This is a genomic window from Parabacteroides sp. AF48-14, assembly GCF_003477465.1.
GTDB classification, from domain to species: domain Bacteria; phylum Bacteroidota; class Bacteroidia; order Bacteroidales; family Tannerellaceae; genus Parabacteroides; species Parabacteroides acidifaciens.
In genome coordinates, this window is sequence record NZ_QUDI01000009.1 from 57,672 (window position 1) to 115,342 (window position 57,671).

42 protein-coding genes, 1 tRNA gene and 2 pseudogenes (2 of these 45 cut by a window edge) are annotated in these 57,671 nt (G+C 43.9%); 37 read left to right on the forward strand and 8 right to left on the reverse strand.

All coding sequences use genetic code 11. The features are described from left to right. From DW083_RS06105 to DW083_RS06130, 5 genes are all read left to right on the forward strand, one after another. Positions 1-833: the 3' portion of a hypothetical protein gene (locus DW083_RS06105; protein ID WP_122331791.1), read on the forward strand. 103 nt of this gene lie to the left of the window's left edge; only the last 833 of its 936 coding nucleotides appear in the window; the start codon falls outside the window, past its left edge; its stop codon occupies positions 831-833. After that, the gene (locus tag DW083_RS06110; protein WP_122331792.1) at positions 830-1,255 is read left to right on the forward strand and encodes a lysozyme; all 426 of its coding nucleotides are present in this window, start codon (positions 830-832) and stop codon (positions 1,253-1,255) included. Before DW083_RS06105 ends, DW083_RS06110 begins: the two co-directional genes overlap by 4 nt. A 15-nt stretch (positions 1,256-1,270) precedes the next feature. Next, entirely contained in the window at positions 1,271-1,672 is a 402-nt protein-coding gene (locus DW083_RS06115; protein WP_122331793.1) for a hypothetical protein, read from the forward strand. A 264-nt stretch (positions 1,673-1,936) separates the two neighbouring features. Further along, complete coding sequence (locus DW083_RS06125; protein ID WP_122331795.1) at positions 1,937-2,443, forward strand: hypothetical protein; 507 nt, start codon at positions 1,937-1,939, stop codon at positions 2,441-2,443. Between the two features lie 6 nt (positions 2,444-2,449). Next, positions 2,450-2,938, forward strand: coding sequence for a hypothetical protein (locus tag DW083_RS06130; RefSeq protein ID WP_122331796.1), 489 nt, complete (start codon positions 2,450-2,452; stop codon positions 2,936-2,938). Positions 2,939-3,127: 189 nt separating this feature from the next. On the opposite strand, the gene DW083_RS06135 is transcribed toward DW083_RS06130, so the two are convergent. After that, positions 3,128-3,580: a hypothetical protein gene (locus tag DW083_RS06135; protein WP_147382098.1), complete on the reverse strand. Its 453-nt coding sequence runs from the start codon at positions 3,578-3,580 to the stop codon at positions 3,128-3,130. A 40-nt stretch (positions 3,581-3,620) separates the two neighbouring features. On the opposite strand from DW083_RS06135, the gene DW083_RS06140 reads away from it, so the two are divergent. From DW083_RS06140 to DW083_RS06225, 18 genes and pseudogenes are all read left to right on the forward strand, one after another. Next, on the forward strand, positions 3,621-7,211 hold the full coding sequence (locus tag DW083_RS06140; RefSeq protein WP_122331798.1) for a hypothetical protein: 3,591 nt from the start codon (positions 3,621-3,623) through the stop codon (positions 7,209-7,211). Continuing rightward, positions 7,208-8,122: a hypothetical protein gene (locus tag DW083_RS06145; protein ID WP_122331799.1), complete on the forward strand. Its 915-nt coding sequence runs from the start codon at positions 7,208-7,210 to the stop codon at positions 8,120-8,122. Before DW083_RS06140 ends, DW083_RS06145 begins: the two co-directional genes overlap by 4 nt. A 1-nt stretch (position 8,123) precedes the next feature. Next, entirely contained in the window at positions 8,124-14,102 is a 5,979-nt protein-coding gene (locus DW083_RS06150) for a leucine-rich repeat protein (RefSeq protein WP_122331800.1), read from the forward strand. Continuing rightward, positions 14,099-14,464, forward strand: coding sequence for a hypothetical protein (locus DW083_RS06155; protein WP_122331801.1), 366 nt, complete (start codon positions 14,099-14,101; stop codon positions 14,462-14,464). The genes DW083_RS06150 and DW083_RS06155 overlap by 4 nt, the downstream gene beginning before the upstream one ends. A 32-nt stretch (positions 14,465-14,496) precedes the next feature. Further along, positions 14,497-14,970, forward strand: coding sequence for a hypothetical protein (locus DW083_RS06160; RefSeq protein ID WP_122331802.1), 474 nt, complete (start codon positions 14,497-14,499; stop codon positions 14,968-14,970). 123 nt (positions 14,971-15,093) lie between these two features. Further along, entirely contained in the window at positions 15,094-15,804 is a 711-nt protein-coding gene (locus DW083_RS06165; RefSeq protein ID WP_122331803.1) for a hypothetical protein, read from the forward strand. 38 nt (positions 15,805-15,842) lie between these two features. Then, positions 15,843-18,284: a hypothetical protein gene (locus DW083_RS06170; RefSeq protein WP_122331804.1), complete on the forward strand. Its 2,442-nt coding sequence runs from the start codon at positions 15,843-15,845 to the stop codon at positions 18,282-18,284. Positions 18,285-18,290: 6 nt separating this feature from the next. Then, positions 18,291-18,749: a hypothetical protein gene (locus tag DW083_RS06175; RefSeq protein WP_147382099.1), complete on the forward strand. Its 459-nt coding sequence runs from the start codon at positions 18,291-18,293 to the stop codon at positions 18,747-18,749. Between the two features lie 193 nt (positions 18,750-18,942). Beyond that, positions 18,943-19,716: a DNA adenine methylase gene (locus tag DW083_RS06180; protein WP_122331806.1), complete on the forward strand. Its 774-nt coding sequence runs from the start codon at positions 18,943-18,945 to the stop codon at positions 19,714-19,716. 211 nt (positions 19,717-19,927) lie between these two features. Next, a complete protein-coding gene (locus tag DW083_RS06185) occupies positions 19,928-20,242 on the forward strand; it encodes a helix-turn-helix domain-containing protein (protein ID WP_122331807.1) in 315 nt (104 codons plus the stop codon). Positions 20,243-20,346: 104 nt separating this feature from the next. Then, positions 20,347-24,038: pseudogene (purL, locus tag DW083_RS06190) on the forward strand (phosphoribosylformylglycinamidine synthase). Positions 24,039-24,129: 91 nt separating this feature from the next. Further along, positions 24,130-24,735, forward strand: coding sequence for a porin family protein (locus tag DW083_RS06195; RefSeq protein ID WP_115500405.1), 606 nt, complete (start codon positions 24,130-24,132; stop codon positions 24,733-24,735). Positions 24,736-24,908: 173 nt separating this feature from the next. Further along, the gene (locus tag DW083_RS06200) at positions 24,909-25,472 is read left to right on the forward strand and encodes an ORF6N domain-containing protein (protein ID WP_122331808.1); all 564 of its coding nucleotides are present in this window, start codon (positions 24,909-24,911) and stop codon (positions 25,470-25,472) included. A gap of 50 nt (positions 25,473-25,522) precedes the next feature. Next, positions 25,523-26,086, forward strand: a complete 564-nt coding sequence (locus DW083_RS06205) for an ORF6N domain-containing protein (RefSeq protein WP_122331809.1) — start codon at positions 25,523-25,525, stop codon at positions 26,084-26,086. 41 nt (positions 26,087-26,127) lie between these two features. Then, positions 26,128-28,035 carry a beta-N-acetylhexosaminidase gene (locus tag DW083_RS06210; protein WP_122331810.1) on the forward strand — a complete coding sequence of 636 codons (1,908 nt, stop codon included), beginning with the start codon at positions 26,128-26,130 and terminating at the stop codon, positions 28,033-28,035. A 162-nt stretch (positions 28,036-28,197) separates the two neighbouring features. Further along, positions 28,198-29,493 carry a hypothetical protein gene (locus tag DW083_RS06215; protein ID WP_122331811.1) on the forward strand — a complete coding sequence of 432 codons (1,296 nt, stop codon included), beginning with the start codon at positions 28,198-28,200 and terminating at the stop codon, positions 29,491-29,493. Between the two features lie 82 nt (positions 29,494-29,575). Further along, a pseudogene (locus DW083_RS06220) lies at positions 29,576-30,392 on the forward strand (phosphate ABC transporter substrate-binding protein). A 177-nt stretch (positions 30,393-30,569) separates the two neighbouring features. Next, entirely contained in the window at positions 30,570-31,637 is a 1,068-nt protein-coding gene (locus DW083_RS06225) for a nitronate monooxygenase family protein (RefSeq protein WP_115500399.1), read from the forward strand. Between the two features lie 598 nt (positions 31,638-32,235). Here DW083_RS06225 and DW083_RS06230 read toward each other — a convergent pair. Then, a complete protein-coding gene (locus DW083_RS06230) occupies positions 32,236-35,544 on the reverse strand; it encodes a DUF6383 domain-containing protein (RefSeq protein WP_122331812.1) in 3,309 nt (1,102 codons plus the stop codon). 776 nt (positions 35,545-36,320) lie between these two features. Beyond that, positions 36,321-39,590 (reverse strand): DUF6383 domain-containing protein, encoded by a 3,270-nt coding sequence (locus DW083_RS06240; RefSeq protein WP_147382100.1) that lies wholly within the window; start codon positions 39,588-39,590, stop codon positions 36,321-36,323. Positions 39,591-40,219: 629 nt separating this feature from the next. On the opposite strand from DW083_RS06240, the gene DW083_RS06245 reads away from it, so the two are divergent. Continuing rightward, positions 40,220-42,649, forward strand: a complete 2,430-nt coding sequence (locus DW083_RS06245) for a glycosyl hydrolase (protein ID WP_158582092.1) — start codon at positions 40,220-40,222, stop codon at positions 42,647-42,649. 107 nt (positions 42,650-42,756) lie between these two features. On the opposite strand, the gene DW083_RS06250 is transcribed toward DW083_RS06245, so the two are convergent. Beyond that, on the reverse strand, positions 42,757-43,185 hold the full coding sequence (locus DW083_RS06250) for a DUF6249 domain-containing protein (RefSeq protein WP_122331816.1): 429 nt from the start codon (positions 43,183-43,185) through the stop codon (positions 42,757-42,759). A gap of 151 nt (positions 43,186-43,336) precedes the next feature. Between DW083_RS06250 and DW083_RS06255 the strand changes: the two genes are divergently transcribed. The 3 genes from DW083_RS06255 (at position 43,337) to rpsA (ending at position 46,175) form a co-directional block, all read left to right on the forward strand. Then, the gene (locus tag DW083_RS06255) at positions 43,337-43,894 is read left to right on the forward strand and encodes an RNA polymerase sigma factor (RefSeq protein ID WP_122331817.1); all 558 of its coding nucleotides are present in this window, start codon (positions 43,337-43,339) and stop codon (positions 43,892-43,894) included. Further along, positions 43,895-44,251 (forward strand): hypothetical protein, encoded by a 357-nt coding sequence (locus DW083_RS06260; protein ID WP_122331818.1) that lies wholly within the window; start codon positions 43,895-43,897, stop codon positions 44,249-44,251. It abuts the gene before it with no gap. A gap of 130 nt (positions 44,252-44,381) precedes the next feature. Next, positions 44,382-46,175 carry a 30S ribosomal protein S1 gene (rpsA, locus tag DW083_RS06265; RefSeq protein WP_115500392.1) on the forward strand — a complete coding sequence of 598 codons (1,794 nt, stop codon included), beginning with the start codon at positions 44,382-44,384 and terminating at the stop codon, positions 46,173-46,175. Between the two features lie 89 nt (positions 46,176-46,264). Here the strand turns inward: rpsA and DW083_RS06270 are convergent, their stop codons facing one another. Continuing rightward, positions 46,265-46,528, reverse strand: coding sequence for a hypothetical protein (locus tag DW083_RS06270; protein WP_115500391.1), 264 nt, complete (start codon positions 46,526-46,528; stop codon positions 46,265-46,267). A 288-nt stretch (positions 46,529-46,816) separates the two neighbouring features. Here DW083_RS06270 and DW083_RS06275 point away from each other — a divergent pair, with 288 nt between their 5' ends. From DW083_RS06275 to DW083_RS06285, 3 genes are all read left to right on the forward strand, one after another. Next, positions 46,817-47,206 (forward strand): response regulator, encoded by a 390-nt coding sequence (locus tag DW083_RS06275; protein ID WP_115500390.1) that lies wholly within the window; start codon positions 46,817-46,819, stop codon positions 47,204-47,206. A gap of 337 nt (positions 47,207-47,543) precedes the next feature. After that, complete coding sequence (locus DW083_RS06280) at positions 47,544-48,419, forward strand: AraC family transcriptional regulator (RefSeq protein WP_115500389.1); 876 nt, start codon at positions 47,544-47,546, stop codon at positions 48,417-48,419. Positions 48,420-48,430: 11 nt separating this feature from the next. Beyond that, positions 48,431-48,709, forward strand: coding sequence for an HU family DNA-binding protein (locus DW083_RS06285; protein ID WP_115500388.1), 279 nt, complete (start codon positions 48,431-48,433; stop codon positions 48,707-48,709). Positions 48,710-48,765: 56 nt separating this feature from the next. Here the strand turns inward: DW083_RS06285 and DW083_RS06290 are convergent. Next, positions 48,766-48,840: transfer RNA gene (locus DW083_RS06290), tRNA-Pro, on the reverse strand. Positions 48,841-49,178: 338 nt separating this feature from the next. On the opposite strand from DW083_RS06290, the gene DW083_RS06295 reads away from it, so the two are divergent. From DW083_RS06295 to DW083_RS21960, 7 genes are all read left to right on the forward strand, one after another. Continuing rightward, complete coding sequence (locus DW083_RS06295; protein ID WP_122331819.1) at positions 49,179-50,447, forward strand: site-specific integrase; 1,269 nt, start codon at positions 49,179-49,181, stop codon at positions 50,445-50,447. After that, the gene (locus DW083_RS06300) at positions 50,444-51,181 is read left to right on the forward strand and encodes an AlpA family transcriptional regulator (RefSeq protein ID WP_122331820.1); all 738 of its coding nucleotides are present in this window, start codon (positions 50,444-50,446) and stop codon (positions 51,179-51,181) included. The genes DW083_RS06295 and DW083_RS06300 overlap by 4 nt, the downstream gene beginning before the upstream one ends. Positions 51,182-51,243: 62 nt before the next feature. Next, positions 51,244-52,209 (forward strand): phage/plasmid replication protein, encoded by a 966-nt coding sequence (locus DW083_RS06305; RefSeq protein ID WP_122331821.1) that lies wholly within the window; start codon positions 51,244-51,246, stop codon positions 52,207-52,209. Between the two features lie 469 nt (positions 52,210-52,678). Further along, positions 52,679-53,338 (forward strand): GIY-YIG nuclease family protein, encoded by a 660-nt coding sequence (locus DW083_RS06310; RefSeq protein ID WP_233551794.1) that lies wholly within the window; start codon positions 52,679-52,681, stop codon positions 53,336-53,338. A gap of 65 nt (positions 53,339-53,403) precedes the next feature. After that, entirely contained in the window at positions 53,404-53,928 is a 525-nt protein-coding gene (locus tag DW083_RS06315; protein WP_122331822.1) for a hypothetical protein, read from the forward strand. Positions 53,929-53,953: 25 nt separating this feature from the next. Beyond that, a complete protein-coding gene (locus tag DW083_RS06320; RefSeq protein WP_122331823.1) occupies positions 53,954-54,259 on the forward strand; it encodes a hypothetical protein in 306 nt (101 codons plus the stop codon). Between the two features lie 341 nt (positions 54,260-54,600). Further along, entirely contained in the window at positions 54,601-54,858 is a 258-nt protein-coding gene (locus DW083_RS21960; protein WP_147382101.1) for a hypothetical protein, read from the forward strand. Here DW083_RS21960 and aroB read toward each other — a convergent pair. Beyond that, entirely contained in the window at positions 54,834-55,898 is a 1,065-nt protein-coding gene (gene aroB, locus DW083_RS06325; RefSeq protein WP_122331830.1) for a 3-dehydroquinate synthase, read from the reverse strand. The two genes, DW083_RS21960 and aroB, sit on opposite strands and share 25 nt — an antisense overlap. Before the next feature lie 177 nt (positions 55,899-56,075). Next, on the reverse strand, positions 56,076-57,671 hold the 3' portion of the coding sequence (gene alaS, locus DW083_RS06330) for an alanine--tRNA ligase (protein ID WP_122331824.1). It continues 1,032 nt past the right edge of the window; the window shows 1,596 of its 2,628 coding nt (coding positions 1,033-2,628); its start codon lies beyond the right edge, outside the window — the gene reads right to left on this strand; the stop codon is at positions 56,076-56,078.

The following is a 57,671-nucleotide window of genomic DNA, read 5'->3' on the forward strand; positions in this document are numbered from 1 at the left end:
ATACTACTGAAACAGTAGAAAAACCGGTGCAAACCCCGATCAGCAAGGCAAAAGAGGGCAAACCCAAATCCTTGCCGCTGGAAATCGAAGTATCGACCGACACGAAGAAAACGTATAACACGACGCTGATCTACTGTCAGCCACTGTTGATCGATTCCCAGAGTGAACTGCTGACCAATTACAGCAAACGCCAGACCAAGCAGGAACAGCAGGCCGGTGAGATGAACAACAAGATTGCTGCATACGCAGCCTATCATTGGTCACCGACTAAGAGCACGAACATCCTGAAAACGACCGGAGAGGCTCGTAAGAGTAATATCCTGGGGCTGACCTCTAACCGCAAATCCTTGACAAAGGATGATTTGCTGACGTTGCATAACCTGATGATGCGTATGAACGTATCGGGTCTCGGTGGTAAATGGTACGGCATGGTAACCCCTGACCAGTATTCCGACCTGTTGAAGATTCCGGAATTTGTGGATTACTACAAAACCGGTAACAGCACGAGATTGGAGACCGGAGCAATGGGTATCATTTTGGGAGTTGAAATTTTCATTCGCACTACGGATGAAGGACATTCAGGCATACTGTACAAAGCGGACGGGACACCGTTGCAAGGTGATTCCGAAGTAAAAGACACCCTCCTGACCGGCGGCCTATTTTGGCATGAAAAGATGGTTTGCCGTGCTGAAGGTATGGTTCGTACCGTTGTCAATGAGAACGCTCCGGGTTACCTGGGCGGTACCATCATCGAATCGTTTACCCGCTTCGGTGCCGACATTATCCGTGACGACCAAAAAGGTGTAATCGCTTTGCTGGAGGATAAGGCATGAGGACCAGCCGCACAGGAATAGCACTGATAAAGAGCTTCGAGAGTCTCCGCCTGGAGGCTTATCGTTGCCCGGCTGGTGTGTGGACAATCGGCTATGGCCATACCGCCGGCGTTCGCCGGGGAGATGTGATCGATGAACAGCGGGCGGAATACCTGCTTTCCGAAGACTTGAAAAAGTTTGAGGATGTGGTTGGCCGGGAGTGCCCGCATGTGAATCAGAATCAGTTTGATGCCCTGGTTTCTTTTACGTTCAATTGCGGTACCGGGAACCTGCTGAAATCCACCCTCCTGAAGTGCGTTAAAGCGAATCCGCTCAACACGAATATCCGGGGCGAATTTATGAAATGGAATAAATCGAAAGGTACGGTCCTGGCCGGCCTGATCCGCCGTCGCAAAGCGGAAGCGGATTTGTATTTCTCTTAAACTCAAAGTAATGCAATGAACTGGGATATCATATTGACAATGCTGGGGACCGGGGGGATATTCTCCCTGTTTAACTATCTGATCAATCTGAAAGCAAAACGCAAAAAAAGCGTGTTGGATAAAGATGATATCTCCAGACTCATGGCTGAACGTGATAATGAACTTATTTTAAAGCAGTTTTATGAAAAAAGGGATATTCTTGAAAAATTGTCTGCTCTGGAAGAGATGCTCTATCAGCTGGTACGCTGCAAGCATTATTATGATTGCCCTGCTCGCTACAAGCTGCAGGAGTACAAAGCGAACCTCCAGCATCAACGTAACAGACAGCCTGACTTGGAATCGAAAGGTTTCCGTTACCCTCGCGACAATCCCGTCGAGTCTGGCGGAGTTGACTGCCCCGATGGACAGCCTCCGTAAACTGCCGCCCGGTGCGGCATACGAAAAGAAATCCGGACAGGCAAACTTGAAACTGTCATATAACAACGGGAATATTCAGGCTTCCGCCTCCTGTGACAGTTTGCAGTATCTGGTCTATACGTACGAAGAAACAATAGATCGGCTGATGAAAGAAAATGCCGAGTTACAAGAACAGTTAAAGCCCCCCGAATTTACGCTTAAATGCTACTTAACCGGGGTTTTAACAGGTATTATGACAATATTAATCTTTCAATTTATACGAAAATGGCAAAATATATTTTAGGCGTAAAGCTGGTAAAACATGGCGAACCTGCCGCCGATGGCGGTATGTCGGATGCCTTGGCCAAGCAGTTGTTGCCTTACAAGGAATCAATCGAATTTCAGGATGAAGACGGCGAAGTCGTGAAGCACTTCCTGCAAGGCGCGCGCTATCCGTTCCTGACGATCTACAGTGCTGCCGGCACTACTTTCAAGTTTGCTGTCCCGATGGACAACGAGAACCTGAAAGAATGGATGGGCGGTGAGATTGTAAGCGGGCAGTGGAAAGCCCCGCGCGGAAACTACCAGACAACTCGCAGCCTGGAACTGATGACAGAGTTCGACATCCCGATCCAGATCCCGGCGGCAACTTGTTACGGTGTCCGTAAGTTTGCGAACAAGACGACTGACATCTCCCTGATCGAGATCAGCGCGATCATAGAACTGCCTGCAAAAGCAGATGAAGCCCCTATGACAATCGGTGTCAAAGAAGTAGTGAATTCCGAAGGATAACGGAGTATGGAACAGCAGTTGACAGAACAACAGGCCGTGGAAACGGAGATTAAAACCGTTGAAACTCTATTGGATCACGGGGTGCAGGTACCTATCCCTGCGCCCTGGCTGCTTCGGAAGCTGGGGAAAAAGGTAGTCACGCTGACAGTACGCCGCCCGGATAGTGAAACGCTTTGGAAGATATCCGGCTTGTACCTTAGGATGAAGCAATGCGCTACAACGCTGGAACCAGAAACATTGGACGAAGCTCACTTGATGATAAACGAGTGTATGGTACCGGCCAGCCGGATCGTAGCCTATGGCATCTTGTCGTATTGTACGCCATTAGGTATCCGGAACCGCTTGCTGGCGCGTTTTCTCCGCCGGCATCTGGACACCCGGCAGATGATGGAACTTTGGACAATGGTATCCAGCCTTTCGGGGGCACACGATTTTTCCAACTATATCAGGTCGATGTCGGGGATGAGGATAACGAAACCGAAGATACCGATCTGAGCCAGGATGAAAAGGGAGTTAAAGGGCATTTCGAAAGCTCTCATAGCCCTTTCGGACTTATTTACCAGATCGCAAAAGATACAGGTTGGAGCCTGGAATACATACGCAAGATACCGTATGCCACGCTCATCATGATGCTATCGGATGCCCCCAGGTATATAAGTAAAAAAGAGGACAAACCGATCCGGATCACTTCGAAGGAACAGATGTTTGCGGTGTTTGGGAAGAAGGGGGGATAAGTTCATTGTTAACGTCAATGATAGCAAAGCCTAATTGGCGTTCTTTTACATCCCCATCCCAATAATCATTAACTTGAATCCTATAAGCCCCAGAATGATCTTTCAGGGGGATGAATTCAGCTCGACGTCGTGGAAAGTCTTCAGTAATAACGGGTTTTGTATTGTATGCTTTGGATAGAAATTCAACAAGGTCTTCAAATTTAACTTCCGGAACGGAATCATATTCGTAACGAATACCACTAAATGGAAGAATGTCTCCTTTGTATGCAGTATCAATTTTACTTGGATTCCCGACATGTTTACGCAATGCAGGCTCAAGCTGGCTTAATGACTGTATCGGTTCTACTCGATTACAAGACATTAGTAATACAATAACTACTATTAAAGGCAATATCTTTTTCATACAACAAAGTCTTAAATCACAAAAGTAATAACAATTTCACATGGAACCTATCAAACTTGAATTTATTGTAAAAGGCGATATCGAAAAAGAACTGGCAAGGGTTCAACTTGCCATTAAAGGCGTAGGCGATGAAAGCTATACGTCCTTTAAACGTTTGTTAGGTAATAGTAATGACGCTTTTAACGGATTAAGTAACAGTGCCAAACTTAACGCGACTATTTTACAAAGGTTTATTCAAAAACTTCAGCAAAACGAGGCTGCCCAGGAAGCTCTTTATGAGAAATTCAAGAAAGGTGCAATTTCGAGTGACGAATACGCACAGGCACAATCGCGTCTGGCCGTACAACAGGCAGAATTAAAACAACGTGCCTCTGATGCAAACCGTATCCTTGAACGTGAAATACAGTTGAATAGAGCCGTGAAAGGTTCTTTAGTAGAAAAAAAGACTACTCTTAACTTACTTAGGGAAGAATATAGCCGGTTGAACAAAGAAGAACGTGAAAACGAAAAGATTGGCGGACGGCTATTGAATCGTATCCGGGAGTTGGATCGGGAATTGAAAAATGTAAATAGTAGCCTAAAAGAAACAAAAAATTCATCAGCAAACCTGACAGACGCATTAGAACAAATACCAGGACCAATAGGTAGCAGTGTTTCTCAATTACGGCAACTGTTCTCTGCTGGTAAAGCATTTATGTCTTCTGGTATTGGATTGTTTATCGGAGGTTTGACAGCTTTATTTTATGGGTTAAAGATCGCTATTGAAGGCAGCGAATCAGCTACAGTTAAGCTGAATGCTAAAATGGAATATTTCAAAAGCCTCTATTCTACACGTAAAAAAATGCTGACTGAATCAGTGTTAGGTTTTTATAATCTGATCACAGGAGATATAGATGCTGCTAATAAAAGTGCACTTGCTTTTCGTAGCTTACAACTTAACCAAACTACTTATGCCAAACTGAACGAAGAGGCTGCGATTAAGCAGGTTGAAATCAATAAATTGCAGGAGCGTAATAACGGACTTATTCTGGCTAATGCAGCCGCAATTGAGCAATATCGTACTCAATTAATGGATGTAAATAAAACATTTGATGAACGGAAAAAAATAGGTCAAGAGATATTAAAACTTGAAAAAGAAAATGCAAACCTAAAACTTACACCTTTAGCTGAAAACTATTATAATTTTCAAGAAAAAGAAAGCCATACTTTTATCAAGATTTCAGAAGAGTTTCCCAAACAGATGAAGCTCGCAAATCAGTATTTTGACATCTTAGCAAAAGGAGGAGAACTGACTCTTGGTCAGCAACATGATTTGATTGATGCCATCCATGATATAACTGCAGGATTGGATAAAGGTTGGGACGACGAACAGAAAGCTAAATTCCGCTCCTACTTTACCGACGCCCTGACCGTAACAAAGGAGTATTACAGCAAGTCCCGCGAGGTATCTACCAACCTTAGCAACATTATCAAACAGCAGGCGAACGAAACGGCCAGAGCCAATAAGAAAACAGCCTTGCAAAAGCTCGAAGAGGAAGTAAAGCTCTATAAAGAGCAATACGCCATCCTGTATGCATACGAGCGCAACATGGGGAAGGAAGCGGCAGACGAAGCCTTTAAGGACCTGAAGGCAAAAGGCGGCGATTTCATTGCCTACCTGTCGAATAAAATAAATGAACTACAAAGCAAAACGAACCGGACAAAAGACGACGATATTATGCTGGGTTACCTCCAAAAGACACGCCAGGAGGCAGCCCCGAAGTTCGATGCGTCCGCTTTCAAGCAGAGCATCGAAGAGAAAAAGAAGCTCTATAAACAGGATATCGACGGGTATGCCGAATACCTGGAGAAGCTCCGCCGCCTGATGAACCAGGACAGCAGCAAGGAAGGTCCCCAGAAGCGCATCATCATAGACCTTGCTATCAAGGATGTTAAGGAGGAACAGCAGAAGAACCTGGACGACCTGCTGAAGAACTACCAGACTTTTACCGTGAAGATGACCAGCCTGGAGAAGAGCTACCAGACGGATATGGGCCGCCTGAATAAAGCCTACCAGGCAGCCACCACCGAATACGACAAAAAGCGATATAGCGCGGCAATGGATGCCCGGACGAACAGCTATCAGGTAGAACTGGCTACTATGCTCACTGAAAATTCCGGCTTTACGCAGGTTTTATTCGGCGATATGGAGCGGATATCCCGTGAGACTTTAAAAAAGGCCATTGCAGAGGCAAAGAAGTTTGTTGCAGAATGGAAAAAGATTGCAGGTACACTTTCTCCGGAAATGAAAGCCCTATTGGACAACATCGAGCAGGGTATCCGGTCGGCAGAAAATGAGAGCAACAGCCGCCTGCCACAAGATTTGCAAGCTGTAGCCTCCTCGCTTCAGGATTGCGCCAATATGGCCGCCACTTTCGACAGTCAGCTGGGCGATGTGGTACAGACTGCTGCTGATGTCGCCCAGGCTGCTGCCGGGATCGCTGCCGGGATCGCTCAGATATCGAGCGGGAACATCATACAGGGTATCGCCAGCCTTGTTTCCGGAGTAACCGGCTTTATTTCGAGCATAGGCAAACGTCTTCAGGAGAACAAAAAGATACGACAGGAATACTTACAAAGCCTTGTCGATACTTATAGCAAAGAGATGGAATACAATGCCATCCTGCGCGAACGCCTCCGTATCCAGCAGCAGATCGGCGAAACGACTCTGGAGTACCAGGAACGGTTAAAGAAGGAACTGTCTTTGCAACAATCGGCTATCAATCGCGAATACCAGGAAGTCTGGGGCAAATTGATGGGCGAAGATTATATTTCCGGGACGGGGTACAAGCATGGCACTTGGTTCCGTAAGGCAAAAACCTGGAACGAGTACTCCAGCCTCGCCGGTAAGTCGTACGAAGAGATTGAAAGCCTGTACACCCAGGACAAACTGGATGGCGCCGCCAAAACCCTTTTTGAACGCCTGAAAGCCCTGAAGGAGGAAGGTGCGAACGTGGTCGAAATGATGGACCAGCTTAACGAAGAGATGAAAGAAAGCTGGACCGGAACGACTGTCTCCGCCATATCAGACAGCATCGCGCAAGGATTCCTGGACGGTAAACGTTCTGCGGCAGACTTTGCTGATGACTTCAGGGGGTTGATGCGAAACGCCATGATGCAAGCGATCCAGATGAAATACCTGGAAGCTCCCTTAGAAGAATGGTATGAGAAGTTTGCAGAAGCCTCTGAAAATGGCCTGACAACGGATAAGATCGAAGAGCTACGCAAGCAGTACGACAAGATCATCGAAAGCGCCGCAAAGGAAGCGGAAGCAATGGAGAAGATCACCGGCGTGAGTCTGGCAGAAGACGCTACACGCTCTGCCGTTGCAAAAGGTATCCAATCCGTCAGCCAGGACAGCTTTAACGAGTTCATGGGTAGTGTCAATGCGCTTACTTATATCACATCCAATATAGACAAGAATACTACCAACATAAGTACAATCCTGTACCAAGCGGCTGAGAAGTGGATACAGATCGAAGAGAATACCCGTTACTGCCGCCGTCTGGATGGCATTGATCGGGATATAAAAGAGATGAGGAACGGTATAACCTCAATGGTCAATAACGGAGTTTTAATGCGTAAACCATGATAGGAGCCTTTTACATAGATGACATTGACATTTACGCCCGCTACGGTGTCGTAATCACCGGCGGAGGGTATAACGACCTGCTTTGCTTCCCGGCCCTTAAAGAGCCTGAAGCGAACGACTGGCCGGAAGAGGATGGCATAGAAGTGGACCTCACAGCACCTGTTTTGGAGGCAAAAGAGGTGACAATATCATTTGCTTGTGATCGTGTAGATGCATCTGATTTCATCTATATGATCAGTCAGCCGGGATATCACACGCTCCGGATCACGGAGCTGGCAAAAGACTGGCGGCTGCGCCTGCTTACCCAGACTGCCAACAAGGATTATAACCGCGCTGTGACCTTCAGCCTGAAGTTCGCAGACGACTTCCCTGGCCGATCGGATGATTATACCGTAGTTTCCGGCAGCGGCCTTACTCTTCCGGTTTCGGAGTATGAGATAGATGATGTACCAGTTTCGGAATATGGCATAGAGATAATCGGCGGTTGGGATGACCTCTTAAAGTCTCCGACCGTAAAACAGAACCTCACCCGTTCTTTCGCAACCTCGGACGGCCAGCTTTACGACGCGGATCACGTCGTTTTCAACAGCAAAGAAACGGTGCTTAAATGCTGTTTAAGCGCCGTTAACCTGGCAAGGTTCTGGGAATGCTATACGGCTTTCTTCAATGATCTGATCCAACCGGATGAACGACGGTTTTACTGGGATTATACCAGCGAAGAATATCCCTGCTATTACAAGAAAAGTTCCGGTTTCAAAGTTCTGTCCCTGGCTGACAGGATCGTTGTCGAATTTAACTTGACGTTGGTGTTTACTGTGTTCCGGATTGGGGAAACGGAATACCTGCTTGCCTCCGAAGATGGGGAATTTATTGAAACTGAAGATGGTGAATATTTAATCGACATGAAATAATATGGCAAAGAAGAGAATCAAGATATCAGAAATGACGCCTGCCACATCTTTGGTGGGCTTTGTCTCCCTCGGTTATAAGTTTATCAATGGGAAAAAGACAAGCGTACAGTTAGATTTGAGTTACGTGCAAACCGCCTACGAAAAGACGGTCGAAGCAACCGGGAACGCCAACACCGCGGCAGGAAAAGCGGATAAGGCGGCGAAAGATGCGGACGGTAAGATGGCGCAAATAACTGAAGATGCGAATAAAAAAATGACTGACCTTCGTCAGTTGGAGGCAGAAGTTTCCGACGACTATGTGAAATGGGGAGATAGTTATTCTCAGTGGCAGGCGGCCGAACAAGCACGTCAGAATGCAGAACTGAAGCGTCAGGAAGAGTTTGCGAAAAGCAAGACGGACGCCGAGGCCGCGACAGGTAAGGCTAACGCCGCCGCATTGAATGCAGATTTGAAAGCGAAGGCAGCCGAGGAACAGGCAAATTTTGCTAAGGAACAGGGCGAGTTTGCCCAGCAGCAGATTGGCAAGGTCTCTAAATACGATAGTCGTATTACCGCATTGGAGGAAGGCAAGGTAGACGGCGGGTATGCTGAAGAGAATATGTTATACTTGACCGTTGACGGTGTTCCGGTCGGTGATCCTATTCCTGTCGGTTCTGGAACCGGTGGCGGAGGCGGTTCAGCCGGAATCACTTGTAAAGTGAAATCTATTACTGATACTTTACTGTCCACCGTGTCCGGCGCATCTGTCCGGATTGGCTATAACTTTACGTCCATCTACGCAGATGATGGCTCGGAGACAGGTGACGGTACGGCGACTTACACTATCAACTCACAAAAAGTAGCAACACAGGCAATCACGCAGGGAGATAACTATTTCGATGTGGGCAAGTGGCTGGTCATCGGAACGAACAAGGTTAAGGTTACGGTATTGGACAGCACCGGGCAATCTCGTTCGCTGGCTTATACGGTCGAGGTTATCAGCCTCTCGTTGGCGGACAGTTACGACGATACTCTGGTCAACACAGGAGAGATAACTTACCGGTACACGCCCGTCGGGGCTATCGCTAAGACAGTACACTTCGTGCTCGACGGCAAAGAGATCGCGACGAAGGAAACAACCGACTCCAACCGCCAGCTCTCCCAGGTGATCCCGGCACAATCTCACGGCGCACACCGTCTTGTTGTCTACATGACGGCGACGGTCAACGGCGTGGAGGTTCGCAGTAACGAGCTGGCTCATGACTTGATATGTGTTACGACAGGGAATAATACGGTCATTGTCGCTTCGTCTTTCAATCTGGTGACGGCGCAACAGTATGACCGGTTGTCTATCCCGTTCGTCGTTTACAACCCGGCGGCTTCTACCGCCGCCGTCACCCTGTCCGTCGACGGAGTAATCCTGTCGGAACAGACCGTTGACCGGACATTACAGACATGGACCTACCGGATCACTAAGCCGGGTGCGCTGGTCCTGAAGATCGCATCCGGCAGCGTGTCGAAGACGTTTAACTTAGATGTGACGGAAGCAGCCGTGATCGTGGAGCCGGAGACGGCAGACTTGGAACTGTATCTGACGTCACAGAACCGCTCCAACAGCGACAATAATAAAGACGAATGGAAGTCCGGCGATATCTCTTCTACGATGTCCGGGTTTAATTGGAAAACAAACGGCTGGGTGACGGACGATGCCGGGAGTACCTGCCTGCGCGTGAACGGCGGGGCACAGGTTGTTATTCCTCTGATGCTATTTGAAAAGGATTTCCGCGCTACGGGTAAAACGGTAGAGGTCGAGTTCCTTGTGCGTGACGTGTATAACTACGACACACCTGTTATCTCCTGTTGGTCCGGCGAAAGAGGTATTCTTATCACCTCCCAGACGGCACGAATCAAATCGGAACAGTCGGATATCGAAACGAAGTTTAAAGACGAAGAACGCATTCGCCTTGCATTCGTGACAGAGAAAAGATCGGACAACCGGCTACTGTCTATCTATGTAAACGGCATCAAATCTCAAACGTTCCAATACCCGGAGACAGATAACTTCATGCAGGCCGGCCCTGTCGGTATCACAATCGGCGGGGAAGATGCGACAGTCGACATCTACGCTATCCGGTCATACAACAACAACCTGAACCGGTATCAGCTATTGAACAACTACATCGCGGATATCGACGATTACGATAAGAAAGTCGAAGTGTTCAATAAGAACGATATTTACGACGCCTATGGAAATGTCTCTTTCACGAAGGTGAACGAGCGCATCGACTGCCTTGTCTTTGAGGGTGATCTCCCTCAATACAAAGGTGACAAGAAGACGAATAAGATATACTACTATTCGTCCGGCAATAGTGTACTGAATTGGTGGGCGAACGTAAAGAACAACGTCCAGGGGACCAGCTCGCAGTATTACCCTCGAAAGAACTACAAATTTGAGTTTATCGACGGTCTGACATACATCGAGAGCGGGGAACAGGCAGAAATGTTCCAAGTAACGGACGAAGTTCTGCCGGCAAAGGTATTCTGTATCAAAACGGACTTTGCCGAATCATCCGGTACGCATAATACAGGTGTAGCCAATTACGCCGACTGGATGTTAAAAGAGATGGGCTTCTTAACCGAAGCGCAGAAGGAAGATCCTAAGACCCGTACGACGGTTGCCGGCAAACCTTGTGTATTGTTCCACAAGGCTACCCCGGACAGTGAGCCGGTATTCGTTGGCAAGGTAAACCTTAACACAGACAAGGCTGCAGAGAACACATTCGGTTTCAAGGACGGTGACGAGAGTTGGGAGTTCCTGAACAACACTTCCGACTTGGCACTGTTCAAGTCGGCAGACTTTACGAAGTGGCAGGAAACAATCGAGGCGCGTTATCCGGACGGTGGTGCCGACATCACAGAGGTGAAGAAAATATTTGATTGGGTAGTCTCATGTAAAGGTGACCCGGCAAAGTTTAAGGCGGAATACAGTCTATATTTCGACAAGGATATGCTCGTTATCTACGCGCTCCTTACCTTGGTATTTGGCATGACCGACCAGCGCGCAAAGAACATGTTCCTGACGCGCTACCGTGGCAAGTTGTGGCTGTTTATCCTGTACGATAATGACACCCTGTTACCGATCAACAACGAAGGTCTGATAGCCTTGCTTTATAACGTCGAAACGCACGATACTGTGAACGGCGCGAATGTCTGGAACGGTGCCGACAGTGAGCTGTGGAAGCTTGTAGAGGAAGCCTTTGCCGACGAAATACGGGAGATGTACTACACGATGCGTCAACGAAACATCCTCTCTTACGACAAGCTCATGGACTACCTCTATACCCGCCAGGCTGGTAAGTGGTCGGAAGCTATCTATAACGAGGACGGATATTACAAGTATGAGCAGCCTTTGATTGAGGGTTATTTGGATTACTCTCAATCGCATGAGAACCCGCAGACGATCAAGACAGGGGCTTACCTGTACGCTCTTCAGGGATCGCGTGAGATGTACGGTAAATGGATTTGGAAAAATCGCTTTCTGTACCTCGATAGTAAATTCTTAGCCGGTTCGATCCTGGGTGATACTGCTGTGTTCAGAACCTATACTCCGGCCGTTTGGGAAGGAGTAGAGCCTTGTGCCGACCTCACACTGACGGCGTTTAATGCGATGTACTTTAATGTCAAGTGGGGATCAGTGACGAAGTCTCAACGTGTAGGCTTTAACGAGACAAAGACAATGACGGCCCCGGAAAACATGCAGTTTAACGACACGGAAACGATCATATACGGCGCATCCCTGATCGCTTCTCTGGGTGACCTCTCGCCGCTGTATCCCGGTACTGTAGATGTATCAAAGATGAGCCGGTTGAAGGAGTTAATCGTCGGCTCTGGGGTGGAAGGCTACCAGAACCGGAATCTGCGTAGTCTGTCTATCGGAACGAACCGTATGTTAAAGAAATTGGACGTCCGTAACTGTCCGGAGTACTCCGAGCCGATCGAGCTACGCAACTGTACGAACATCGAAGAGATATACGCACAGGGCACGGCGATCACCGCTGTAAACCTTCCGGAAGGTGGTAACCTGGCTAAGCTGTATTTGCCTGGCACTATCACGAACTTAACACTGAAGAATCAGCCGAAGTTGTTAGATGCATTTTTTGAGTTGGCCGGCGTCGAAAAGCTATCTACGATCATCAGCGAGAGCACGCCCGGAGTGAACATCTTCCCGGTTGTCGATAGATGTTTGTCAATGAAGAATCCTGCTTTGAGCCGTGTCCGCCTAATCGATCTCAATGCTACAGGGGCTAACCTTGACATCCTGTACAAGCTGATCAAGCTCGGTGGGGTTGACGAAAAGGGCAATAACGTTGCGACGGCTGTCGTGACGGGTAAGTTCCATGCGGTGACGGCTGTCGAGGATAAATTAGCCGCGATCCGGGCGGCATTCCCGGAGTTGGAGGTAACCTACACGAATCTGAAGGCACCGACGGTGACGACGTTTACGTTCTCATCTTCGCAGTCGAAGACTATCACAAACTCTACGTTTGAGTGCAATTTTGAGGCTGTAAAGGTCAGTGAAACGACGTACAAGGTGACGGCAGATGATGACTCAATTATTGAGTTCACTTTCAGGTGTGACAATCACGAAGACTATTCAGATACATACCTTGTTGCTGGCACGCGCTCGCAATCATATAGTATTACCTATATTCCCCTCCGAAAAATCCGCGTCAAGGTTTATAATCAGAATCTATATATTGAAAATGCGCGCGTAATAATTGGTAATGATGTTTACGTCACAGATGCAGATGGCTATGTAACATTAAAGCGAGGCGGGGAAGCTGTGGAGGGAACTGTAGAAGCTGCTGGATATGCAGGGAATACCTTCTCCTTTGCGGCCATTACCAATGACACAACACATACAGTAGAAGTCTATGCCGCTGTAGAAGTAAAGTTTATAGTGAAAGATGATCTTTCAAATTCAGTAGAAGGTGCTACGGTTTCTTGCGACGGAAAAGAAGCGATTACAAATCTTTATGGAGAATGTATATTGCTATTGGGGAAGGGGACATTGAGTTATACAGTGACACACCCTAATTGTTTGGATTATATAGGTGAAATTAATATAGGGACTTCTGCTATTTCAGTAAATGTTTCTTTATTCTTAAACCCTATTGTTTTTAAACCAAAAGAGAATGGGAATATCCAAATGGCCTATTTAGGAGATCGTGTTGCCGATATATACATTATATCGACTACGACCGATTATATTATAAATTGGGGGGATGGAAGTAGTGATATTGCTAAAGGTACCAGTTCGTCGTATGAACATACTTATACTTCTAAAGGAATATATCAAGTAGAAATTTCTAATTGTGAAAACATAACAAAAGCATCCGGTGGGCGGTATTCATTATACGCTTATTGGAGTATCGGTAATAGTAAAATCAATAATATTTCTTTTGATCAATGTCGTGAGACGAGATATGTTGGATTAGTGTTTGAAAATGATATAAATCGACAAGATTTCAAAAGCTGTTTCTATTACAACCAACGCCTCCTTTTCTACGCAAAAGGGCTGTTGGATAAATGTGTGAAAGCACAGAATTTTAGCTCTTTTATGGGTTTGTGCCCTTATCTTCAAACTGTATATATAGATACTTTTGATAATTGTACTGAAATAAATAACTTTTCTTATTCTTATAAGAACTGCTATGAATTATCAAAAGTCGTTATACCAGCTAATGTTAGCGATCTCGGCGTTGAAACTTATTATGGTTGTAGAAGTCTGAAATATATTAAAGCAATCACAATAACGCCTCCAACTATAGACACTTCTACTTTTTATAATACAAATAATTGTCCAATCTACGTCCCTGATGAATCCGTCGACACCTATAAAACGGCAACCAATTGGTCCGCATTAGCAGCCCGTATTAAACCCATGAGTGATTTTGCAACAGATTTTCCCGATGAAGTATTAGAGGAGGAAACAGCATGAAAACAGATGAATTGAACAGTAGACACATTACAGCGGAAGAAGGTAAAGTCTTCCGCCGTATATCGGATCAGGTAATGTTCGGGAAAGAAATATATCTCGGCTATACTTATTACCTGAATGGTGAAAAGTTGGAAGTCCCCTTGCTGGAACTCCCTGAACACTTTGAAGAGATCGACGCTCCTGTCGAGGACGAAGTAATACTCGATGAAGTTACGGAACTCTTACCCGACGAACCTGTAGAGCAGCTACCGGACGAAGAACTGGCAGACGAACCGGATCAGCCTCAAAAGGTCACACTATCCGACTACCGGGCACTGGAAGAGAAGGTAGCCAAGATGATGGAATTATTAGGCATTAATTAACCCGCCGGGCAACCGGCACAAAACAAACTTATATGGCAAAGATTTATTACAACAGTAAGATCGCGAAGATCGTCACATTCCTGGCCGACTTCGCAACAGTTATGCTCTTCGGGGCAGTGTTCACAGAACATTCTGAACTATCCAGTCGGACGAAGTATCATGAGGCTGTTCACGTGGAGCAGTATCAAACCTTATTCACCGCCGGCCTGGCTCTCGCGTTAGGGATTGTGTTCACCTGCTTCGCATTTGACAAATTCGGCTGGTGGATGCTGGCGCTTATCGCTATCCCGCTTTTACTCTATTATGCCTGGTACCTGATAGAGTACCTGATCTGGTTCTTTATCACCCTTGCCAGGCAGAAGGGCAGGAAGTGGAAGGAAGCTCATGACAAAGCGTATTATGCTATTGCGTTTGAAAGAGAAGCCCATGACTTGGAAAACGAGTACCGGAAGCCGTGTAACGAAAGGAAGTATGCGAGTAGTTTCAGCTTTCTGAAATACTACTAATAAGGTAACATCAAGGGGGAGCTTCACTTCACAGCGTAACTCCCCTATAAAAAGGAAATTGAGGGTGGCTATTCATACAGCCGTACAAATGTAGGTATTAAAGACAATATAATATATAAATCAATGGTTATATACGATAAAAAGAATGAGGTAATTCTTGACATTCCAGTTGATGATACAAGTTATCGTTACCGGGCCATCAAGCAAGGTGATAAAGTATATCTTTACTTCTCCCTCACGGATCATGTTGAAATACCGATCTATAGTTATATCGAGTTTCAAGGGCAACGCTATACACTCTGGAAGCCGGAAAACTTGACCAAACATGGGGAGCGCAACCTGGAATATACCGTCGTGTTTGGTGGATGGTGGGAATTGCTGAACCGGACGAAATACAAGTTACTCTCCGGCAAGCCTCATAAATTGAAGTTTCCACTGACAGCTAAACCGCGTATGTTCATGCAACTTCTTATCGACAACTTGAACCTGCATGACAGTGGTTGGACGCTGGGAACTTGTATTGAAGCAAGCGAAAAGGTAATAGCCTTCAATCACGAAACCTGTATGGAAGTGATTAACAGGATATCCGATGAATACAATACTGAATTTGAATTTGTAAACAAGACTATCAATTTCGGCAAAGTAGAGCGTTTCAAAGATGATCCGCTTCCGTTAAGCTACGGTAAAGGCAACGGCTTTAAAACAGGCCTCGGCCGCCAGAATCAAGCGAAAAAGCCCCAGTTACTATATTATATGTACAAGGTGGTGAACGGAATATCGATTCATCCAAATACGGCAGTACTTCTCTACTACTCCCTAAAAATCAGGAGTTAGAATATCAGGGACGCCGTTATAAAACCGATGCCGATGGTATGTTTATCACACGTGCAGATCGTGAGTTGACAACATACAATGAAGATGGCTACGATGCTTCCAATATTTATCCGTCGCGCGTGGGAACGATTAGCGAAGTCATTGTGGTAGATGTTGAAAAGAATTTTTATGACATCAAAGACAACACTATTCCTGCTGCTTTAGATTATTCCCAATGTCGGATTGCGGGAGAAAAAGCAACGATCATCTTCCAAAGCGGAATCATGGCCGGAAAGGAATTTGATATTGAACAAACAGATGATGCCTTGACTGGTTATGTCCATACAGAGCGCAGGTTTAAAATTGTGCCACAAGAAATTGACGGAACGATCATGCCCAATGATACATTCAAGCCTGCCATTGGTGACACATATGCCATATTCAACATATCGCTTCCTGATGCCTATGTATGCGACAATACAACCAAAACAGGAGCTTCCTGGGATATGTTTCGGGAGGCTGTCCAATATATGTATGAAGAGGAAGAGGAAAACTTTACGTTTACTGGCGAACTTGATGGCATCTGGGCCAAGAAGAAATGGTTGGAGGTAGGCGGCAAGTTGCAACCGGGTAGTTATATTCTGTTTAGCGATACGCAGTTCCAGCCGAACGGCTTGCCGATCCGGATCATTGGCATAAAGGACTATATCAATAACCCTCACAGCCCGGAACTGGAACTGTCAAATACGCCAGTACCAGGTTTCCTTTCCTCCGACTTGGGCAAACTGGAAGGTGATGAGGTCAAAGATGAAGAGCGGCACAACAATGCTTTGTCTTTTACCAAGCGTCGCTGGCGTGACGCGGTCCAAGCCTTATCTATGCTTGAAGCTGCCATTTCGGGGTTTAGTGCATCTATCAACCCGATCACAATCCAAACAATGGCGATGTTGGTTGGGGACGAAAGTCTTCAATTCCGATTCGTTAATAGTAAAACAAATCCGTCAGAAATCATCCCAGATTTCAAATATAACCAGCAAACGAAAGTATTCACTATTCCGGCAGGGATTCTGCAACACATGACATTGGGTGTATCTAAATTGTCCTCTTCTCATGCCGCATCTGAATATAAATATTGGAATATGTCGGCTTATACATCACCTCCGCTGGACGAAGACAACGCTATGTATCTCTATTCCAAATGTAGTAAATCAGGGACAACAGGTTCGTTTATCCTAAGCAAAACGCCTTATAAAATGGACCCAGGCGATGGATACTATTATTTTCTGACTGGCGCCTTATCAAGTGAATTTGAAGATGAACGTAGTTTCGTAACGGTCTATGGTTTTACAGAAATCCTCCCAGGACGCATAACAGTTGGGCTTATTGTTAGTCCTAATGGGGAAACCTATTTTAATGTAGCACAGGGGGAAATTGGTGGTAAAATTGTATTTAAAGCTGGTACAACAGGTTATAATAATATAGCAGACAGGCCTGACCTGAATGACTGGTCTTATAGTATTATTAAAGATGCGAATCAGCAAATAACACTTGATGTCAATGCGGCGAAAGAGGCCTTAGCTAAAAATTTAGGATATAGTAGTTATGCTGCAATGGTTATGTCTGCGGCAAATGGCGAGTCCCTTCTTGATGGTGGATACTTACGTACAAATCTGATTGATGCGGAAGCTATTGTAACAAAAGCTTTAGTAACAAAGATTATTAATGCTGATTATATCTCTTCTTTGGAAATTGTCACAGGAAACCTTACTGTAACAACTGGAGCGAAAATAGCAGACTTTGTTGTCGATGCTGGTCGGTTAAAGCATGTAGGGAACAATTTTTCCGAGGTTGCAAAATTATATATCGGGAATGTAGATAAAGGTTCTACGGAAACTTATAATGCAATTATTACCGCTTTGGGAATTGATATAACGACTAATATATCAGGAGCTTACTCTGCTACATCGCATTTAAAAAATATGTTCGTCGACAATACTGCAACATCTAACCCGAAGACATCAATGCTGATAAAGGCAGACTACGGAGTAAAGAATACAGCTTTAGCAGTGTTTGGTAACGTTGCTGTGACAGGTAATGTCACAGGATTGGGTATTCCAATAGGCAATATACCTAATTCAACAACTGGATATGATCATAATTGTAGCCTTGTTAATGCAGGAACATATACGCTTCCTACCGGTGAATCAATCAAGGATTGGTTTGGCGATAATCCTAATTCATGGAAAGCCTATTGCGGTAATAAAGGTGGCATGGACGCGCAAGACTATGATCTATACATCGCTTGCGCATATTGGGCAACCGGTTCTGCTATAATAAACGGAAATACAAACGGTAATAGCGACTACTCTCTTCTATCAGGGACTCCGCTATATGGAATTAATGTGGTTCGAAGTGGAGCTGGATATGTGGAATTGAAGCCGGGTCAAACCGGACACTTTAAAAAGATTGGTCGTACTTGGTATTGTTTAGGAATTAATTGATTGATTATGGTACTAATAGTAAATAGAACAACAGGTAGGATAATCAATGATTATCTCCTGAAGAGAGGGGAGTTGAGATGTGAGCAGATGTTCGATACCTGGAGGCGCACGGATGGTTACGTTGTTTATCCGAATGATTGCTATCTGGCTCTGAAATGGGATGATGAATACGATTTCAGCTCCGATGAAGAAATACTCGGTCACACGAACGTGTATTACTACATCGACAAACAGATCGTGTTAAAACGGATCGTCGAACCCGAATACGTTCGCCAGCAAATCGGCTGGCTGGAAGATGAGCTTAAGACAACCGATTACAAGGTTATTAAAGCCTATGAAGCTTATTTGATCGGCGAATCTGTCCCTTATGACTTTAACCTGGTTCACATTGAGCGGCAAGCGATACGAGATAAAATTAATGAGTTAGAAAAACTTTTAAACGATAATGCGGATGAAGAACAATAATTGATAAAACACCCAAACGGGGGCAGGTGTAAAAGAAAGCCCCCAGTTCGTTAGTAGTTCTCTGACCTACATACTAACAAAATGCGACACGCCGCACGACCGGGGGCTTTAGACCTTCAGTCGCGACGTGTCGCATTTTGCATGTATGTAAGTCAGAGACTACAAAAGTATAAACAATTAAAAACAAGTCAAAATGAAAACACCTATTAGTTATTACGGAGGCAAACAAACAATGTTAAAGCACATCCTACCATTGATTCCAGAGCATACCATATACACGGAAGCGTTCTGTGGCGGTGCTGCTGTCTTATTTGCAAAACAACCTGTCTCTTGCGAAGTGATCAATGATGTTAATGCTGAAATTATTAATTTCTATTGGATAGCACAATGCTATTATCCTGAGTTGAAAGTTGAGATTGACAAGACTTTACATAGTCGATGTCAACACGAACATTTTCAGTATATATACAATAATCCTGCAATGTTTCGACCATCTGAACGTGCTTGTGCATTCTGGTATCTGACAAAAACATCTTTCGCGAGCAAAATAAACGGGACATTTGGATTTGATTTCCAAGGAGGAATGCCAAAAAAGCTACGAAATGCCAAAGATGCATTTACAGAAGAACTTTGTACTCGTTTGGAACATGTAACAATAGAATGTCAAGATGCGCTGTCAGTCATTCAACGTTACGATCGCCCTGGAGCATTTCATTTTGTTGATCCACCTTACATTGATACAAACTGTGCCCATTATAATGGGCTATTCAATGAACAGGCGTTCATTGACTTATTAGAAGTGCTGTCCACGTTGAAAGGGAAGTTTATGTTAACAATGTTTCCTAATGTCCATATCACTGAGTATTCAAACAAGTTCAATTGGACGATCCACAAAGTTGAACGGACTATAACTGCAAGTCGAACCAGCCGAAGGAAACAAGAAGAATGGATTGTATGTAATTACTAAAGAAATGGCGTTTAAACATCAAGCAAAGTCTGTTTAAACGCCATTTTATTTTTATACTTTTCGTTCCAAAAAGCTGTACCCGTCGTTTTGCCAATTATATTGTTTCTATTTATAGAAACTTTTGTATCTTTGTCATGTTGGATGATAAGCACATGGAAGCAAGAGAGAAGTTTAAAGTGATATATTTGCCTAACGCCATAGAATTTCTACAATGGATAAAAAGAAATTTTATACACAAGAAGAGGTCGAGGATATGCTGATTGGGAAAAAAGGGACTCCAAGACGTGATAAATATGAAGAAGACTTGGAAATGTTCCGGATAGGTGAAGCTATCAAACAAGCAAGGCAAGCACAGAGACTCACCCAGGAAGAATTAGGGCGGTTAGTCGGTGTGCAAAAAGCTCAAATATCCAGGATAGAAAATGGTAAGAATCTGACATTTTCTACTGTAATAAAGTTATTAAAAGCGATGGGATTAAGTGCCCAGTTGGAAATAAGCAACTTAAATAAAATCGCTTTGTGCTAAAAAAACGTATGGTTAAATAGTAAATTACTATCTTTGCACCCTGTAAGCGAGGGATATCCTTTGTTATCCCTTGTACGAACGAATACCATTAATAAATCGACGATATGATTCTATTCTTTCAATCTCCTACAAAGACGGTGTTAGCTGTGGAGGCTGCACACGCTTTCTCTCCTGAAGATGTAGAAAAATTAGTTTGGGCGTTTAGCGAGGCAAAACCTCTCCAGGCTGAAACGCTGGAAGGCTGGTACGTGGGACCGCGCCGGGAAATGATTACCCCCTGGAGTACGAATGCTGTGGAAATCACCCAGAATATGGGGCTCACAGGCATCGCACGCATCGAGGAATACTTCCCCGTTTCATCGGGCGAAGCCGAACACGACCCGATGTTGCAACGCATCTACAACGGTCTGAACCAGGACATCTTCACGATCAGTAAACAACCGGACCCGATTGTCTATATCGAAGATATCGCCGCCTACAACAAGCAGGAAGGACTGGCGTTGAGCGACGAAGAAGTGGCTTACCTCAACGAAGTGAGCCAGAAGTTGGAACGCCGGCTGACCGACAGCGAAGTGTACGGCTTCGCACAGGTAAACTCGGAACACTGCCGCCACAAGATCTTCGGCGGTACGTTCATCATCGACGGAGAAGAGAAAGAAAGCTCCCTCTTTAACCTGATTAAGAAAACATCGGCGGAGAACCCGAATAAGTTGGTTTCCGCCTATAAAGATAACGTGGCGTTCAACGAAGGCCCGGTGATCGAACAGTTTGCACCGGCAAGCGGCGACAAACCTGATTTCTATGAAGTGAAGGAAATCAAATCGGTTATCTCGCTGAAAGCCGAAACACACAACTTCCCGACAACAGTCGAGCCGTTCAACGGCGCTGCAACGGGTTCGGGCGGTGAGATACGCGACCGTCTGGGCGGTGGTAAGGCTTCGCTTCCGATTGCCGGAACAGCAGTCTACATGACGGCTTACCCGCGTACCGAAGGGGCCCGCGAATGGGAAAAGATCCTCGACCCGCGTCCCTGGTTGTACCAGACTCCGGAACAGATTCTGATCAAGGCGTCGAACGGTGCTTCCGATTTCGGTAACAAGTTCGGACAACCGCTGATCTGCGGTTCGGTGCTGACATTCGAACATGAAGAGAACAACAAGAAATATGGATACGACAAGGTGATCATGCTTGCCGGCGGTGTAGGTTATGCCAATATGCGCGACGCGCTGAAGGGCGATCCCGAACCGGGCGAAAAGGTCGTGCTGTTAGGTGGTGACAACTATCGTATCGGTATGGGCGGCGGTGCCGTTTCTTCGGTGAACACGGGCCAGTACACCAGCGGTATCGAGCTGAACGCCGTACAACGTGCCAACCCGGAAATGCAGAAACGTGTTTCCAACGTAATCCGTGCCATTGCCGAGTCGGACAACAATCCGGTCATCTCTATCCACGACCACGGTGCAGGCGGCCATCTGAACTGTCTGTCCGAACTGGTGGAAGCGACCGGAGGGCATATCGACATGAGCCAGTTGCCTGTTGGCGACCCGACACTTTCCGCCAAGGAAATTGTGGGAAACGAGAGCCAGGAACGTATGGGCTTGCTGATGAAGGAAGAGGATGTTGCCCGCGTACGACGCATTGCCGACCGCGAACGCTCTCCGATGTATGTCGTAGGTGAAACGACCAACGACATGAAGTTTGTTTTCGAACAGGCCGACGGCGTGAAACCGATCGACATCAAACTCGAATATATGTTCGGTAAACCGCCGAGAACAATAATGAAGGACCATACGGTTGAAGAGACCTATGCTCCGGTGGTTTACAAGGAATCCGAACTGCACCATTATCTGGAAAACGTGCTTCAATTGGAAGCTGTGGCATGTAAGGACTGGTTGACCAACAAGGTGGACCGTTCCGTGACAGGCAAGATCGCCCGCCAGCAATGCCAGGGTGAATTACAGTTGCCGTTGAGCGACTTAGGTGCAGTAGCGTTAGACTATCGCGGGAAAGCGGGTATCGCCACTTCTATCGGTCACGCTCCGCAGGTGGCAATGGTCGATCCGGCTGCCGGTTCGGTTATGGCAATCGCAGAATCATTGACGAACATCGTCTTCGCTCCGCTGGCCGACAAGCTGGCTGGTGTTTCCTTGAGTGCCAACTGGATGTGGCCGTGCCGCAACGAAGGTGAAGACGCCCGCCTCTATACGGCTGTTCAGGCAGCATCTGACTTTGCCTGTGCCTTAGGCATCAATATCCCGACTGGTAAAGACTCTTTGTCGATGACGCAGAAGTATGGAGACGACAAAGTGATCGCTCCGGGTACGGTTATCATTTCGGCAGGTGCAGAGGTGAGCGACATCCGCAAGATCGTTTCTCCGGTATTGGCGCACGAAAAGAATTCTTACATATATTATATAGACTTCTCGTTCGACACGATGAAGTTGGGTGGTTCCGCTCTTGCACAGGTGTTGAACAAGTTAGGCAACGAAGTGCCGACCGTAAAGGACAGCGAATATTTCGCCGATGCGTTCAACGCAGTCCAGGATGCAATCGAAAAGGGCCTGATCCTTGCCGGACACGATATCTCGGCCGGCGGTATGATCACGACATTGCTCGAGATGTGTTTCGCCAACGTCGAAGGCGGTCTGGAAGTAAATTTAGACAAGCTGTCCGAACAGGATATCGTCAAGATCCTGTTTGCCGAAAACCCGGGTATCCTGGTTCAGGTGAAAGACAAGAAAGCATTCGAGAAGCTGATGGAAGAAGCAGGCGTAGGCTTTGCCGCTATCGCCAAGCCGACCAGCGAACGTCATATCCTAATTTCCAAAGAAGGCATCCAATATCATTTCGGCATCGACTATATGCGTGACGTCTGGTACGAATCGTCTTACAAGCTGGATATCAAGCAGAGTGGCAGCGTATGTGCTGGTAACCGCTTCGAAAACTATAAGATGCAGCCGTTGGAATTCAAATATCCGAAAGGCTTCACCGGCAAGCTGTCTGCTTACGGCCTGACAGCTGACCGCAAAGGCCAGAGCGGAATCCGTGCCGCTGTCATCCGTGAAAAGGGTTGCCAGTGCGAACGCGAAACTTCCTACGCCCTGTATCTGGCCGGTTTCGATGTGAAAGACGTTCACATGACCGACTTGGCTTCCGGACGCGAAACGTTGGAAGATGTAAACATGATCGTCTTCTGCGGTGGTTTCTCCAACTCCGATGTCTTGGGCTCTGCCAAAGGATGGGCCGGCGGTTTCTTATATAACGAGAAGGCGAAAAAGGCATTGGATAACTTCTATGCACGTCCCGACACGCTGAGTTTGGGTATCTGTAACGGTTGCCAGCTGATGGCCGAATTAGGCGTGGTTTATCCGGAGCATGAAAAGAAACATAAGATGTTGCACAACGATTCGCACAAGCTCGAATCGAACTTCATCACGGTCGAGATTCCGAAGAACCATTCGGTTATGTTCGGCTCGATGAGCGGTTTGAAATTAGGTATCTGGATCACGCACGGAGAGGGCAAGTTCTCTTTCCCGTACGAAGAAAAGGAATATCACATTGCGCTGAAGTACAACTACGAAGGCTATCCCGCCAACCCGAACGGTTCGCCCTGGTCGGTTGCCGGTGTTTGCTCGCACGACGGCCGCCACATGGCCATGATGCCTCACCTGGAACGCGCCATGTTCCCCTGGCAGTGCGGTTACTATCCGGAAGATCGCCGCAACAACGACGAAGTCACTCCCTGGATCGAGGTTTCGTGAATGCACGGAAGTGGATTGAAGAGCGCAAGAAATAATATTTCAATGAAAAGTCGCGTTATAATATAGCGCGACTTTTTTTATTTAAGAAAGGTTGTTTATCTATTAATCATTAAAACATCATCCATTATGAAGAAGATTGCTTTATTGTTGTTTCTGTTTGTCACTTTACAGATTAGTGCACAAGAAGTTCATTTCCTCCCGAAAGTCGGATTGAATCTGGCCACCATGACAAACAGTGACGGGGGAAACATGAAACCGGGACTAAACATCGGTGTCGCAGCAGAGTTTCTTATTAATCCCCAATTTGCTATCGAACCGGGCATTTACTATTCCATGCAAGGTATAAAAGTATCAGAAAGTGGAGCTACTGCGAAATTCAAAAATGATTATCTGAATATTCCGATTTATGCAAAAGCCTACTTATATGAAGGGCTTTACGCTTTTGCCGGTCCTCAGTTCGGCTTTCTGGTCGGTTCCAAGATTTCCGCATCCGAGGGCAAGGTCAGTGGTTCCGTTAAGACAAAAGACTTATACAATAAAGTCGATGTTGCTTTAGGTCTCGGACTTGGTTATCAGTTTAGTTCCGGCTTATTGGTCTCCATGAACTATAATATCGGACTCACCAATATACTCTCGGACGATGGTATGAATCTCGGAGGAGAAAATATAAACTGGGGAGGAGAAAAATCCCGCAACGGTGTACTCCAGATCAATCTTGGCTGGAAATTCTGATTTCACTCCGGAGAATAAGAATAAGCCAAAAGACCCCTTACATTCTAAACAAGAGGTGTAGTTCTCAATATACTACACCTCTTGTTTATTATATCCGGCTATTAATTTGTTCCCTTCACTTTAATGTATATCTTCGCAACGTAAATATAAACCTTTACTAAAATTTACGACAAATGGAAGAATTACAAGTTATCCAGAACAAGATTTATGAGATCAGAGGGAATAAAGTTATGCTGGATTTCGATCTGGCTGAGCTCTATGGAGTTGAAACAGCCCAATTAAAACGTTCTGTTCGACGTAATATGAAACGATTTGAAGGGGATGATTTTATGTTTGAGTTAACTCGGGAGGAACTTTCAAGATGCCATTTTGGCATCTTGAACAAAGGAAGAGGTTTTAACATTAAGTATTTGCCTTTTGCTTTTACAGAATTAGGTGTAGCGATGCTTAGTAGTGTTCTTAAATCCGATATTGCCATTGAAATCAATAGAGGGATTATGCGTGCATTCGTACTCATCAGACAATTCCCCATTCAATCAAAAGAAAATGATTTCACCCTACTCCAGAATGAAGTAAAAGAACTCAAAGAATATATCGAAGAAGCTTTTGCCGATTACAACGACATCAACGACGACACCCGCATGCAGTTGGAACTGATTAACCAAACACTGGCTGAATTGCAAAGTAAAAAGAACTTAATTGATAAACCCCGGCCAAAGATTGGCTTTGTGAAATAGAATATCTATCTTAGTAACGTAAATATAAACCTTTACTAAATTTACGACAAATGGAAGAATTACAAGTTATCCAGAACAAGATTTATGAGATTAGAGGGTATAAAGTTATGCTGGATCGTGATCTGGCTGAAATGTATGGAGTTCAGACTAAAGTATTGAACCAAGCAGTCAAACGGAACCCCGATCGTTTTCCTGAAGACTTTATGTTTCAGTTAACCGATAATGAAACCCAAATTTGGAAGTCACAAATTGTGACCTCCAATTCTATAAAGATGGGAGTTCGAAGAAATCCATATGCTTTCACGGAACATGGAGTTATAATGCTCGCAAGTGTGCTAAGAAGTGATATAGCAGTACAGACCAGTATTTTAATAACTCGTGCTTTCGTTGCTATTCGGGAATTAATATTAAATCCTCCAACAGACAGGATTATGGAACTCCAGCAAGAAATAAAAGAATTGAAAACGTATGTCGAAGAAGCTTTTGCCGATTACAACGACATCAACGACGACACCCGCATGCAGTTGGAACTGATTAACCAAACACTGGCTGAATTGCAAAGTAAAAAGAGCTTGAATGACAAACCAAGACCAAAAATTGGCTTTGTGAAATAGAATCTCTATCTTCGCGCTCAAATCATAAAACACATATAAGAATGAAAAAGTCGCTATTCATACTTGCTGTTGCAAGCCTGCTGTCAGGCTTCATTTCCTGTTCCGACAAACAAGGAATACCAAATCAGGATAAACCAGCTCTGATTCCCGCTCCGCAAGAGATTACAGTAAAGAATGATTTTTTCAGCCTTACACGCCGTGCCGCAATCACGCTCGACTCATCCAATCCGGAACTGCTGAAGATTGCGCATTACCTGAATAGCAAGACAGCTCCCGCTACCGGTTTCGAAATACCGGTTGAGAAACACGGGAACATCAAATTCGAGCTGACAGACGATGCGACACTCGGAGCAGAAGGCTATCACCTGCTGGTCAAACACGGTGACGTCATCATTACCGCACACCAGCCTGCCGGAATCTTCTACGGTGTGCAGACCCTGTTGCAAATGCTTCCCCCACAGATAAAGAGCGACCGGAAACAGGAAGACTTCGACTGGACGATCCCATGCGCCGACATCACCGACAAACCGCAGTTTGCCTGGCGCGGACTGATGCTGGACGTCAGCCGGCACTGGTTCACCAAAGAGGAAGTGAAAAAATATATCGACCAACTGGCCGAATACAAAATGAATGTCTTCCACTGGCATCTAACGGACGACCAGGGCTGGCGCTTGGAAATAAAATCATTGCCCCGCCTGACAGAGGTCGGCGCTTGGCGTGCGCCCCGTGTAGGACAATGGTGGCAACGCGAGAAGCAGTTGCCCGGCGAAGAGGCGACTTACGGAGGCTTCTACACGCAAGATGACGTGAAAGAGGTGCTGGCCTACGCAGCAGAACGGTATGTGCGCGTCATTCCGGAAATAGATGTTCCGGGACATAGCCTCGCAGCTCTTGTCGCCTATCCCGAACTGGCCTGTATGAAAGCGCCTGAGACTGTCGGCGTAGGAAATAAATTCTACGGAGAAGACGAGAACACGCTTTGCGTCGGCAAAGAAACCACCTTCGAGTTTATGGACAAGGTATTGACGGAAGTCGCCGCCCTTTTCCCGGACGAATATGTCCATATCGGCGGGGATGAATGTTTCAAAGGTTTCTGGCACAAATGTCCGCGCTGCCAGGCCCGCATGAAAGCGGAGAACCTGAAAGACGAAAACGAATTGCAGAGCTATTTTATCCACCGCATGGAAAGCCTGTTGAAAGAGAAAGGGAAAAAGCTGATCGGCTGGGATGAAATTATCGAAGGCGGACTGGCTCCCGATGCCACTGTCATGAGTTGGCGCGGCATGGAAGGCGGTATCAAATCGGCCAAAGCCGGCCATCATGTGATTATGACACCGACCGAACATTGCTACATCGACCTTTGGCAGGGCGAGCCGTCCGTAGAGCCGGACACCTACTCCATGTGCCGCCTGAAAGACTCTTACAGTTTCAATCCGGTTCCCGACGGCGTACCGGCAGAAATGATATTAGGCGGACAAGGCAACCTCTGGGCTGAATCGGTTCCGACTTTCCGCCATGCCGAATATATGACCTGGCCACGCGGATGGGCCCTTGCCGAAGTGCTCTGGACCGGACCGGAGAAGGCAAACTGGGACCAGTTCTGGCCACGTGTCGAACAGCATTTCCTACGTGCGGATGAAGCACAAATTAAATATGCCCGTAGCATGTATAACGCTATTGTTACACCCCGCTATACGGAGGACGGCTCATTGGAAATCGCACTGGACAGCGAACCGGGTAATCTCGACATCTACTATACATTCGACAATACAGACCCAGACAACTTCACACCCAAGTATGAAGCTCCGCTCCGCGTTCCTAAGAACGCGACCTGGCTGCGTGTCGTCACCTACCGGGACAATCGCCCGATAGGCAAAGTTATTACATTAACGATTAAGGAGTTGGAGAAACGGGCGGAAGATACCCGCCGCGTCATCGGCAACCTGTAACAGAAATGTAATATGTATGTCGTAAATGTGAAACAATATTTCTATTCCTTTGCAGTGTAAATTATAACGATAAATGATGATTTATGGGTGAGCGGATAACGACCTCGTAGGGGCGGTTATTGTATCATCGTAAATCATCATTTAATCCCTAAAAAATCAGGAATGAAATTAAGAACAATTATCGCATTCTGCCTGTTGGCCCTGCTTCCGTTTGCCATGCTGGCGCAGGAAGCGCCGGAGATGGAAAAGCTGAACGCCCGTGTAGATTCATTGGCAGAAGAGACAACGACACTGGGCAACTTGGTCCAAAAACTCAATAAATTCAAAGTATCCGCGTATATACAAGGACAATTCCAATATGGACAGGAAGATGCAACCTTGAAGGTGGGCGACAAAAACGAGCATACAGATAAAGGCTTCAACCGTTTCGGCATCCGGCGCGGACGATTGAAATTTGAATATAATGACGGTATCGGAACCGGCGCCGTACAGCTCGAAGCCAACGATAAAGGCGTCAGCTTCCGTGACCTGTATATCGGTATTAAAGATCCCTGGACCAAACGCAGCCAATTGATGGCCGGTGTGTTCAACCGCCCTTTTGGTCATGAAATCAGTTACTCTACCAGCGGCCTCGAATCGCCCGAACGTGCAACAATCATCCAGTATTTCTTCCCCGACGAACGCGATTTGGGTGCCATGCTGACACTCCGCGCAGATAAGAAAAGCCCTCTTGCCTTCCTCCGCCTGGACGCAGGTCTTTTCGCTGGTAACAGCATTAACCGCGAGACCGACAGCAGGAAAGACTTCATCGGCCGCCTCGGAGCAGAGAAAGAAATCGGCAACTGGGCGAAATGGGGATTAGGCCTCTCCTACTACAACGGCGGTGTCTACAATCCGACTACGACTGCTTACGAGCTTCAAGGTAAACAATTCGTCGAAATCGACAAAGGCGAAACCGGCACCTATATGAAACGTGAATACATCGGCATGGATGCACAATTCTCCTTCCATAGCTCCTGGGGTATCACAACCCTCCGGGGTGAAGGATTATTAGGAACACAACCCGGCATCGCCGGCAGCAGCAAAAGTCCGAACACCGGGACACGTCCGGAAAACCTGCCGGAAAACTCGCTGTTCAAACGTCCCTTCATCGGCTATTTCTTCTATCTGGTACAGGACATCGGAGCATCTCCTTTCTCTGCTGTATTGAAATATGACGCTTATGATCCCAACACCAAACTGAAAGGGAACGAGATCGGTGTCGAAAACAGTTTCACCTCAAAGACAGACCTTGCCCAAAGTACCCTGGGCGTCGGGGCTCTCTATCGTTTCAACAAACACATCCGCGTACAAGCTTACTACGAATTTAACTTTAACGAAAAGAGCGACTTCGTGAAAGGCTATGAAAAAGACCGGAAAGATAACGTCTTCACGCTTCGCCTGCAATATAAGTTTTAATACAAACGTAACATCTGTTTCATACCCTTGCAACACCTCTGTAGTTACTTTGCATACAGAAATTTAATTCATATTTAGCGAAATGAAAAAGACGATTATCCTGCAGCCATGGCCGCCTGTTTGTTTACATCAAATGTATTTGCACAGAAAATCAAAGGAAGTGACACCTGCCTGCCGCTCAGCCAGACAGAAGCAGAGAACTTCATGAACAAAAATAAATCAGCTAAAATAACAGTAACCGGCGGTGGTTCCGGTGTCGGTATTTCAGCATTGATGGAAGGGACAACCGATATTGCCATGTCTTCCCGTAAAATGAAGTTCGACGAGAAAGTCAAACTGCAGGAAGCAAAGAAGAACACGAAAGAAGTGGTTATCGCCTACGATGCGCTGGCAGTAGTCGTACATCCGTCCAATAAAGTGTCCAACCTGACCCGCGAGCAACTGGAAGGCATCTTCACCGGAAAGATCAAAAACTGGAAAGAAGTGGGCGGCGCCGACATGAAAATCGTGGCCTATTCACGTGAAACCTCTTCCGGTACTTACGAGTTCTTCAAGGAAAGCGTTCTGAAGAATAAAAACTACATGAACGGCATCCTCAGTATGCCCGCAACCGGAGCCATCATCCAGTCTGTCAGTCAGACAAAAGGAGCAATCGGCTATGTCGGCCTGGCTACGTAAATAAAGAGGTAAAACCGATCCATGTATCGTATGATGCAGGCAAATCATTTACCGAACCGTCTTTCGAGAACGCAAAGAACAAAACTTATCCGATCGTCCGTCCGCTTTTCTACTACTATGAAGTAAAAAACGAGGGAAAAGTAAAGCCGTTCATCGATTATATTCTTTCTTCAGAAGGGCAGACAACAGTGAAACAAGTCGGTTACATCCCGGTCAAATAAGTTAAATAATGCAAGTCAACCCAGGACAGAGACACACTCTGTCCTTTTTTATTCCCGCGAAGCCTTGATGCACATAATTTACAGATTTGTGCAATATTATTGGTGCTTTTTGCACATTCTTTGGTTAAATATGCTACCTTTGTCCCAATATCTTTTATAAACATATTTTTTAGTCACATGAAGACATTAACAATTGGGGATCTTAAGGCCCGCATTCCAATCATCCAAGGTGGAATGGGCGTAGGAATCTCTCTTTCCGGCTTAGCCTCAGCCGTTGCAAATGAAGGCGGGATTGGCGTTATCTCCGCCGCCGGTCTCGGACTCTTATATAAAAAGCTTTCTCCCAACTACACAGAAGCCGGAAATCTCGGTCTTGCAGCTGAAATACGGAAAGCCCGCGAAAAAGCAAAAGGCATCATCGGTGTGAACGTGATGGTTGCCCTTTCCGATTTTGCCGAACTGGTTAAAACCAGTATCGCAGAAAAGGTAGACATTATCTTCAGTGGAGCAGGCTTGCCCCTGGACTTACCTTCATTCCTGAAGAAAGACAGCGTGACGAAGCTGGTACCCATCGTATCGAGCGCACGTGCCACCCGCATCATCTGCGAGAAATGGAAAAACAACTACGACTACCTCCCCGATGCAATCGTGCTGGAAGGCCCGAAAGCAGGCGGACACTTAGGCTATAAGGAAAACCAGTTGGAAGACGAGCACTTCTCGCTGGAAGAACTGCTGCCCCAGGTAGTAGAAGAAGTATCCCACTTCGAAGAAAAATATAACAAGAGAATCCCGGTAATTGCAGCAGGAGGCATTTATACGGGTGAAGATATCAAACGTGTGATGGACCTTGGAGCATCAGGCGTTCAGTTAGGTACCCGTTTCGTTCCCACCACCGAGTGCGACGCTTCCGAGGCTTTCAAGGAAAGCTATGTAAAAGCGGAAGAAAAGGACATCGAGATCATCAAAAGTCCGGTCGGCATGCCAGGTAGAGCGATACACAGCACTTTCTTGCAGAAGGTAAAAGAAGGCCTGAAACAGCCGAAGAGCTGCCCTTTCAACTGCATCAAGACTTGCGATATTTCGAGAAGCCCCTATTGTATCATTGCAGCTTTGTATAACGCATTCAAAGGCAATTTCGAAAACGGTTACGCGTTTGCCGGCAGCAACGCCTGGCGAACAACCCGGATCATGTCGGTAAAGGAAACGATCAACGAACTGATCAATGACTGGAAAGCAAAAGAGTAATATCTGATATTCCTTACAATGTAAAAAGGGCGTCCCAAAAGGATGCCCTTTTTACATTATCGATAGGTGCCGCCACTGCTCAGGCGAATCTTTGTGCAACTAACGGGTAAACATCGGTCTTCTACTGCATGTCACAGCTGTATTCTTTTCATGTCACAATTGTCTTCCTTCTATGTTACAGTTGGATTTCTTTTGTTTCACGGCTGTAACATGAATAGCGGGTAGGTATGGAAGGAGCACACATCCCGCATCGTTCATTCCATCTGCCGGGTTGTTCTTTCCTATACGGCACTATAACCCCATGAAGCACTGCAATACCATTCCGCAGGCGATCTTGACGAGTCAGGACCTTCACGCTTGTTTATAAGAAATAGTGAACCTGTAAATGATGATTTATCCAGAATTAAAAATCCCCGACAGTATCATAACCGCCGGGGATTCTTTTGGGTCTGCATTCACTCTTCACAGAGGAAATGTCAGAAGAACTTTTTCATTTCATTACTTTAGTATTAATACGGTCACTTGTTCACCCATCGCAGGTTACTTGAAACAATGAAGTTCCGCGTGATCTTATTTAGAATTATTTGATTATAAATTCTTACTTAACAATTGCTTTAACAGCTTCTTCACCCTCAACGGCAACGATAACCATTCCGGCAGGAACTGCGATTATTGCATCATCGGAAGTGATAACTGTGTTAGCTACTACCTGACCTAAGATATTGGTGATCACAACCTTCTTGCCTTCGGCACCTGATACCCGTACGGCACCAACCTTAGCAATCACGTTTACACCTTCAACCGAGATCACTTCATTATCCGTAGCAATATCATCCTTAGAACCTTCTTCTACATTGAAGATCAGGGCATCGTCGCCACCGGTCTTAGCATTTGCGAATGTAGATTCTGCAGGATCAGACATTACCAAGCAACCATTCTGCATCTTCAACCAAGAAGCTCTTTCCGGAGCAATCTGCGGTTGATCTGCATGAGCCATCGATTCGAACAGGAACGAACGGCTTGATTCTACTTCGTCAGCTGCGATAGTCGGATCGATGAAGCGGAATGACCAAGTGTAATACTTGTGGGCGTCGCCCTTCAGGTTCTTGATATAATAACCCGTACCGTTAGCAATACCGCCTTTCTTCGTATTAGCTGCGATAATAGCTGCGATGTCTACGTTTTCAGTCTTAACACCGGCGAACTGGTCGATCAACAGATACAAGCTGTCACCAATATGAAGAGCATCCACGAAACCAACGCGGTTATACTTACCCCACATGTAGTTATTATTAGCTGTAGAGTCGGCGAAGTTCACCAGGTAGTGACCTCTTTCGTAGCCTTCTACGTCAACATACTTGTCATGGATACAGTTTTCAGGTGCTTCATGTCCGGCTTCGATTTCTGCCTGACAGATCGGGCACGGAATCTTGATTGTGGTAGTCTTAGCAGGTTCACGATCGATCGATACCAGATACTGCGGTTTGATATAACCCAGACCACGTTCAACCCAAACTGAATCTACATAGAATGACTTACCATCTACTGCTTTTTCAGCACCGTCAATTCCAAGGAAGTTGATTCCGGCGAACATGAAGTTCGGGTTCACTTCCATCTGCAGATATTCGTTACGATACTTTTCGATGAAGCGCAGCGTGTCGGCAGCATCACCTTCGTTACCTTCAAGTGCTAAAGAGTTGAAGCGGCGATACAATGGTTGTTCAGCCAGACCGATAGAGAATGCAGAAGTACGAGCTTCGCAACCACACTGGTACTGCAGGATTGCATTAGAGGATTGATCGGCGACACCGACTTTGATACATCTAGGATAATATACAGATTCTTCACCTGCATCTACAGCAAACCTGTTAGACCGATCCATGCTAGCAAAAGCTTCTACTGCGACTCCTCCTTCTTCTTCAGAAGCCAGAACAAACGCATAATAATGCTTTTTGTTATAATGGTTATTTTCCTTGAAGTAGAATGGAGTCGGTCTTTCCAAGTTAGAAGAGATCACAACACGGCCATCCAAATTCATTCCATCATACATATAATCATTCTGAATACCGGCATAAGCCTTCTTTCCGTTTGCATCCATTCTATAGATATAATACGGTGCTCTTTCCAACTGAGCCAAAGCTGGGATTCTTGCCTTCAATTCTTTCGAAACCAAAATACCATATTCTTCCGTATCATAACCTAATTCGCTCACTGGCTCAATGCCGAAGAATACTTCAGCGTCATTCAATACGTTCAACACAGAGTCTCCACCCAGGATATTTACATAATTGTTTTCAGAGAACGGAGTGTAATAGTTGAATGCATAGTTAGAGATCATCAGCTCTTCTTTACTCATATATCTGTAACCCAGGTTCGGATCAGAGATGATTTCATCTGCAACCTTTTCGAATGTCAACGTCAGCTTTTCATCTCCATTATAGAAATAGAGGCTACCGTCCTCATCTTTATACAATTGTACAGTACCCCAAGACCAAGCAGTAGGATATTCGCGGTTCACAAACTCAATAGGAGAAGTCGAAGCTGCATATTCAGAAGTCTTCGTCTTCGTAATTATCCACTGGTATGCCGGCATATGAGAGACATCCTGTACGGGTTCGTCGATTGATGACCAGCCAGAGGTATAGTAACAATCAGCACTAATAGGCACTGCAAAATACTGGCCTTTAGCGTTACGGATTGTATAAACACCGTCTGCCAAAGAGGTTTTATCGGTTTCTATAACTTCGCAACCTTTGAAGCCAATGGAGATATTGGTTTCTTTTTTGTTGTCGATAGTAACAACACGAGTTCCATCCGCTGTAACCAAATCCTGAACGGTTACATAGTTTGCATTATATTCGCCACCTTCATGTCCTTCATTCGGAATAACCGATGCATCACCATCTGCAAAATAACCGGTTTCGGCATCCGCTTCGTAAACAACTTTCTTTACTCGGATCACCAATGAATCTTTTGAAGGATAATAGGTAAACAAAAATGCACCCTGATCAGCCAAGAATTCATCGTTGTTCAAAGAGTCAAGAGGCGTTGTATATGAGCCTTTCTTATCAACATAAGTGAATGCCAAAAACTTGGAACCTACGCTATTAATATAAGCAGTATCGACATAAAGGGCTGCACCGTCACTTTTTCTTGTGATATTGACAAAATTAACACCTTCAATAACCTGGTCATGAGCCAAGAATGCAACATCACTGAACGGATTCTCCAAAGATGTGTTGTTTCTGTCCGGATCAAATTTCAGCTTAACGCCTGCATCAGCTTTTTGCTGACCCAATTTCGTGTTGATCTCTTCTGCAGTCAAGGTCAAAGCTTCAGCTTCCTGCAGAGACACTGTCATAAATCCAGCATCAGCCACTTCATTTGCTTTCACTTTTTTCAGCGTAATCTGACCATACTCGTCCACAATAAAGCCAACAACAGAGTCTGTTTTAAAATAAGAGTACAGCGGTTTTTCATTCTCTACACCTTCTAAAAAGATATCAGAGAAAGCCCAACCACCAACTTCACCGCCTAAAACAGGAGCTTGATCGGTTGTTGTTGCCGGAGCGATAAATTCGTCCATCGTGATATCCAGGTAAGCACCTGTTCCACGATTTAGGAAATCATACTTAGGATTTTGTCCCTGATCTTCTTTCATAACAGTTACACACCATAAGGTGCTTGTCAGGTTTGCAGAAGTTGTTTCATTTGCAAGAACTAACTCACCATCCTCATTTACAGACAGAAAGCCAGTCGCCCCATCACCATAATTAGCAACAATCTGATACAAACCATCATTCTTTCCTAATTTCAGGGTGATGTCAGTATTCACAGTTTGCGCACCAGCAGACACCGCCCCGAAGAGAGCAATCCCCGCTAAAAAAGTAGAAATCTTTTTGTTCATAACTAAACATTTAAATTAATAATACTAATATTGAAATCTTGTTCTAAACTTTTATTTGGTTAGGTTCTGTAAAATGACGAGCGAAAACGATCCTTTTTTTTAGTCATTTTTCGGGGGTGGTCGGGGGTTCGTCAGCTAAAAGAGCAGATTCGTACTCTGTAAGCTATCTTACTGATAAGAAAGCAGATATAATTGCAAAATTATTTTGGAAAAGAATTGCATGTTTCAAACTTATGCGTATTTTTGTGTCGATTTAATGACGAAAACAAAGGATCGTTTTTTTTCGTCATTTATTTTAGGCCCTCTCATCCCCTATAATTCATAGCTTACATATTCTAAAAATTGCCTCAAAAGTCCACTTCCGATATGCGGAATATCTTTATCCGATCAAATTGCGACGGCTCTTATTTTTCAGGCTATTACTTAAAAATGCCTTCGCATTCTGAAATGACTAAAAAACATGCAAAAATCGACCAAGAATCGGTCTCTACAGAAGATTTCCGAAAAACGACGTTATTTTTCCTTTTGCGTCTTAACATCTATAAAGAAATGCCGGTTTCGGATAAAAAGAAGAAATCCCCAGCGGCATTACTACCGTCGGGGATTCTTTTTTGTCTGTATTCTCTCTTCACAGAGAAAATAATCAGAAGAACTTTTTCATTTCATTACTAGTATTAATACGGCCACTTGTTCGCCTGTCGCAAGTTACTTGGAAAACGAAATTCCACGTGGTCAAATATTTAGAATTATTTGATTATAAATCGTAATGTTATTTCTTACTTAACAATAGCCTTAACAGCTTCTTCGCCTTCAACAGCAACGACAACCATTCCCGCAGGAACAGCGATCGTTGCATCGCTTGAAGTGATAACTGTGTTAGCAACAACCTGACCCAGAATATTGGTGATAACAACCTTCTTGCCTTCAGCACCTGAAACTCTGACAGTACCCACCTTGGCAATCACGTTTACACCTTCAACCGAGATCACTTCATTATCCGTTGCGATATCATCTTTTGAACCTTCTTCAACATTGAAGATCAGGGCATCATCGCCACCTGTCTTAGCATTTGCGAATGTAGATGCCGCAGGATCAGACATAACCAAACAGCCATTCTGCATCTTCAACCAAGACGCTTTTTCCGGAGCGATCTGATTTTTACCATTCAGCGCCATTGACTCAAACAAGAACGAACGGCTTGATTCTACCTCGTCGGCAGCGATAGTCGGATCGATAAAACGGAATGACCAAGTGTAATACTTGTGGGCGTCACCCTTCAGGTTCTTGATATAATAGCCTGTACCGTCTTTGATACCGCCTTTCTTCTTATTCGCTTCAATAATAGCCGCGATATCAACATCTTCAGTCTTAACACCAGCGAACTGATCGATCAACAGATACAAGCTATCCCCCATGTGAATTGCATCTACAAAACCAACGCGGCTATATTTACCCCACTTGTAGTTGTTATCGGTAGAGTCGGCGAAATTCACAAGATAATGACCTCTTTCATAACCTTCTATGTCAACATATTTGTCATGAATGCAGTTTTCAGGAGCATCATGTCCGGCTTCAATCTCTGCCTGGCACAATGGGCACGGAATCTTAATTGTTGTAGTCTTAGCCCCGTCACGGTCGATCGATACCAGATACTGCGGTTTGATATAGCCCAGGCCACGTTCAACCCAAACAGAATCCACATAGAATGACTTCCCATCTTTCGCTTTTTCAGCACCGTCGATTCCGAGGAAGTTGATTCCGGCGGACATAAAGTTCGGGTTCACTTCCATCTGCAGGTATTCGTTACGATATTTTTCTACGAAACGTAGCGTATCGGCAGCATCACCCTCGTTACCTTCAAGCGCCAAAGAGTTGAAGCGACGGTATAACGGCTGTTCGGAAATGCCGATTGAGAATGAGGAAGTACGGTTTTCGCAAGTCGGCTGGAACTGAAGAAGGGCTTTAGAAGACTGATCGGCCACACCAACTTTATAGGGATATGTGACATAGAGAGGCGGAAGTTCGTCATCTGCGAATTCTTCATGAATTTCAGGTCGCGGCTGAGGATAGCCCATCAAAAATGCGTAATAATGTTTCCCCTTATAATGATTGTTTTCCTTAAAAAAGAAAGGAGTCTTAATCATCACATTGGGAGAGATGATAACACGTTCGTCCAAGTTACGCGGGTTTTCGAAGAAATCGTCCTGGAAACCGACATAAGCTTTTTTACCATCAGCGTCCGTCGTATAGATATGATACGGCGCCTTTTCTAACCGGACTAAAGCCGGGATTCTTGCCTTCAACTTATCCGTTACCACAATTCCGTATGGTTCGGCAGAATAGCCCAATCCCTGAACAGTGTCAATACTAAAGAATGTCTGTTCCTCATTCAGTATATGCAAAACAGAATCTCCAGCCAGGATATCGATATATTTGTTATCAGACAAAGCGTTGTAATAGTTGAATGCATAGTTAGAAATCATCAACTCTTCTTCACTCATATATTTATAACCCAAATGCGGATCAGAAATGATTTCATCCGGCACTTTATCGAATATTAAAATACCCTTTTCTCCATAATTATTATAATAATAAAGATCGCCACCTTCTTCATACAACTGTATTCCACGCCAAGGTTCGATAGAAGGATATTCGCGGTTTACAAAAGAAACCATAGAAGTAGACAGATAATGTTCTGCAGTCCGGTCTTTTGTTATCACCCATTGATATGCCGGCATATGAAATGCGTCCTGTACATCAGCATCAATAGAAGACCAGCCTGTTTTATAATCTCCAAAATCACATAAAGTAGCAATAGGCACTCCCAAGTATAAACCTTTAGAGTTACGAATCGTATAAACGCCGTCTTCCAAAGAAACTTTTGTTTCTGTAACATCGCAGCCTTTGAGACCAAGTGAAATATCAGTTTCTTTTACGTCGCGGACAGTAACAATACGAACTTCATCTTGTGCGATCAAATCCTGAACAGTTACATAGTTTGCATCATATTTATCGTCTCCATGTGCCGCATCTGGAATAATGGACGGTGTACCATCGGCAAAATGGCCCGTTCCAGCATCCGCTTCATAAATAACTTGCTTTACCCGAATCACCAATGAGTCTTTTGAAGGATAGTAGGTGAACAAAAATGCACCTTGATTCTTCAGAAAACTATTCGCTTTCAGAGAATCCAGAGGCGTTGCATGCGTACCTGCCTCTTTTATATATTTAAACGCCAAGAACTTTGCTCCATTAACATTTGTATAGGCAGTATCAACATAAAGGGCAGCGCCATCGCTTTTTCTTACAATATTGACAAAGCAGTCACCCGCAATATAATTGTCATAAGCCAGGAATTCGACATCACTGAAGGGGTTTTCCAGTGTTGTATTATTTCTGTCCGGATCAAAAATCAACCTAACACCGGCATCATCTCTCTGCTGGAATAATTTTGTATTAATCTCATATGCGGTCATTTGCATAGCAGGAACTTCTTGCAGAGATACTGTCATAAAATTGGTAGCATCCAGATCCCTTGCATTAATTTTCTTCAAAGTAATCTTGCCCGTATTGTCTATCATGAAACCAACAATGGAGTCTGCTTTAAAGTAAGAGTACAACGGTTTCTCGTTTTCAACACCCGTTTCAAAAATATTAGAGAAAGCCCAACCACCAATTTCGCCGCCTACAGCAGGAGCTTGTGTAGTCTCTGTATTTGAATCCTCAAATTCATCCATGGTGATATCCAGATAATCACCTGTTTCCCGATTAAGAAAATCAAACTTAGGATTTTGTCCCTGATCTTCATTCATGACTGTTACGCACCAGAAGGAACTTGCCTGGTTATATGGTGTAACAGTCAGCTTACCTTCCCAATTCAAGGTCAACACACCACTTCCTGTTCCTCCATACTTAACCGCAATTTGGTACAAAGAGTTATTCTTCCCGGGCTTCAGTTTGATGTCAGTATTCACATCCTGTGCACCGGCAGACATTGCCCCCAAAAGGGCAATCCCCGCTAAAAAAGTAGAAATCTTTCTATTCATAACTAAACATTTAAATTAATAATACTATAAAATTGAAATCTCGTTCTAAACTTTTATTTGGTTATGTTCTGTAAAATGACGAATGAAAACGTTCCTTTTTTTCGTCATTTTTCGGGGGTTGTTTGGGGTTCGTCATCAAAAAAGACAGATTCGTACTCTGTAAGCTATCTTACTGATAAGAAAGTAGATATAATGGCAAAAATATTTTAGAAAAGAATTGCAGGTTTAAAACTTATGCGTATTTTTGTCTCGATTTAATGACGAAAAGAAAGGAACGTTTTTTTTTCGTCATTTTTATTTGTGCCATTATGCTATATTATTCATAGCTTATATCTCCATAAGATCATCTCAAAAACTCATTTCTAATATTCGGAATTCCAGAGGACGGCAAAAGAAGGGTAACGCTTAAAATTCGGGTTGTCAACTAAAAACGCCTTTGTATTCCAAAATGAACGGCAGGCACACAGATATTAACCAAGAATCGGTCGCTACAGAAGATTTCCGAAAAACAGCGTTATTTTTCCTTTTGTCCATTAACACTTCTACAGAAAGGATGATACCTGCCATTTACCTAAATAAATCCCGTTATTCTTATGGATACGTCCCGCTATTTTCCGAACTTTATCCCCATGAAAAACACAATTCTCATTATTCCGTTAGTCTGCCTGCTGACAGCTTGCGTTCACGACAAGCAATCGGCAAGCGAACCGTCTGAACCGCTCCGTACGCTGGCTGAACAGTTTAAACAGCCGGCTGATTGCTATAAGCCTTATGTCTGGTGGCACTGGATGGGAAGTAACTTCTCCAAAGAGGGAATCACCAAAGACCTCGAGGCGATGAAAGAAGCCGGGATCGGAGGAGCGACTATTTTCAACCTGGCTTCGGCGGTACAGGAGACGCATGCGCCGACAGAAAACAATCCATGGCCCGAACAGACTTTCCGCAGCGAGGCATATTGGGAAGCCTTGCGCTTTGCTGCATCGGAAGCGAAACGTTTGGGTTTGAAACTGGGCTTACAGAGTACGCCGGGCTATTCGACATCGGGTGGCCCCTGGATTACGGAAGAAAGAGGAATGCAGCAGGTTGTCTCGAGCCGGACAAGCCTGTCGGGTAACCGTCTCATCGAAACGGTGCTCGAAAAGTCGGAACTGCCGGTTTACAAAGGATGGGGCAGCACACAACAACGGGCGTCCTACTATCGCGATGTCGCAGTGATGGCCGTCCCCGAAAAAGCGGATGTGAAAACATATGAGATACTGGATTTGTCGGATGCGATGGATACGACAGGCCTGTTGCGCTGGCAAGCTCCCGCCGGACGATGGACAGTCTACAGGATCGGGCATGCTCCTACCATGTCGAACCCGCACCCGCTGCCGGACGACCTGATCGGGCATGCGTTGGAAGCTGACAAGATGAGTAAGGAACAGATGACCTATCACTGGCGATCGGTACTGGAGCCGTTGAAAGAACATTTAAAAGAATACATCGGCGATTCATTCACGCACCTTCTGATCGACAGCTACGAAGCGGGAGACCAGGATTGGACACCCGACTTCCGGAAAGATTTCATCCGCCTGAAAGGATACGATCCGCTTCCCTGGATCGCCTTGCGGAACAGTGCTGGTGAGCGCAACGACGTAAAGCAGTTCACCGAGGATTACAAAGAGGTGGTCAGCCGCCTCTACATCGACAATGGTTGGAAGATAGCCCGCGAGATGATAAACGAGGCCGGACTGAAATTTTACTGGGAGCCTTACTTCGGGCCGTTCGATTCATTCGAGTCGGTAGCCATTCCCGATATCCCGATGGGCGAATTCTGGACAGGCGGCAAAGGAGCTATCTGGAATACGATTCCCAAAGCGGCACGGATATACGGCAAACGGATTGTGGGTGCCGAAGCATTCACCGGGCGCCCCGAGATCAGCCAATACACGGAAGATCCGGCATTTCTGAAACATACGGCCGACGGAAGTTTTGCCTCCGGTGCAAACCTGCTGTTCCTGCATCACTGGGTGCACCAGCCTTTCGACGACCGATACCAGCCGGGCATGGGAATGGGTTGGTGGGGAACGCATTTCGGACGTCACCAGACTTGGATCAAGCCGGGAAAGGCTTTCTTCACTTATCTTGCCCGTTGCCAAATGTTGTTGCAGCAGGGAGTGTTTATCTCCACCGACGAACGCATGTTGCATCGGAAAACATCGGATGCCGACTTATACTTTATCATCAATCCATCGGATTCCATTGAGACACGTACTTTTGCTTTTGCCATGCAAAACCGGATTCCGGAGTTATGGCTGCCGGACAAAGGAATTATTTGCCAAGCTGCCGACTGGCGGGAATCAGCCGATTCTATTTTCGTCAACCTGAAGCTCTATGCGGACGAATCCGTATTCCTGATTTTCCCGGATAAGAAGGAGAATGGCTACACGGCCATGATACAACCGGCGATAAAAGTGTGCGGAGAGAGTTCCCGTGAAGTGGCCGGTCCATGGCCTATCAGTTTTGCGCCTAAATTGGGAGAACCTTTCCAACGGGAGTTTGCAGTTTTATCTGATTTCAGCGAGGATAAAGACACTACGATCCGGTACTTTGCCGGGACGGCGACTTACCGGAAAACAATTCCGGTGGATGCGAATGCTTTAGGGAAACAAAAACGGATTTTACTGGATTTAGGCGAGGTGAATGATATCGCCGAACTAACGGTAAACGGTAGAGAGGCGGATGTTTTATGGTATCCTCCCTATCTGGCCGATATTACGCCCTGGATAAAGACCGGTGAGAACGAGATAGAAATTGCAGTCACCAACAACTGGGCAAACCGCCTGATCGGGGATGAACAGTATCCTGCCGATTTCGAATGGGGACAGGACCGGGGAGAGAAATTAGGACGCGCCATGAAAACCTATCCGGAATGGTTCCTCCAAAACCAACCGCGCCCGTCAAATGGAAGGAAAACATTCTCAATCTGGTATTACCACCGGAAAGATTCACCCCTGCAAAAGGCGGGGCTGCTGGGTCCGGTACGAATTATTGAGCAAGATGTCGAGATGGAATGAAAGTTTCATCAGGGAGAAACTTTATTTTCCCCTCGAAGAAACAAAAGTTTCCCGGGCATGAAAAAAAAAGTTTCACCTAACAAAACAGGTGAAACTTTTTTTAATCTTTATTTGTCGTCTCTCTTTCCCATCTTCATCTCGATGATAAAGGAGACCAGCAAACCGATGCCGCCAAACAACAGGACGGAAGCACCATAGATTGTGCCCGAAACATCACTGTGATACCAATCACGCCAGCCGCCATCCATAAAGCCGAAACCGCTCGCACCGAAGGATGTGGAGACAATAAAACCGACCAACAATCCCAAACCGATACCCGTCAGCAGACAACCTGCCTTCAAAGAGCTAAAAGAAAGGCGGTTTCCCAGGTAACTCGGCAGTCCTAACTTTCCTTCAAAAGCGGAAGCATCCAGTTTATCACCTATCTTTTCGATAATAGCCAAACGTTCATTACGGCGAACAAACAGTTCAAACAATCCGTAAATAGCTGCAAAAACGATTCCGACAATCAGCGGAGCTGTAAGAAAATCCATCATAACTGTACTTTTTTAAATGATTAATTAATTTCTTTGCTACTTTTGACGCACCTCTTTCCGAAAGGTTACAAACAGGGGAGAGAAAAATATTTTTTATTTTTGTTGATGCAAGTTGTAACCTGTTCGCCCGGCTTGCGTCCATTATAATACGATGGAGTTGTACACCGACACATATTATATAAAAAGGATACAAGCGGGAGATACGGCATGCTTTGCCTGCCTTCTGGATAAATACAGCCGTCCTGTTCATTCGTTAATCCTGAAGGTTGTCCGCAGCCGGGAAGATGCGGAAGAGCTGGCACAGGATGTGTTTATGAAGGTATTCAAACATCTTTCGTCCTTTAAAGGAGAATGCAGCTTCTCCACCTGGATTTACCGGATCGCCTACAACACGGCTATCTCGGAGACACGGAAAAAGAAGCATGAATTTCTGGCGATCGAAGATGCTATTATTAATAATGTATCGGAAGAAGAGGTATCCGAGGCGCTGGGCAGGACGGACAGTTCCAGCCAGATGCAAATGCTCGATGCCGCACTGGCCCAATTGCCACCCGACGAGCGGGCCCTCATCCTACTCTTCTATATGAAAGAAAAAACGGTCGAAGAGGTGGCAACCATCACCGGGCTCACGCCGTCTAATGTTAAAGTGAAACTACACCGCATACGAAAGAAACTGTTTGTTGTATTAAAAGGAATGGAGGAACGATAAATGACTGAAAAGAATGATATACTGAAAGATTTGTTTAGCCGGATGCCCGAAGAAGAGCTTCCCGGATCGTTCCGCGCCAACGTGATGCAACAAATCCTGGCCGAAGCGGAACGGATACACAAACGGAACGAGCGCTGGGGATGGATCGCCGTTATCTCCGCCTCTCTATTGATGGTCGGCCTGGCTGTCGGAGCATTCTTTTATATGGATATGCCCAAGATATCCGTATCGTTGCCCCGCCTGAGTTCGCTTCCCTTCTATGTTTATATCGGGATACTGACCTTCATCCTGCTCGGAGCCGACTACAAATTCAGACAGATATTCAAAAAGAAACAGGTGTCGCACAAAGAAGAGTAAAGAGCGTTTTTTCCATATAAAAAGACTTGTAAATCAGAAAAAAGCATTACCTTTGCCCCGATTTTTGAGAGATGACAACATAATGTCTAACTTACTAATTAAAACAAACTTAAGTATTAACAATTAGAGAATGGAAAATTTAAAGAACATTCAACCCATTGAAGATTTCAACTGGGATGCTCTTGAAGAGGGCGAATCTTACGGTCAGGTAAGCAAGGACGATCTTGTAAAAACGTATGACGAAACTTTGAACACCGTAAAGGACAAAGAAGTCGTTATGGGAACTGTAACTGCAATGAACAAACGTGAAGTTGTAGTGAATATCGGTTTCAAATCAGATGGCGTTGTATCTATGGCTGAGTTCCGTTACAATCCGGATCTGAAAATTGGTGACGAAGTAGAAGTTTACATCGAAAACCAGGAAGACAAAAAAGGACAGTTGATCCTGTCTCACAAGAAAGCACGCGCTACACGCTCTTGGGATCGTGTTAACGAAGCTCTTGAAAAAGACGAAATCATCAAAGGTTACATTAAATGTCGTACGAAGGGCGGTATGATCGTTGACGTATTCGGTATCGAAGCATTCTTGCCGGGTTCTCAGATCGATGTCAAACCGATCCGCGACTACGATGTATTTGTAGGTAAGACAATGGAATTCAAGATCGTGAAGATCAACCAGGAATTCAAAAACGTTGTTGTATCTCATAAAGCTCTTATCGAAGCTGAACTCGAACAGCAGAAGAAAGACATCATCTCCAAACTTGAAAAAGGCCAGGTACTGGAAGGTACGGTTAAGAATATCACTTCTTACGGCGTATTCATCGACCTGGGTGGCGTAGACGGTTTGATTCACATCACAGACTTGTCTTGGGGCCGTGTTTCTCATCCGGAAGAAATCGTTCAGCTGGATCAGAAGATCAACGTGGTTATCCTTGACTTCGATGACGAAAAGAAACGTATCGCTCTCGGCTTGAAGCAGCTGACTCCGCATCCTTGGGATGCTTTGGATACAAACCTGAAGGTTGGTGACAAAGTAAAAGGTAAAGTTGTCGTTATGGCTGACTACGGTGCATTCATCGAAATCGCTCCGGGCGTAGAAGGTCTGATCCACGTATCTGAAATGTCTTGGACACAGCACTTGCGTTCTGCTCAGGACTTCATGAAAGTTGGTGACGAAATCGAAGCCGTTATCCTGACACTGGACCGCGACGAACGTAAGATGTCTTTAGGTATCAAACAGCTGAAAGCTGATCCTTGGGAAGATATCGAATCTCGCTTCCCGGTAGGTTCTCGCCACATGGCTAAAGTACGTAACTTCACAAACTTCGGTGTATTCGTTGAAATCGAAGAAGGTGTTGACGGCTTGATCCACATCTCCGACCTGTCTTGGACAAAGAAAATCAAACATCCGTCGGAATTCACTCAGATCGGTGCAGAAATCGAAGTTCAGGTACTGGAAATCGACAAGGAAAACCGTCGTTTGAGCTTAGGCCACAAACAGCTGGAAGAAAATCCTTGGGATGTATTCGAAACAATCTTCACTGTAGGTTCTATCCACGAAGGAACAATCATCGAAGTACTGGATAAGGGTGCTGTAATCTCTCTGCCTTATGGCGTTGAAGGTTTCGCTACTCCGAAACATCTGGTAAAAGAAGACGGTTCTCAGGCTGCTGTAGACGAAAAACTGCAGTTCAAGGTAATCGAATTCAACAAGGAAGCTAAGAGAATCATCCTTTCTCACAGCCGTATCTTCGAAGACGAACAGAAGGGCGCTAAGAAAGAAACAGGTGAAAAGAAACCGTCAGCTAAACGCGGTGGCAAGAAGGAAGAAGAATCTGCAATGGTAACCGGTCCGGTTGAAAAGACTACACTGGGTGACATTGAAGAACTCGCTGCTCTGAAAGAAAAATTGGCTGGTAAATAATATCTGTCAATCCTGATAAAAGAAAAAGGAGATTTCCATTCGTGGATATCTCCTTTTTTATTGCTTGAAAAAAGAATAGAGAAAGCGCCTTAGTCTACCTCCTTTATCGCTTCCTCTATCTGTTCCTGTTCACCATAATACTTGCAGCTTTCGCCGAGACCCAGCAATGCGTTTATCTCATGGCGTTTGTCCAGATCGGTGAAATAGGCGTCTACCACTTTGTAAATATCGAACCCGTCTGTAGAACCCGCAGCCAGATTCAATGCTTCTACCAATTTTCCTGTTGCTTTGCGAATTTCTGCCTTATTGATCAGGTGAAACTCATTGTTGTGAATTAATTGACTCTTTCCCATGATGTTTGATTTAAAAGTTATACTTGTTTTTTATTAATAACCATTCCCAAAGGCGGTAAGTTTTACCGCCCCGTTCCATTTAATGCACTAAATATACAAACATCCTTTGATCTTTCATCCTTTCCCTCTTTTTATTTTTAAAGAATTATGAAAAACAGATGACAATTCCATTAAAGGCTTTTTTCCAATTAGACAAGAGAATCAAGCCATAAAATAGAGAATAAGTTCTATTCTATTTGGTTATGTAAAAATTAATGCTGAAATTTGTTCACAGATAATATAAAAGCTATGGGCACAAACGAAGAAAACAAGAATGTAACTATTCTGATTGCAGAAGATGAGGAAAGCAACTTCCTATTATTAAAAACCATATTAAAGAGACACTGTAATGTTCTGCAAGCAAGAACAGGACGTGAGCTTTTAAAAGTCTACGCCGAACAGGGGGCAGACTTGATCTTATTAGACATAAAGATGCCGGAAATGAATGGTATCGATGCCTTAAAGGAGATCCGGAAGCAAGACACACAGATACCTATTATCATGCAGTCCGCCTATGCTTTCGAAAACGATATGGAAGCGGCCCGTGCCGCAGGTAGTAACGGGTTCATCACCAAGCCTATTAATATTGTCGAGTTGAAAAAGACGATTTCCAAATTCTTGCCGCAGATTACCTGGTAAGAATTTAAGAACTCTATAATTACAAAAAAACCGGAATGGTTCTAACAATCGTTAGGACTGTTCCGGTTTTTCTTTTTTCCGTGCATATCTTAAACTAAGCGGCCTCACGTTCTTTTCTTCAGAAAACCGTTCCATATACGGACTTATTTGCATTAAAATTCTTTACAAACTCCAATTAAACAAAACATTATCTTCCTTGTTAAGTGCATGGGTAAAATCGTATAGATAAAAAGTGCCGTCAATCAGTACCAGATTTCTGGAAAGTTATACCAAACAGGCACTAACCGAATTTCATTAGGGACGAAATTATACTTTTACGTACGAAACGAAAATAGACATGTCAGGCAGCAAATATAAAAGGACATCAGATAAAAACGCGGCTTCTCATTCTTTAGAAAATGATTTTGAGATATTCGAGAACTCGACGGAATTCCCAATCCCTTTATATCCTTCTTATTCCCGCAGAGCAATCGTTGCTTTTTGCACGAAAGGAAGTGCTAAAGTGGACATCCATGAGTATGACCATTTGTTTATGAAGGGAGAATTGGTTGTTATTTTCCCGGGGCAGTTAGTTTCTCTATCGGAAAGTAGTAAAGATTTTACGGTCAGCTACTTTTCGTTATCCATAAATCTTTACAACGATGTGCTTAGCGGTCTCTGCCGCTTTTCACCTCTTTTCTTTTTCTACATGAGGAGTCACTACTATTACAACTTATCGGAGTTGGAAATATCCAGATACATTAATTTCTTTCAATTGGTATATTCCAAAGCAAAGGGACCGGAAAACCTATATCGCAAAGATTCGATCATCCATCTCATGCGGATACTCTATCTGGATATTTATAATGCGTACAAAATAAATTCACAGAACGCACAATTCAAGCTCAACAGCCACAAAAAAGAGTTGGCAAACGGCTTCTTCCAACTCATCATGAAATATTACAAAGATAACAGGAGTGTAACGTTTTATGCAAACAAACTATATATCACTCCAAAATACCTGACAATGGTTGTCAAAGAAGTCAGCGGCAAATCAGCTAAAGACTGGATCACCGAATATATCATACAAGAGATCAAATTCCTGTTAAAGAATTCATCGTTGAACATTCAGGAGATTGCCATACGGACCCATTTCTCCAATCAGACATCGTTAGGACGCTTTTTCAGGAAACATACAGGCGTGTCGCCTTCATTTTACAGAACACAGAATTAATAACAAAGGTCATGAACAGAAATCAGCTAATCAACGCACTGTCAGAGAAGACAGGTTTAGACAAGAAGGACGTAAGACGAACAATCGATGAAATGCAAAGACTGATTATTCAGGAAGCCAAAGAAGGGCAAAGAATCTGCCTGCACGGTTTTGGCTCATTCAAGCCACGTTTACAAACCAGCCGCCCGGCGCGGAATCCCAGAAACGGAACAACCGTACAACTGTCTCCCAGGACAATCATTCATTTTAAGTGTGCTCCCCTTCTATTGGAGCAAATGAACGACAAATAACAAAAACAAAAAAGGCTTACAAGAAACTGTAAGCCTTTTTTATTTACTCAGCATTGTCGGGGTGAGAAGATTCGAACTTCCGACCACACGCCCCCCAGACGCGTACTCTAACCGGGCTGAGCTACACCCCGCTTTGTTATTTCGAGTGCAAAAGTAAGGTTTTATGCGGTATTTCGCAAATTTTTGATGGCTTTTTTGACAAAAAAGGAGATTCGAGAGTATATTCGTCTATAAAGTCCTTATTTATAAGAAGATATTTCAATAAGGAAAATAATTTGAATTGCATTCTACTACACGAGAGGACATCTATTATTTTAGGAAAGTTTTAGGAAAGAGAAAGGCCTATTTTAACATAAAGAGGGTAAAAGGTTAAATGTTACTAATTGAGTATCACAACTATAACACACTTTGAGTGATCATTTGAAATTCATGTTTTACCTTTGTAATAAACGAAATTATTTAAATAAAGATGGCTACATTTAAATTTGTGCTGCATACTGCAAATAAAAGAAAGGATGGGACATATCCAGTTTCACTCCGTATAATAAAGAATATGAGAAGTAAATATTGCTCATCGGGGCTCTATGCCAAAAAAGAAGAATGGGATGAACAGGCAGAACGTTTCATTTCCAATAAAAAGGTTTGTCCTATGAACAAAGAATATAACGCCCGATTAATGGAATTGGCAGGCAGAGCGAAGATGATCGAACTGAATTTCGATAGAGATAGTATTGACTGGACTTTAAATCAATTTGAAGATGCCTTCCTACACAAAAGTAAACAAGGAAAGTTTCTTGATTATGTAAATAAGTGTGTTGCAACCATGAAGGATACTGGACATATCGGAAATGCCAAAGTATGGGAGAAATCGATTTATAACCTTCATCTCTTTGACAAGAAATTGGATACAAGAACCTTCCAAGAAATTGATATAAAGTATGTAAATGCCTATAATGCATTTATGGAAAAGAAAGGGTGGTGTGGGAATACAAGAAAACATAATATGAAGACATTAAGAGCCGTCCTGAACAAAGCTATTTTGGAAAAGGAGTATAATGCAAGTAGCTATCCTTTTGGGAAAGGGGGATTTTGCATCTCTGCCTTGGAAGAAGAAACAAAGAAAAGGTATTTGTCCGACGTTTCTTTAAATAAATTGATGAATATGAAGTCAAAAAGTAAAGTAAATGAAATAGCCCGACACCTCTTCCTCTTCTCTTATTTTTGTTTTGGTATGAGTTATATTGATATGGCTAACTTAAAGAAAAGTAACCTTCAAATAGAAGGGGGAAAAGAATATATTATGTATAAAAGACAGAAAACCAGACATAGCAAAGGAGCCAAATTTATTAAAGTTCCGATTAATAACGATTTGAGAGCATTGCTTGTCTGGTTTAAAGAGAATACGGTTTTAATTGAAGATTATTTATTGCCTATCATATCGATAAATTACGAAGGAGAAAAATTGTATGAACATCAACGCCGAAGATTAGCCATATACAACAAACATTTAAAAAATATGGCGGAGGAGTTGCAACTACCGGAGAAATTGACAAGTTATGTTAGTCGCCATTCGATGGCAATGACATTGCAAGAAGATGGCACGCCAAGAGAGATTATAAGCCAAATTATGGGGCATAAGGATCTGAAGACAACGAACACTTACTTGGATAGTTTTGGTAGTAACCTAATTGAAGACATTACAAACAAATCATTATATAAAAATAATATAGCCATATGAGAACAACAGCATACGAAAATTTCTATCAGAAATTGATCGCAACAACAAAATGTTTAGATGTAAATGATATTGAGAAATATATCAGTCGCAACACATCCAATGATATTTATTTGATTAACAAACAGATAAAAAAGGCCAATAAGCTACTGAATGAGCGATATGAACGTTATGGAGTTATTACAGAACAGGATAATATTGATGCCTTTCGAAAAGGTTATTATGATTTAGGGAAAATAGCTCTTACACTCGATGGTATAAGAAAGAAGATTGCCCGATTCGAAATAGAGAAGGACTCTCCTATCGGAATACAAATAAATAAAGATTGGAATAACGCAGCATTCCTTTTGCAAGACCTTTTACAATTGGAAAATATGAATCTTATTACCTATATAAGGTTATTAGAAGAAAGGAGTGCCGAAATATCAGATAGTAAGGTTCGAAAAGAGGGAAGTTCTTGCCACAATGAGAAGAAGAAGGACTTGCAGTCGAATTTCATCAACAAATCTTTGATGAATATACCAAGCGATGTCATTACTATAGAAGAAACTTGCGAATTAACGAGATTATCTAAAAGTAAGATATATCATATGGTTTGTGACCGTGAAATTCCTCACTATAAGCTCAACCCGAACAAGAAAGGAAGATTATATTTCTCTCGTTCAGAGATCGAAGCATGGTTGAAAAGAAACCGAATCGGCACTACAGAAGAGTTTTGTCATCAATTCGGAAATTGATAATAAGATAAATAATATAAATGTTTTATTGATATTAATATTATATAGAGAGGAGGAATAGTATGTATGATACAATACATTTAGAAATAAGGGAGTGTGATTTAGACACTCCAATCTCGTTTATAGAAGAGATACCATGTTATATGGATATTGATAAGAAGTCAAGTACGGATGGAAAGATCGTATGTTGGTTAGAGAACATAAAGATAGAGATAGCAGGAACAACCTTGCGAATAAAGGGGAGTTTAACGAAATGGTACAAAAATAATAATATATATGGGTTAGAGTTTAATGAAGTAGAGAAGGTTATAAAAGGATTGGGAAAAGTTATAGGAGTACCTTTAGAAAAAGCGAAAGTAAAAAGAATTGATATTGCCCAGACTTTTAAAATGAAGTATGAACCACAGCTCTACTTTTCAAAACTATATTATTTAAAAGGATTTAGTCGGTCCGATATAAATGTTACAAGCCTATATTTTAACAAAGAGAGCAAGAGGAAAAATGGAGATAACCTACAGTTGTGTTTATATGATAAGAATGTAGAGTTAAGTAATTCAAATGGCTATCCTTTAGTCGATAGATTTGTAAATTTATTAAGGTATGAGTTTAGAATAAAGAATCCGAAATATATTTTTAAACGCGAAATTCGTTGTTTTGAATTGTTTTCTGGGGATTTTTATCGTGAATTGATAAAACTATGGTATGATATGTATAATAGTATTGAAAAACGATTAGAATCGCTCGAAGATTATTGTGAGATAAATTTAAATGGAAAAAAAGATTTGTATGAGACTTGCTTACGTTTATGTGTAATGGCTTTTGATATGGAGAGAGAAGTGGATATTGCTTCCAAAAAAGGAAAGGTTACTGCACAGAACAAAAGTAATGTCCTTAAAAAGATCAAAGAAATAAAGGAGGAGTTGAAAAAGAGCAGCCCAGCCCTATCCATGATTGATGAATTGAATGATAAAGTAAGAGATGAGTATAAGAGACAAGAAGAAGAAGTAAAAAGAGCAATGAATCATTGACAAGATAAAGATTTTGATTACTTTTGTTCTGTCCGTAAGGAACGGACAGGGCGTTTAGATATTTCCCAATTATTGAGATCTGGACAATTTCATGTACAAAGGGAGATAAATAAGTAACGTCCATGCTTTGTTATGCTACTATCCAATAGGATTATAGTATAAGGAGCGTGGACTGTTACGTTTATCCTTTGTACAGAGCAGTCCAGAGCTTCAATAATGGGATAGACTAACAGTTTCACGTTCCTTTTTTGTTAACTTCCTCTTCGAAACTGGGTGGAATATCAATGTATTGTAGTAAATAGCCCAGCGCATCATCCTATAAAATAAATTGAGAACATAAAGGTCGGCCTTTTATATGAAATGACCTACATTAAAAAAGGGAAAAGAGGTAAGAAAAGACCTTGAAACCGATAGGTTGGTAAAGATGGGACTTTATATTATGACGCACTGATCAATACTATTAAAAAAGATGGCAAATCAAGAAATGAATTATGGAAATGAAACAAAGAAAGAGGAAAATGTAGGTATTGTTTATGCACTGACGAACCCTGCAATGCCAGGACTTGTCAAAATTGGAATGACATCCAGGATGGAAATTGCTCAAAGAATGAAAGAATTATATAGTAGTACCGGCGTGCCACTACCTTTTGAATGTGTATATGCCTGTGAGGTAAAGGACTTTGCCAAAGCAGAAAAAGCCTTGCATATAGCCTTTGCTCCAGACCGTATCAATCCTAATAGGGAGTTTTTTAAAATAGATACGGAGCGAGTCATTGCGATTTTGGAGATATTGGGCCCAAACAACATGCAAAAAGAAGTAAATAGCGATTTGGATGCCGAGGTAAGTACGGAAGAGAAGGTTGCAAGAGAAATAATGAAGAAGAAAAGACCTGCCTTTAATTTTGAGAGGATGGAAATTCCTGTCGGATCCATATTGAAATTTGTGAATGATGATCAGGTTGAAATAGAGGTTGTAGAAGGCAATAAGGTAAAATATAAAGGAGAAACCATGTCTTTAAGTGCCGCGACACAACGATTATTGCCATATATAACTCACCCAACTCCCTATTGGATTTATGAGGGTGAGAAACTTTCTGACCGTTGGGAAAATACATTAGAAGAATGTTGACCAGATGAATAAATGGTCCGACCTTTAGATTTAAATAGAAGTAATCACCTAATAAATAGAAAAAAATGAAAAAGATAGCATTTTTAATTATTTTATGCGTTTTATCTCTTAGCTCTTACGCTCAAAATAATGCTTTTTTAGCAGAAATGGCAAAGTTTGCAGATGAACAAACTAAATTAAAAGTAAAAATTGAACGAATGGATAGCTTGTTAAGACCATCCTCTTCTAATTCGAATCAGGAAATGAAATATTATCAGAAAATGCCTGTAGACATAGATCAAAAAATGGTTATATACATCCTATACAATAGGTTCTACCTAACGTGCAATGAAAAAGAAAATATAATTGAGTTCTATCAAGATAACACTTACACCACAAACTGGCTTGATATATATATAAATTATATGAAAGATGTGACTGAGGCTTTAGAAAAAAAGTACAAATCAAAATTTAGCTATCATAGTGAAGGTAAAAATCATTTGATTGATGTCTACGAGTTAAAGTCGAAAGATTTGATAATTAAAGTCAAAATTGGCATACTATCCAAGCAAAATAAAGTATTCTTTTCCACATCTTACGAACGTTTTTAGTGTTAGAGAAATGGAAATGAAAAAGATGAAAGAAGAACTAATCACCCATTTGAAAAAGGTAGGATTAGATAATGAACGAATAGAGAAGATTTTAAGCATCATCCCTATTGAAAAAGCCTATGAGAATTTGCAGAAGAATAATGAATTAAAGAAGACTGTTAATTATACAGACTTAGAGAAATCACAAAAAGACATGAAAAAGAGAAATATAAAAGGATTAGTTTCTATAGATGATTTTGAATTGATTTCAAGAAACGAAGATCGTAGTGATCACGCGATGGGAACTATAGATCGAGTACTGAATGTTATCGAAAAAGAAAGTAATACATGATCATTGGAATGATGTTAGTGGTATAAGTCTTGTTAGTCGAGCTTCAGAAGAATAATAATAAAAAAGGGCGTATCGATGTCCTTTTTTTATTGATAATATTTGTAATTCATTAGGTTTTAAGGAGAAATTTGAAAGGAAGCACAAGATTTTCCCAAAAGGAAATAACACCTTTCAAAAACAAAAGAAAACAGCCTATACGGAGAGAAATCATACTTAAAGGGAATAAATAATATAAGAAGATGTCACTTACAATCAAAGAAGTATCCATGAATCTTTGACAATTTGTTGCTCCAACAAACAAAAGGTCCGACCTTTAGATCAAAATCAAAGAAAAGAACAATATGAAAAAGGAACTGGAGAATTTGCATTCATTTGCACCATTATGTCATGAATGTTTTAGGAAAGTGGTAGAAGGAAAAGAAAAAGGAGTTAAGCCGCTTAGCTTAACTCCCTGTATATTAATAAATAATAAAGATCAAAAAATAATTAGGGAATCCTTCCCCCAGACGCGTACTCTAACCGGGCTGAGCTACACCCCGCTTTGTTTTACGGCTGCAAAGGTAAATATTTTTCGTTATCCGCCAAAGCTTTCACGGTAAAAATCCAGCGATTCGAGGATTTTTTCCTTACTGACCTGCTGATTAATCTGAACGTCACCGATTTGGGAAAGCAGGGTAAAATTGATAATTCCCGCCTCGTTTTTCTTATCGTGCGTCATCAGTTCGTACAAGGTGTCATAATCATTGCAATCGAAGACGAAAGCCGGATAATATTCCTTCAGGTAATAAACAACCTGGCTCAGTTTGTCCATCGGGAATCCGCAAACTTTATAAGAAAGATATAATTCGCTCACAATACCCGCAGCGACAGCATGTCCGTGCAGCAGAGGGCGGTTCTTCCGGAACGACAGGCTTTCGTAGGCATGCCCGATCGTATGGCCGAAGTTAAGCGCCTTACGGATACCATGTTCTTTCGGGTCTTCCTCGACAATGCGTTCCTTCACGGCGACAGACTGGGCCACCATCTTATTCAGGAAAGCATAATCTATCTTCGCATCGAGGTCGAACAACATCACGGACGCATAAATATCCATCGAACTGATAAGCGCATGCTTGATCATTTCTGCATAGCCGGACAACAGGTTATCACGGTCCAACGTACGCAGAAACTCGCAATCGATAAAAACGCATTCGGGAGGATAGAACGAACCGACCTCATTCTTCAAGCCGTTGAAGTTGACGCCGGTCTTCCCTCCCACCGCAGCATCGACAGAAGCCATCAGGGTTGTCGGGATATTGACGGTACGCAAACCCCGTTTAAAAGTTGCGCCTGCAAAACCTCCCATATCGGTAATCATGCCGCCTCCTAAGTTGACCAACAGGGAATTGCGGGAAGCGCCTTCATTGGAAAGGCGCGACCAGATAGAAGCGACCTGTTCGATGTCCTTATGCGTATCGCCTGCCTGCACGGTAATGACAGGGGCATTCTGAAAGGCAGGGATATCTTTTACCAGCGGGAAACATTTATCTTGTGTATTCGTATCGGTCAGGATAAAGAGCTTATCATAACTCAGAGAAGCAAAAAACGCCTGCAAATCGGCTTTGAGGTCTTTGCTGATTACTACTTTTTGAGCGGCCATAATGTCCTTATTAATTAATTTCGTTCCGGCAAAGGTATTATTTGTTATCCGATTATCAAAACGGGGGAAAAGAAAATCCCATGGGCAGGAAACAAAAGTTTCATGGGCATGGAACAAAAGTTTCCCCTGCATGAAACAAAAGTTCCATGCAGGGGAAACAACTATTTATTCGGTTCTTTATTTCAAACCGGCTGCTTCGAGGATATGCTCGATAGCCTGTGCCAGGCCGTCCGGATTCTTTCCGCCGGCAGTTGCAAAGTGAGGCTGTCCGCCGCCGCCGCCCTGGATCAGTTTGGCTGCGTCTTTCACCAGTTTACCGGCATTCATGCCTTCCGCTACCAACGGATCGCTCAGCATAACCGTCAATGCGCACTTATCAGCGTCTTTGATTCCGGCTACGAAGAATACTTTTTCATCCGTATTGCTTTCTCCCTTAATCTGGAAAGCCAGGTCCTTGATTGCTTCCACACTGGCTTCACCACGGAAAACGATCAGTTTCACACCGTGACGTTCAACCGCCTTTGCAATCAATTCCTTCTTCAACTGCTGAACTTTCTCTTTCACGTAATCGCTTACCTGCTTTTTCAGTTCGGCATTTTCTTCAATGGATTTCCGGATGGTCTGTGCCAGGTTCGGAACATTGTTGAACATGGCGCGCAGTTCACGAAGGGAATCCTGCAACATGAAAGTATAGTTCTCAGCTCCTTCGGCCGTAACTGCCTCGATACGGCGGACACCGGCAGCGATAGAGCTTTCGGCGATCACACGCAGGGAACCGATCATACCGGTTGCCGGAATATGCGTACCACCGCACAATTCGATAGAGCTGCCGTACTTAACCACACGAACTTCATCGCCATACTTTTCACCGAACAACGCCATCGCACCTAACTTCTTCGCCTCAGCGATCGGCATACTGCGATGTTCTTCCAACGGGAAGTCGGCACGGATCTTTTCGCTCACTAACTTTTCTACCTGGCGAATTTCCTCATCCGTCACTTTCTGGAAGTGGGAGAAGTCGAAACGCAGCGACTCGGGAGAAACGTAAGAACCTTTCTGTTCGACATGTGTCCCCAGCACTTCGCGCAAAGCCTCGTGCAACAGGTGAGTGGCAGAGTGGTTGCATTCGCACTGGATACGTTTCTTTTCGTTGATCTTAGCCGTGAAAGTAGCGGTTACATCCTTCGGCAGTTTGGTTACCAGATGAACCGGGAGGTTGTTTTCACGCTTCGTGTCAACCACGTCGACCGTTTCGCCGTCGGCAATCAGCCAACCGGTATCGCCAACCTGTCCACCCATTTCCGCATAGAAAGGAGTCTGGTCCAGAACGATCTGATATAATACCTTATTCTTCTGTTTGATCTGGCGGTAACGCATGATTTCGGCGTCGCATTCGAACAGGTCGTAACCCACGAACTTGCATTCGCCTTCTTTCAGCACCACCCAGTCGCCTGTTTCGATCGCGGCAGCATTGCGGGCACGGTCTTTCTGCTTCTGCATTTCGACGTTAAACTCGTCGATATTAGCTTCCATACCGTTTTCGCGCAGGATCAGTTCAGTCAAATCCAAGGGGAATCCGTATGTGTCATATAAAGTAAAGGCGTCCACACCGCTGATCACAGTCTTACCGGCAGCCTTCGTTTCTTCCATCTTCTTATCCAGCAGACGGATACCGGTTTCCAGCGTACGGAGGAAAGATTCTTCTTCTTCCTTGATCACCTTTTCAATCAGCGACTTCTGTGCGATCAGTTCGGGATAGGCATCGCCCATCGT

Bases quoted from the DNA above. Each gene is read 5' to 3' on its own strand.
- DW083_RS06110 (WP_122331792.1), top strand. From the start codon at position 830: ATGAGGACCAGCCGCACAGGAATAGCACTGATAAAGAGCTTCGAGAGT.
- DW083_RS06115 (WP_122331793.1), top strand. From the start codon at position 1,271: ATGAACTGGGATATCATATTGACAATGCTGGGGACCGGGGGGATATTC.
- DW083_RS06125 (WP_122331795.1), top strand. From the start codon at position 1,937: ATGGCAAAATATATTTTAGGCGTAAAGCTGGTAAAACATGGCGAACCT.
- DW083_RS06130 (WP_122331796.1), top strand. From the start codon at position 2,450: ATGGAACAGCAGTTGACAGAACAACAGGCCGTGGAAACGGAGATTAAA.
- DW083_RS06135 (WP_147382098.1), bottom strand. From the start codon at position 3,580: ATGAAAAAGATATTGCCTTTAATAGTAGTTATTGTATTACTAATGTCT.
- DW083_RS06140 (WP_122331798.1), top strand. From the start codon at position 3,621: ATGGAACCTATCAAACTTGAATTTATTGTAAAAGGCGATATCGAAAAA.
- DW083_RS06145 (WP_122331799.1), top strand. From the start codon at position 7,208: ATGATAGGAGCCTTTTACATAGATGACATTGACATTTACGCCCGCTAC.
- DW083_RS06150 (WP_122331800.1), top strand. From the start codon at position 8,124: ATGGCAAAGAAGAGAATCAAGATATCAGAAATGACGCCTGCCACATCT.
- DW083_RS06155 (WP_122331801.1), top strand. From the start codon at position 14,099: ATGAAAACAGATGAATTGAACAGTAGACACATTACAGCGGAAGAAGGT.
- DW083_RS06160 (WP_122331802.1), top strand. From the start codon at position 14,497: ATGGCAAAGATTTATTACAACAGTAAGATCGCGAAGATCGTCACATTC.
- DW083_RS06165 (WP_122331803.1), top strand. From the start codon at position 15,094: ATGGTTATATACGATAAAAAGAATGAGGTAATTCTTGACATTCCAGTT.
- DW083_RS06170 (WP_122331804.1), top strand. From the start codon at position 15,843: ATGTTTATCACACGTGCAGATCGTGAGTTGACAACATACAATGAAGAT.
- DW083_RS06175 (WP_147382099.1), top strand. From the start codon at position 18,291: ATGGTACTAATAGTAAATAGAACAACAGGTAGGATAATCAATGATTAT.
- DW083_RS06180 (WP_122331806.1), top strand. From the start codon at position 18,943: ATGAAAACACCTATTAGTTATTACGGAGGCAAACAAACAATGTTAAAG.
- DW083_RS06185 (WP_122331807.1), top strand. From the start codon at position 19,928: ATGGATAAAAAGAAATTTTATACACAAGAAGAGGTCGAGGATATGCTG.
- DW083_RS06195 (WP_115500405.1), top strand. From the start codon at position 24,130: ATGAAGAAGATTGCTTTATTGTTGTTTCTGTTTGTCACTTTACAGATT.
- DW083_RS06200 (WP_122331808.1), top strand. From the start codon at position 24,909: ATGGAAGAATTACAAGTTATCCAGAACAAGATTTATGAGATCAGAGGG.
- DW083_RS06205 (WP_122331809.1), top strand. From the start codon at position 25,523: ATGGAAGAATTACAAGTTATCCAGAACAAGATTTATGAGATTAGAGGG.
- DW083_RS06210 (WP_122331810.1), top strand. From the start codon at position 26,128: ATGAAAAAGTCGCTATTCATACTTGCTGTTGCAAGCCTGCTGTCAGGC.
- DW083_RS06215 (WP_122331811.1), top strand. From the start codon at position 28,198: ATGAAATTAAGAACAATTATCGCATTCTGCCTGTTGGCCCTGCTTCCG.
- DW083_RS06225 (WP_115500399.1), top strand. From the start codon at position 30,570: ATGAAGACATTAACAATTGGGGATCTTAAGGCCCGCATTCCAATCATC.
- DW083_RS06230 (WP_122331812.1), bottom strand. From the start codon at position 35,544: ATGAACAAAAAGATTTCTACTTTTTTAGCGGGGATTGCTCTCTTCGGG.
- DW083_RS06240 (WP_147382100.1), bottom strand. From the start codon at position 39,590: ATGAATAGAAAGATTTCTACTTTTTTAGCGGGGATTGCCCTTTTGGGG.
- DW083_RS06245 (WP_158582092.1), top strand. From the start codon at position 40,220: ATGAAAAACACAATTCTCATTATTCCGTTAGTCTGCCTGCTGACAGCT.
- DW083_RS06250 (WP_122331816.1), bottom strand. From the start codon at position 43,185: ATGATGGATTTTCTTACAGCTCCGCTGATTGTCGGAATCGTTTTTGCA.
- DW083_RS06255 (WP_122331817.1), top strand. From the start codon at position 43,337: ATGGAGTTGTACACCGACACATATTATATAAAAAGGATACAAGCGGGA.
- DW083_RS06260 (WP_122331818.1), top strand. From the start codon at position 43,895: ATGACTGAAAAGAATGATATACTGAAAGATTTGTTTAGCCGGATGCCC.
- rpsA (WP_115500392.1), top strand. From the start codon at position 44,382: ATGGAAAATTTAAAGAACATTCAACCCATTGAAGATTTCAACTGGGAT.
- DW083_RS06270 (WP_115500391.1), bottom strand. From the start codon at position 46,528: ATGGGAAAGAGTCAATTAATTCACAACAATGAGTTTCACCTGATCAAT.
- DW083_RS06275 (WP_115500390.1), top strand. From the start codon at position 46,817: ATGGGCACAAACGAAGAAAACAAGAATGTAACTATTCTGATTGCAGAA.
- DW083_RS06280 (WP_115500389.1), top strand. From the start codon at position 47,544: ATGTCAGGCAGCAAATATAAAAGGACATCAGATAAAAACGCGGCTTCT.
- DW083_RS06285 (WP_115500388.1), top strand. From the start codon at position 48,431: ATGAACAGAAATCAGCTAATCAACGCACTGTCAGAGAAGACAGGTTTA.
- DW083_RS06295 (WP_122331819.1), top strand. From the start codon at position 49,179: ATGGCTACATTTAAATTTGTGCTGCATACTGCAAATAAAAGAAAGGAT.
- DW083_RS06300 (WP_122331820.1), top strand. From the start codon at position 50,444: ATGAGAACAACAGCATACGAAAATTTCTATCAGAAATTGATCGCAACA.
- DW083_RS06305 (WP_122331821.1), top strand. From the start codon at position 51,244: ATGTATGATACAATACATTTAGAAATAAGGGAGTGTGATTTAGACACT.
- DW083_RS06310 (WP_233551794.1), top strand. From the start codon at position 52,679: ATGGCAAATCAAGAAATGAATTATGGAAATGAAACAAAGAAAGAGGAA.
- DW083_RS06315 (WP_122331822.1), top strand. From the start codon at position 53,404: ATGAAAAAGATAGCATTTTTAATTATTTTATGCGTTTTATCTCTTAGC.
- DW083_RS06320 (WP_122331823.1), top strand. From the start codon at position 53,954: ATGAAAGAAGAACTAATCACCCATTTGAAAAAGGTAGGATTAGATAAT.
- DW083_RS21960 (WP_147382101.1), top strand. From the start codon at position 54,601: ATGAAAAAGGAACTGGAGAATTTGCATTCATTTGCACCATTATGTCAT.
- aroB (WP_122331830.1), bottom strand. From the start codon at position 55,898: ATGGCCGCTCAAAAAGTAGTAATCAGCAAAGACCTCAAAGCCGATTTG.